The organism is Methylocaldum szegediense (genome assembly GCF_949769195.1).
Lineage (GTDB): Bacteria > Pseudomonadota > Gammaproteobacteria > Methylococcales > Methylococcaceae > Methylocaldum > Methylocaldum szegediense.
In genome coordinates, this window is sequence record NZ_OX458333.1 from 4,319,765 (window position 1) to 4,375,995 (window position 56,231).

Sequence of the window (56,231 nt, forward strand, 5' to 3'; positions counted from 1 at the left end):
CGTCGGTGTAATTCTCGGCATTGACGCTGCGGAGGAAGGCCGCGTTGCCGATCAATTCGCGGATGTCCTTGCCGGTATCTCTGATGATACGTTCCACCACCGGATAGGCTTCCGGATGAACGGCTGAGGCGTCGAGCGGGTTGGTTCCGTTCATGATGCGGAGAAATCCGGCTGCTTGTTCGAAAGTTTTTTCGCCGAGGCGCGGTACTTTCTTGAGTTCTTCGCGGCTATTAAACGCCCCGTTCCGGTTTCGGTACTCGACGATGTTCTGGCTGATGGTCTGGGACAGTCCGGAGACATAACGGAGCAGAGAAACAGAAGCCGTGTTCACATCGACGCCAACTGCGTTCACGCAGTCCTCGACCACCGCATCGAGGCTTTTGGCGAGCTGCGACTGGTTCACGTCGTGCTGATACTGGCCGACGCCGATGGCCTTGGGTTCGATTTTCACCAGTTCGGCCAAAGGATCCTGCAGGCGGCGGGCGATCGAGACGGCGCCGCGCAACGAGACGTCGAGATCCGGGAATTCCTTGGCGGCCAGCTCGGATGCGGAATAAACCGACGCTCCTGCTTCCGACACCATGACTTTGGTGATATGCAGCTCGGGGTGGCGTTTGATGAGATCGCCGACCAATTGGTCGGTCTCGCGGGAGGCGGTACCGTTGCCTATCGCGACCAGTTCCACTTCGTATTGGGCGATCATCCGGGCCAGGGTCGCGATCGATTGATCCCACTGATTTTGCGGCTGGTGGGGATAAATCGTTGCCGTTTCCAGCAGCTTGCCGGTCTGGTCCACCACTGCGACTTTAACGCCGGTACGCAATCCCGGGTCAAGGCCCATGGTGGTACGGGGACCGGCCGGGGCCGCGAGCAGCAAATCCTTGAGGTTCTTGGCGAAAACTTGGATTGCCTCGGCTTCGGCCGCTTCGCGTAAGCGTTGCTTGAGGTCGAGGTCGATGCGGGTCAGGATTTTGACTTTCCAGGCGTAATGCACCGTGTCGGCTAGCCAGCGGTCCGCAGGCCGTCCTTTGCCGGCGATGCCGAAGGTCCGCGCGATCAGGCTTTCTGCGGCTTTATGAGCGGCATCTTCATCCTTGCCGACTTTCAAGACCAGGTCCAGCACGTCCTCGTTACGTCCCCGGAACAAGGCCAAGGCGCGGTGGGAAGGAATTTTCGCGATGGGCTCGGCGAAGTCGAAATAATCCCGAAACTTCGCGCCGGCCTGTTCCTTCCCCTCGACAACCGTCGAGGCGAGTATGCCTTCGTTCCAAATCCTCTCGCGCAGATCGGCCAAAAGCCCGGCATGTTCGGCGAAGCGTTCCATGAGGATTTGCCGTGCTCCTTCAAGAGCCGCTGCCGCGTCGGGAACACCTTTATCGGCATCGACGTATTTCTCGGCTTCGCTCTCGGGCACCAGGGACGGATCGCCGAGCAGGGCATCGGCTAGCGGTTCGAGCCCCGCTTCGCGTGCGATCTGGGCCTTGGTACGCCGTTTGGGTTTGTACGGAAGGTAAAGGTCTTCCAGCAGGGTCTTGGTATCGGCGGCGAGAATGGCTTGTTCCAGTTCAGGCGTCAGCTTGCCCTGTTCGCGGATGCTGTCCAGAATGGTCTGCCGGCGGTCCTCGAGTTCGCGGAGATAAGCCAGCCGAACTTCCAGAGTTCTGAGCTGGGTGTCGTCCAATCCGCCCGTCGCTTCTTTGCGGTAGCGCGCGATAAACGGTACCGTGGCTCCTTCGTCCAGCAGGTCCACTGCGGCTTGGACCTGTCTTTCTCTGACGCCGAGTTCTTCAGCGATACGGGCGATGATGTTCATCGACAAACCTCAAAAACAAAAAAGGAACTTTAGTATTCGCAAATATTTCCAAAACCCCGCCGACAGAATTACAGCGGCTTTTCGGCGATGACGATCGTGGGGTCGTCGGTCTTGGTATGGCAGGTGAAGTTCAGCCTTCGCATGAGGCCGAGCATCTTGACGTTGTCCGCCAGAATCTCGCCGCGGAAAGATTTGAGCCCCTTCTCGCGAGCGGCGTCGAACAGGCAGGACATCAGCCGCGTACCGAGTCCGCGGCGCTGCCATTCATCAGCAACCACCACGGCAAACTCAGCGGTTTCGCCGTCTGGATTGGTGAAATAACGCGCCACACCGAGCTCAATTTCCTCGACGCCGGAATCAATAACGGCGACAAGCGCCAACTCGCGGTCATAATCCAGTTGAGTCAGCCGGATCAACATGTCCTGACTCAGCTCCTGCAGGGCATTCATGAAGCGGAAGAACCTGGCCTCGGGGGAAAGTTGTTTTACGAATCGCTGTTCAAGTGCCGCGTCTTCGGGACGGATTGGTCGGATCGTGATATTGGTGCCGTCGGCAAGCTGATACTGTCTGACCAGATGGCTAGGGTAGGGGTGAACCGCCATGTGTCCGTAACGACGGAGCCCCGGCTGCGGCTCATGAACTATGATCCGGGCATCCAGGGCGAGTACCCCCTGATCATCGGCGACTAGCGGGTTGATGTCCAATTCCTTGATTTCGGGGAGCTCGCAAACCATTTCCGAAAGCCGCAACAGCACGTGCACGATCGCGTCCCGATTGACCGGCGGAAGATTGCGGAACGGTCCGAGCAGCCGAGCGACCCGGGTCTCGTTTATTCTCGTCTGGGCAATGTGTTCGTTGAGCGGGGGCAGGGCGACCGTTCGATCCCGGAGAATTTCCGCCGCCGTACCGCCGGCGCCGAAACTCACGACAGGGCCGAAAATCGGGTCGTCGACTACTCCCACGAGCAATTCGCGGCCATTGCGGTTACGGTACATTTTTTCGACGGTAACACCCTCAATCCGGGCATCCGGTCTCCGAGCATGTACTGCCGCTACCAGATCGTTATAGGCGTTCCGCACGGTCTGGGCATTGTTGATGTTGAGCCGGACGCCATCGACATCGGACTTGTGGGTGATGTCCGGCGACAGGATTTTCAGCGCGACCGGAAACCCTAGGTATTCGGCCGCCGAAAGGGCCTCGTTGGGCGAATGGGCGTTTAAAGCCGGTGGTACCGGGATGTCGAAGGCACGCAGAACGGCTCGGGTCTCGAGCGAGGACAAGAGCGTCCGCCGTTCGGCCAAAGCGCCTTCGATGATGAGTCGGGCGCCGGTCAGATCGGGCGGCCGGTGCGAGCTCAAGGGTCCCGGCACCTGCATCAGTATTTGCTGATTTCGGTGATACTCTGTCAGATAACCGAATGCTTCTATGGCGCTCTCGGGATTCGAGAAAGTCGGAATTTGATGTCTTGCAAATAGATCGCGTCCCTCCTGTACCTGGGTTTTGCCCAGCCAGCAGGCGAGGACCGGCTTATCGGAAGGCTCGGCGGCGCGAATGACAGCTTCGGCCGCTTTCGTGGGATCGGTCATGGCCTGAGGCGTAAGCAGTACCAGAGCGCCATCTACATTCTCGTCGCCAAGACAGATTTCGACGGCCGCCCCATACCGTTCCGGGGTGGCGTCGCCAAGGATATCGACGGGATTATTGTGCGACCATTGTTTGGGGAGAATCGCGTTCAGCTTGTCGAAGGTCGCTGCTCCAAGTTCGGCGAGCTGTATGCCTTGTTCGACGGCCCGGTCGGTTGCCATCACCCCGGGGCCTCCGGCGTTGGTGATGATCGCCAGGCGGTTGCCTCGAACGCGGTGCTGGGTTGCGAGGAGCTGGGCGGCGGCGAATAGCTGTTCGATGGTGGTGGCCCGGACCACGCCGGCCCTTTGCAGCGCGGCATCGAACACGTCGTCCGAACCGACCAGCGCGCCGGTATGCGACATGGCCGCACGGGAGCCTTCTGCATGGCGGCCAGCCTTGATCACGATCACTGGCTTCATGCGAGCCGCGGCCCTCAATCCGCTCATGAAGCGCCGCGCATCTCGCACGCCTTCCACGTACATCAGGATGCTGCGCGTCTCGGGATCGAGGGCGAGGTAATCAAGGATGTCCCCGAAGGTAACATCGGCGCCAGCGCCCAAGGACACCATGGTCGAAAAACCGATACGGTGGGCGCTCGCCCAATCCAGGATCGCCGTGCAAAGGGCGCCCGACTGGGAGACCAGGGCAAGCGAACCCGGCTCCGCGACATTATTGCTGAAGGTGGCGTTGAGGCCGACCGAAGGGCGCATCAGTCCCAGGCAGTTGGGGCCGAGTATCCGGAGCCCATAGCGCCTGCCTTCTTCCAGCAAGGCTCGCTCCAGCATCCGGCCGTCGCCTTCCTGTTCTCCGAATCCCGCCGAAATCACGATGGCGGCTTTGACCCCTTCCTGGCCGCAAGCGCGGATGATAGAAGGCACGGTGGCGGCCGGCGTTGCGATAACCGCGAGATCTACGTGTTCCTTGACTTCTCCGATGGAGGCGAAACATACCTGATCCCGGATCCGTTGATACTTGGGATTGATCGGGTAGATGGGGCCTTGGAAGCCGCCGTCCAAGAGATTTTGGTAGATCCGCGCGCCGACCGAATCGGGCAGTTCGCTAGCCCCGAACACAGCAATGGACTTCGGGCTGAACAAATGTTCGAGGTAATGGCGCGCCATATCGGCCTCAGATTCGGTTGAGGAGGATTTCTCCGATTTCGCCGTCGGTAAGCGTGACCGGATTGGTCTGCATGCTGGTGCCGCGGGCATTGGCGACGATCTTAGGAACATGCGCAGGTTCCACACCGAAATGACCGAGGCGCTTCAGCGCCAGCCGTTCGGTCCAGTTATGCAAGTGTGCGACTAGAGCGTTGCAAGCTTCCATCTGGGTTTTGAAGCTATGGCCCGTCAGGAGTTCGGCGACGCCGGCGTATTTCTTCAAAGCGGGATGTTCCGGAGCTCTCTCCTGCAGCGCGTGGACATTGACAGCCGTGGCTTCGGCCAGCAACGTGCCGCAAGCGAGGCCATGCGGGATCGGATAAAAGGCGCCTAGTGGCGCGGCGAGCCCGTGCACGGAGCCCAAGCCCGCCTGAGCCAGGGTGATGCCGGACATGAGCGACGCGTACGCAATGGCGCTGCGCCCGGCTCGGGCTTCCTCGTTGTCGCCTCCTTGGAGGGCCGCGAAGAAGCCGTCGCGAAAGGCTTCCATTCCGCTTTTCGCAAGGGCGTCGGTCATCGGATTGGCGCGAGCGGAAACGTACGATTCTAATAACTGCGTGAACGCGTCCATGCCGTCGGCGGCGATGAGATCGGGTGGGCAGGTCGCCAGCAGATCGGGGTCGACGATCGCGTATTCGGGAACCAGACACTCGTGCCGGAACGACTTCTTGAAGCCCTGTTCGCCGCGCACGCTCAAGACCGCATTTTTGGTCGCTTCGCTGCCGGTGCCGGCGGTTGTCGGTACGGCGATGAAAGGCGTGGCCGGCCCTGTGTACGGAATGTTGCGGCCGACGCCTTCGAGATGATCCATGACCGAATTGCCGTGGGGCAGGAGTCCGGCAATAGCCTTGGCAGCGTCCAGAACGCTGCCGCCGCCGATCGCGACGACCAGGTCGATGTGCTGGCCGCGAAAGGCGGCGACGGCACCGTCCACGAGCTGCGGTGTCGGCTCGTCGCTGACGGTCATGTGTTCGAAGCTCATGCCCAGTTCGGCCAAGCTCGCTGTTAGCCGGGTCCAGCGCGGCGATGCCCGGAAGGAGCGTACTCCAGTGACGAGCAGCGCTTTTTCACCGTAAGAGCGAGCAAGTTTAGGCAGTTCCGCCAACTGGCCGGAACCGAAAAGAATGCGGGGCAGGCGGGAAATCGAGAATGCAGGAATAGTCATGACGGTATCCGGCTGCGCGCCTTGCGGCGCTGAATCACGATATAGATTCCAACCAGGACTATGCTGAATAGGATCACGTCGATAACCGCATGTTCCGAATAGCGTGCGACCAGTTCCTGGTTTTCGCCGATGAAATAGCCGATCCAGCTGAGTACTGACACCCAGATCCCCGCACCGAGCAACGTGTACACGGTGAACTTGACATGATTCATGCCTGCGAGGCCGGCCGGCAATGAGATCAGATGTCGCGCTACGGGCAGAAGACGCCCGATGAAGGTGGAGATTTCGCCGTGCGTCAGGAAAAATTTCTCCACGCGCTGGAAGTGCTCCTCGGTAATCCAGACATATTTGCCGTATTTGATCAGGAGCGGTCTCCCCAGCCAGCGTGCGACGAAATAGTTGGCGTAAGCCCCGACCAGACTTCCCAGCGTTCCGCTGAGGATCACTAGGGTCAAGTCCATCTTACCTTGTTGAGCCAGGTAGCCCGCGGGAGGCATGACGATTTCGCTGGGGATAGGGATAACCGAGCTTTCCATGGCCATGAGCAGAAAAATTCCCGTGTAGCCCATGGCGCCGATGGTCGAAACCAGCCAGTCGATCAGTTCATGCATGGGAGTTCCTTAAGAGAAGGAGGAAAAGCGCTGTTTATCAAATCAATCCGGCTTGCAGTGGCACGAAGCTGACCGGTTCGATGATTTCCGCCTCGAACCCGACTTCCGTGCGTGTGATCCGCTGCAGAAATTGTTCGCGTCCGTCGCCGATGGGTATCACCATGACTCCGCCCCGTGCCATCTGATCCAGCAGCGGCTGAGGCAATTCCGGCGGTGCGGCGGTGACGATGATGCCGTCATAGGGCGCGTAATCCTCCCAGCCCCAACCGCCGTCACTATGTTTCATGCGCACGTTGCGCAAATGAAGATCCTGAATGCAGCGACGGGCGCGTTGCTGAAGCGGGTAAATGCGTTCCACCGAATGAACCCGTCTGACGAGTTGCGCCAATACGGCGGTCTGATAGCCCGAGCCGGTGCCGACTTCCAGCACCTTGTCCAACGGGCCTTTTTCCAGCAGCAACTCCGTCATGCGAGCCACGATATAAGGTTGGGAGATGGTCTGGCCGAATCCGATCGGCAGGGCCGTGTCCTCGTAGGCGCGACTGGCGAAAGCCTCTTCGACGAAAATATGCCGCGGCGTTTCCAGCATGACCGAGAGCACGGACGGATTGCTGATGCCTTGTTCCTTCAAACGGCTGACCATGCGTTCCCGCGTTCTGCGGGAAGTCATGCCGATACCCTGAAGACGACGGTTCATGTAATAACCTCGCGCGGAAGCCAATCGGCCAAACGCTGAAGACTTTCGTAACGGGTTAAATCGATCTGCAAAGGCGTGACGGAGACGTAGTTGTGACGTACGGCGTAGAAGTCGGTGCCCGGTCCGGCATCTTGTTCCGGACCGGCGGATCCGATCCAGTAGATTTCGCGTCCCCGCGGGTCGGTCGTTCGGATCACCGGCTCCGCCTTGTGCCGCTGACCCAGGCGGGTGGATTGGAAACCGCGGATCTCCCGCAGTGGAACATCGGGGACGTTGACGTTCAATATCGTATCGGCCGGCAAAGGGTGTTCCTGGATTTGTTTGAGCAAGGTGAGGGCGACCTGGCCAGCAGTTTCGAAATGCTGCGGTGTGCTCGACGCCAACGAGATCGCGACCGCCGGAAGCCCTAAAAAACGCCCTTCGGTGGCGGCCGCCACGGTACCGGAGTAGATCACATCATCCCCCAGGTTGGAGCCGTGATTGATGCCGGCGAACACCATGTCCGGTTCCTCGTGCAACAGTCCGGTAATAGCCAAATGCACGCAATCGGTGGGCGTGCCGTCGATTTTGATGAAGCCGCTTTCGGTTTGGCTGACGCGCAAAGGTCTGTCCAAGGTTAGCGAATTGCTCGCTCCGCTGCGGTTTCGTTCGGGGGCAACAACTGTCAGTCGCGCCCGTTGCCCCAGCGCATTTGCCAAGGCGATCAGTCCTTGGGCGGAATAACCGTCGTCGTTACTCAACAATATATGCATCAGGCATGCTCCCCCTTTCATTGACCATTTTACACAAGAATCGGGCCAGTCGGCGCATCGGCTGCGACGGACGTTGGCTGACGATTGGCGGGTACATCGGCTCCAAATGCCGATGAGTCATTAGGAATGCAGGAGGCGTGGCATCGTTGACTCTGCCTTGACGCTGGTTGAGGAATCCTCGACGATTGCAAGATTGTCATGGAAGTCGTCACCCCGGCAGGGATTGCCGGGGTCCAGAGGCCATGGATGGCAGAGGCGGATCACATCCCTGTGCCCTGGATTCCGGCAATCCCTGCCGGAATGACGGCAAGAAAAATGTATAGATATGGTCCATTCGAACTTACCTCACCAAGGATTTCATCCGATGAACTCGCAAGGTCTGAACATGCTGTGCGAGAAGTTTCGCGCCAGCGTCCTCTATCAAAAATACGTTCGCCTGCCGCCGTTGGCTCAAAAATTGAGTCTGGTCAGCTCGATCACGTTTCTAACGACCTTATTTCTGGTCGCAATTTATTTCTTTGTCGACCCGATCATCGCCATGGGGGCCTTCGCCAGCATTCTGGCTGGATTGGCCACGGGATTCGGTGCCTTGCCCGCTCTACTGTTCAAGGATGTTTCGAGCAGGACCCTTTATCTGATGCTGGGCGGAGCCGCCGGCGTGATGCTGGCAGCCACGGCGTTCTCGCTTATCGTTCCGGGCATCCAGGCCGGCAATCAGCTGTGGCCGGGTCTCGGCGTGTACGTGGTTGCGGCCGGGGTCTTGATCGGTGCGATTTTTCTGGTGTTGGCGGACAGTTGGCTGCCGTATGAGCGGTTTCTGGGCGAGAGCGGAGAAACCTTCGACTCGTTGCGAAAGATTTGGCTCTTCATCGCCGCGATCGTCATGCACAACCTTCCGGAGGGCATGGCGGTCGGCGTCAGTTTCGGTTCCGGCGACTGGCACAACGGCGCAGCCTTGGCGATCGCCATCGGTTTGCAGAATATCCCGGAAGGCCTGGCGGTGGCGATGCCGCTGGTGGCTTTGGGCTATCGACGACAGCAGGCGGTGCTGATTGCCACGTTGACGGGTTTGATCGAGCCGGTCGGCGGCTTTTTCGGCGTTGCCGCGGTGACGATGTTTCTGCCGTTGTTGCCGATTGGTATGGCCTTCGCCGCGGGAGCCATGCTGTTCGTCATCAGCGACGACATCATTCCCGAAACCCAATCCCGGGGCAAAGCCCGTTATGCGACCTTCGCGCTGATGTTCGGCTTTATCGTCATGATGATTTTGGACAATCTGATCACGACCTGAGTATCCGAACCTGTGGCTTGCAATCTGATTTATGAAGCGGGGGTGTGGCTTGGTCGAAGCCTGCCGGCGATCGACTGGGCAAAGGTGTGGACATCGTCCGGCACCGCGTTTGTCCTGGTCGCGGCGGCCGAGTTCGGCGACAAAAGCCAACTGGTATGCATGACCCTGGCGGCCCGCCATCGGCACTGGCCCATTCTGTTGGGTGCGGTGCTAGCGTTCGCGGTCTTGAACCTGATCGCCGTGTCGTTCGGGGCGGCGGCCGCCCGCTGGTTGCCCGAATCCTTGGTGTCCCTGATCGTAACCGTCTTGTTTGCGGCGTTCGGCCTGAAAGCCTTGCTTTTTAAGGAAGAAGAAGGCGAGGTGGTCGAGGCGAAAAGCGGCCACGGAATCTTTTTGACGACCTTCCTGATGATTTTCTTCGCCGAGTTCGGCGATAAAACCCAGCTTGCGGTCGCGGGTTTAGGTGCGGCGGCTCCGCCCGTGCCGATCTGGCTCGGCGCGACCTTGGCTTTAGGCATGACGTCCGCCTTGGGCATTTGGGCGGGAGCCACATGGCTGCGAAAAATTCCTCAACGAGCTCTGCATATCGCCAGCGGTTTGTTGTTTCTGGGATTTGCGGTTTTTGCCGCACTCAGAATCGTGCCAGAGGAATTGTGGGGCTGGCTACAAAGCAGCTTCGATCAGTTCGTCTCCACAATTCGAGAACTGTCTTCGTAACGGCGGCAGCCGGCGTCTTTTCGGCCGGGACTGCCGGTTAAGCCAAGCTGTTTTATGCGACGAGTACAGTGAACCACATCGTCTGCAATCTGGTCAGGCCAGATTCAAATCCTTTACCACATCTGCCACATCTGCGATTTGCTCAAAATCCCTATCGTTGTGCAAAAGAATCAGGTCATGTTCGATAGCTATCCGAGCGATTAGACAATCGGCAGTCGAGCGGATCGTAATGCCCTCTCGCCGGCATCGAAAATAAATGCGAGCGGCTTCGGCATAAGTTGATAGAGTGTCTTTGGGATGATAGAAGCGCTGACTGCTCAAGTACTCCTGCAAACGCTCGAAATCTTCGTCTCTGCGCGCCGCCCGTAATACTTCCTGGTAGATCAGGCTACACAGCCCGTACGGTACGCCACCGTCCAGTATTCGGCGGAACTGTTCCGTTGCGCGATTTTCGCTTTGCCGTAGAAGATCGATCCATACCGAAGTATCCACCAAATACATGCTTAGTTCTGCTCGGTGCGCAGTTTCTTGTAATCGTAGTTCGGGTCAATTTCCACCGTACCGATCAAGTCCCGAACGTCCTTCCGTTTTCGATTGGCCACGAACTTTTGGAGTGCCCGCTCGACCAGTTCGCGCTTGGTCTTGCCATTGGAATACTTGAAAGCCTCTTTGACCAATTCGTCGTTAAGGAAGCTCTGATTAAGTCCTTCGACAGGCCTGTCCTGAGCCCTTCGACAAGCTCAGGACAGGCTTGTCGAAGGGCTCAGGACGAACGGTAACCTATTGATTCCGTTCGCGGTGAGCTTGTCGAACGCTCTTCTGAGATTCTATGGTTCATGTCAAGCTGCCGATTGCGAGCCGTGAAGGATCGAAGCTGGTGTTGTGGCGATACAGAGAAAACGCAATGCGCGCGATCTTGCGGGCGATCACGACCAGTGCAGCGGTGCTCGAAAGCCCTTTACCTCGGTAGTACTCATACCACGGTTTCCAGAGTTTGGATTTGCTGGCGGATGAAGCGGCGTTGTAGAGCAATCGTCGCAACTCGCTCGGTCCGCGCTTGGACAAACGCCGACGCCCCACCCGCCGGCCCGAGTCCTTAGGGCGTGGGTCGAGACCGAGGAAGGCGATGAAGGCATCACCGTGAGTAAACGGTACCCGCTCGAGGAGACTGAGCAAGCCTGCAGCGACCAAAGGGCCGACGCCGACGATGGTTTGCAAGCGCCGGTAAGCAGCTTGACGCTCGGGCTGCAGCGTCATCAAGCGTTTGAGTTCCGCATCGATGCGGGCGATCAACTGATCCAGGTGCTGCAGGAGAGCGTTCAGGTCCGCCTGAAAATCAGCCACCCCCTGCAGGGTCTGTCGGAGTGTTCCCTGAACGGTGACCAGCTTGGCGCGCCGTTGGATGAGCCGCGTCAGGCGGCGCTGCTCGGCGGTGGGGGGCGTATAGGGGATCAAGTGCGGGTGTTCATGCGCGACCAAACGGGCGATCAAACGGGCATCCACCCGATCGGTCTTGCCCCGTTGTCCCATCGCTTTCGCGTAATAGCGGGTATCCTTGGGATTCAACAGCAACACGGTGAAGCCGTGGGCATGGGCCAGATCGGCGAGCCTTTCGTGATAGCTGCCCGTGGCTTCGAGGCCGAGGCGGCTGCCCGGAGGCAAGGTGTTGAGCCAAGCGAGGAGTGCGTTCTTCTCGTTGGGGAGGGACTTCACCGGCCAGGTGCCTTCAGCACAGGCGACAACGATCTCAGTTTTGGCGACATCGACACCGATGTTCAAAACGGTTGACAGGACAGGTCTCCGATCCGGTACCGTGATAGTGCTGGGTGGACGCGCACGGTCGTCAGCTTGCGTCCAAATCGGCGGTCGTCTCAGGAGCTTGGGGCGCCGCTGGATTCCTCATCGACGATCAATGCGCGGGTGGGAGAAAACTCAGTGAAGTCTGTCCACTCAAGATGGCAGATGCAAGCCGAGGTCTCTCCACCCCAGCTCTTCCCAGTATGCAGGAAAAGCCGTTAAAACCATACAAGCCTGTCGAAGGGCGTGAACGGAATCAACTTGTTCAGAGTTTCCTTAAGGAACCGGCACGGAGGAGAAAAGGACAGTGTTCCCTTTCTTAATCAAAACACCAAAGCCTGACCCGCTTACTCTGTTCGTAACGAAAGTAAAGCCATATCGTCACCCCGGCACGGAATGCCGGGGCCCAGGTTACAGGGATGTAGACGCCTCGCCATCCTTGGCCTCTGGATTCCGGCAATCCCTGCCGGAATGACGGGTGACACTGGCATTTCTTTCTTGACGCACTGTATATCAAACTCAAACGAAAACAACCGTATCGCTATAGCGTGTCACAGTCCGATCATGCGTCACCAGCCGCATGGGTTCAGTGAGTGCCTGGGCGATAAGAATGCGGTCGAAGGGATCGTTGTGAATAGCGGGCAGGGATTCCACCGCAGTTGCGTGGATGCCCAGAATGGGCAATTGCAGGTAACCCGCGCATTCGAAAAGCTCCGCGGCACGGGCGCCCGATACGGGCATGTCGCCGCGTCCGAGTTGATGTTTGATGGCGATCTCCCAGAGCGAAGCCACGCTGACATGTATTTCACAGTTTGGATCCAAAATCAGGCGGCGTGCTTTTTCGGTCAGGCGGGGATCGTCCGTCAATGCCCACAAGGCTACCTGGGTGTCAAGCAAGAGGCGCATCGTCGGATGTCTCGCCGTTGAACCACCGAGCGATCTCTTGATTGCTTTGATCGATGTCCTCGGGGATGGTGAATTCGCCTTTGGCAATTCCAATACGGCGCGAAGTTTCCGCCTTGGCGATAGGAACGACGCGGGCGACCGGTTTGCCATTGCGGGAGATCACAAACTCGTTTTCCTTGCCGGAAGCAATCTGGTCGATCAGCTTGGAGAAATGGGTTTTCGCTTCGAAGAGATTAATGGTTTGCATAGTCGAACCTTCAAAAAACAGACCAACCTAGTTTAGTCTCTTTTGGCATGAGTTGATAGGGTGTCTTTGGATGACAGAAGTGGTGACTGCTCAACTAGTCCCGCAGACGCTCGAAATCTTCGTCTCTTCGCGCCTTCTGTGATACTTCCTGGTAGATCAGGCTTACACAGTCCGTAGGGCACACTATTTTCCAGTATTCGAAGACAGATACGGACTGCGTGCTTTTTATGTAAGGAAGCTGCACGGAGGAGAAAAGGAGTGCGTTCCTTTTCGTAATCAAAATACCAAAGCCTGACCCAGTTTTCACCAAAGCCTGACCCAGTTTCAGTTTTAGACCCAGTTTTTTCATTCGGTCGGCTTGCTCCGGCCCATTTCCTTATTCCGCGGTGTTATCCCCGTAACCGCAATTCGGGCAGCATGGTCCATCGTGCCGATGACGATAGTCGTGCGCCTTCAAACACCTCGTAAAGCGTCTCGTTGCGCCGTGCGTAGGCGGCGATGGGGCGAGGCGGCCTATTTGGGGTACGGCGATATCCAAGGCCGACGGCAATATCCTGAGAGTTCATCTTCTCGAGAAACCTCGAGAAATCGAAGGCTTGCGAGCAACAATGCAATTTTTTTGGCTGCTCGCTAAATTTTGTCCAACGGATGCCGATTACTAAGTCAGACGGATTAATCAGTCTGCTTGACGATCGTAAAAACCTGAAAAGAGGAGCGACGAACATGACCAGCGTAATCAACACCAACATGGCATCCATCAATGCTCAGCGCAGCCTGAGCAAAACCACGTATGCAATGCAAACCGCCATGGAGCGTTTGTCTTCCGGACTGCGTGTGAACAGCGCAAAGGACGATGCGGCGGGGCTCGCCATTGCCGATGGCATGACCTCTCAAATCCGTGGCATGACCGTGGCGATGCGCAATGCCAATGACGGTATTTCCATGGCGCAAACGGCGGAAGGGGCGATGGGCAACATCACCGATCTGCTGCAGCGGATGCGCGATCTGGCTGTTCAGGCAAGGAACTTCGGTGCCGTATCATCCGGTGATAGGCAAAAGCTGCAAACGGAATTCAAGCAACTCGGTGATGAAATTAAACGCATCATCGACAATACCGAATTTAATGGTAAAAAAATATTGGCTGGGAGCTTATCGAAAACGAACTTTCAGGTTGGTGCAAATACAGACCCCACAAACCAGATTTCAATAACGGTAAGTAACCTCAATACGGTGTCCGGCTTATCGGCTGTTATTGCGGGCAGTGTCTTAATCAGTGCATCTACGTCGGCGGTTGTTGGTTCTGCCATCGATATACTTGATAAAGCCATCAAGTCCATTGACGACGGTCGATCCAAGTTGGGCGCCGCTCAAAACCGCTTCATGGCGACTATCTCTTACCTGCAATTAGCGATCGAAAACCAGCAGGCCGCCCGTTCGCGCATCATGGATGCCGATTTTGCCACGGAAACTTCAAACCTGGCTCGTGCACAGATTCTCCAGCAGGCGGGCACGGCTATGCTGGCCCAGGCTAACCAGGCGCCGCAGGCCGTACTCGGATTACTGAGGTAATCTGGCTGATTGGACGTAGGCAGATAGTCATCTGCCTGCGTCCGTTGCAGATGAGGAGACCGCAATGATTAACGGCGTAACATCTTCTATAAAACCGCAGGCACCGCCTGCTTTTGCCAATGAGTCGGCGAAGCCGGTACCGGCGAATGAAAGTGCGGTCGTCCAGAATGTCGCCCGCACGGTTACTTCGGGCGCGCAGACCTCATCCTTGGAGCGCGATGCAGCGGATCAGAATGTTTCGCCGGAGGAACTCAAGCGTGTGGTTGTCCACGCCAATGCCTTCATTCAGTTGGTTCAGCGGAACCTGGAGTTTTCAGTCGATCAAGACACCCAGACGATGGTAATGAAGGTGGTGGACAGGGATAGCGGCGAGGTGGTGCGGCAAATTCCGCCCGAGGAAGTATTGTCCATGCTCAAGCAGTTAAACGAAGTGGGCAGCAAGATCGGCTTTCTTTTCAAAAATTCCGCTTGATTCTAAAAGGTGGTGTTATGGCTATCACATCTTCCGGGATAGGCAGCGGGTTGGACATCAATAGCTTGGTAAAGCAACTGGTGGCTGCCGAAGGGAAGGCTGCAAAGGACTTGCTGGACAGACGTGAATCCGTGGCCAAAGATCGTTTATCCGCCTTGGGTAGCCTCAAAGGCGCGCTTTCCAGCTTCAAGAGCGTAGTGAACAAGTTGAAAAACAGCGACTTGTTCAAGACGCATGCGGCTACTTCCTCAAATGAATCGATCTTGTCGGTAAGCGCGGCCGCTTCGGCGGCGGTCGGTACTTATTCGATATCGGTAGAGCGCTTGGCGCAAGCACACCAATTGGTTTCGGGCGGGAGCGGCTTCGCCAACTCCAGCGCGGTCGTGGGGACTGGTACGTTGACCATTCAGCTGGGCGCTGACTCGAGCAATGCGTTTTCGGTCGCGATAGGCCCCGAAAAAAATTCGTTGGCGGGTATCCGGGACGCCATCAATGCGGCGCCTGATAATAAAGGTGTAACCGCATCGATTATCAATGTGGACGATGGAGTCGGCGGAACGGTTTCGCGTCTCGTATTGACCTCGAATAACACGGGAACCACGAACGAGCTGACGGTCACGGCCTCCGACGACGATGGGAATAATACGGACGCCACGGGGCTCTCCCAGTTGATCTCGAGCAATATGCTCGAAACGTCCGTGGCTCAGGACGCGCTGGTCAAGATAAATGGCTTCGATGTCACCCGACCGAGCAATACCATCACCGATGCCGTTGACGGGTTGACGCTGAATTTGAAGGCGGCTTCTCCGGGAACGCCCGTCAGTGTGGGGGTGAGTCTCGATAAGAGCGCGATTTCGAAAACTGTCGGCGAGTTCGTGGATGCCTACAACAAGCTTGGCTCGGTGATCAGGAGCCTCGGAAGCTACGATGCCCAATCCAAAGAGGCGGGATCGTTGCTCGGCGACTCCATGTTGCGGAATCTTCAGAGCCAACTGCGCAGCGACATGGGCAATCCGGTGACCACCGCGACGGGGGAATACAATACCCTGCAGATGATAGGGGTGGAAATCGACGCCTCGGGGGTTATGTCGCTCAAGCAAGACAAGTTAGAGGCTGCGTTGGCCGTCAATGTAAGTACGGTCGCCAGTGTTTTTGCCTCCAGCGACGGCGTTGCGATGCGATTGGACAGCCGGATAACGTCTTACGTGCAGTCGGGGGGATCTCTGGACAGCCGTACTCAAAGCTTAAACGGAACACTTCGCGAGATCAGCAATGCCAGGGAAGCGCAGCAGTTGCGATTGGACAAGCTGGAGGCGAGTCTACTCAAACAATTCAATGCAATGGATGCGATGGTGGCGCAGTTTAACGCAACCGGTGCGTTTCTGGCCCAACGGTTCAAATAACCGAGATGCTCGTACCAATCTCACAGCGTGGTTGAATAGACATTAGATAGAGAATCGTCATGAATGCGTACGCGCGAAGACAATTTGTAAACGAATACGCCAATGTGAATGCGCAAGCCGGCATCAACGATGCCTCTCCGCATCGCCTGATTCAAATGCTGATGGAAGGTTTTCTAGCGCGCGTCAATACGGCCAAGGGAGCGATGAAATATGGGAATGTTACGGTGAAAGGAGAGAATATTTCCAAGGCTATCGCCATCGTAGGCGGACTGGAGGAAGGGCTGGACATGGAGAAAGGAGGAGAGTTGGCGCAGAATCTTCGCAATATGTATCACTATATTCGGAGCCGCTTATTGGTGGCCAATAAAGAAAACCAGCCCCAGATATTGGATGAAGTTGCCGGACTCATGCGGGAAATCAAGAGTGCGTGGGATGCCATTCCAAACGAACTGCACCATATGCGCCACGGCTGACTATGGACGTGTTGTGCAAAATTCAATCGCTGCTGGCGCAAACCCTGGAACTTCGCAAACTTGTCGAAGCGGACGGCGACGAATCACTGGCACGCCTAGAGGCGTTGCTTAGGAGTCGCCAAATTTCGCTCGAAAGTTTTTTTTCGAAACCAGCCGCCAAGGAATCAGAAGCAGCGGTTAGGGAGATGATCGAAACTATCCTGACGGTCGACGCTGAGTCTACCCGCCTGCTTGAAATGAAGAAACGCGCAATCGGCGAACAACTCGGCCGTATGCATCAAGGCAAGCAGGCTGTGCTCATGTACGACGAAAATGACCGGCTATAAATCATCGGGATTTTCGCAGTCTGCTCAATTTTTTCGGCTTGCGGCGGTGCACTTAAGGAATCTCTGAATAGGCCCTCTCCGCTGGGAGAGGGTTGGGTGAGGGCCTTTTAGATCAATCAGTTGCACAGATCGCTTTTCCCATTGGAGACTTAATCAGAGCTTCCTTAAGAAAGCTCTGATTAAGTCCTTCGACAGGCTCCTGCCTGCAGCAGCAATCGTGAATACACAATACCCACGGCCCGGCCTCGGCCGCCACCGCCTCGTGCGCTGCCGCAAGCAACGGTTGCGACAACGCCTTCGGGCTCACCCGCTCGTTGGCCAGAAAACGCCACAGGGCTTGCGTGTGCGAAAAGGCTTGCCTGCCGAAGGCCTTGGCCTTTGCGCCAGCGGCAAGCTCGCTGGTGCTGTTCAGATGGGATTTCACCAGAATCTCGTAGCAGCGGTTGAGCCGCTTGTCAGGAAAATCAGCCGCATACTGCCTAAATCTAACCTAATTTAGAGATGTGTAGATACCTATGCTGCAGCAGGCAGGATGAACAGTAACCTATTGATTCCGTTCGCTGTGCCTGCCCGCGCGGCCTGCCTGCTACAGGCAGGCGGCAGGCGGGGCCGTGTCGAACGCTCTCCTGAGCCCGTCGAAGGGCGTGAACGGAATCAACTTGTTCAGAGTTTCCTTAAAATGTGAAATGCACCGGTTCGCCTGCTCTTTCCCCTTCAACGTTGACGCCGTCGATCATGGCCGCCAAGGCTAACGCCGATTCATTTTCGGGCATACGTTCCAATATGTAGTTCAGCATCATCCGAGCGGCCTCGGGAGTGCCGATGTCGAAGTAGAGCCGGGCAAGCTTGAGTTGGATATAGATTTGGTCTGGAAATGCAGCCAGATAATCGTTGTAGACATCCACCGCATCGATCGGACGACCGAGCAGTTTGAGCATCTCGGCATATTGCGGCTTGTAAACCGGTGAAATCAGCGACAAACATTCGAGCGCTGAACACGCGTTTTCAGCCTGATGGGTTTCGAGGCTAATCGAGAGCACCCGCAATAAGGCATCTTCCAAAAGCGGCGATTCCCTGTTCTGAACGATAGGGTACAGCAAGCCCATAGCCGCCTCATGATCGCCGTTGAGTTCGGCGAGGTATGCCGAAATAAGCTGGCAATACTCCAGTGCTGCCTGCTTGTCCGGATGGTGCTCGAGGCTATTGAGGAGGTCGCTCAATTCGTTGGTTTTCCGGTTCTTCAGCAAGATTCGTCCGCGTTTTTGAGCCGCGGACAGGCTGGAATGGTGCTTCGCGCGCTTCAGATGGGCACTGTCGGGGGCGGTAAGAGTTTCCCTGTAAAGTTGCTCCAGATTTTCGAGCTCTTTGTGGTGCGTCGGGGACAGTGGAACGGAACCATGTCGGGCACGCCAAATCCTGGCACGGCCATATTGTTTATCCTCGCGCCATTGCTGGGAGATCCGGTCAAAATCGGGTTCCGCTTTTTCTTCTTCCAGGCGACTATTGAGACGCCGTTCTGCCTTGCGAAGCATTTGCAGAAGGCGCTGTGCGCCGTCACGATAGGCTTCGTAATAAACGGCTCCCAGTTTTTTGGCGCTTTCGGCGTCCAGTTCCGCATCCTCGAACGGACGAGTGATTTTGAGAAAATCGCGGATGCCCAGCCGCTTGGTCAACTGGCTGAACTGTCGGTATCGGGTCCTCAGCGTTCTTTCGGTCCGGTCCAGAAGGATTTTATTTTTAACCGCACGACGGGGATCAGCTTCTCCATAGATACCGAGGTTGTATTCTAGACCCTTTACGGCCAAATCTCGGATGGCTTTGATCTGGTGAATGGCCTTGGCGAGTTCTGTTAAAACCTTTTGATAATGCCGCTGGCGGATCTCCGGGGTAGGGGGCTCGACACGCTGTCGAACGATATCCCAGACGCTGAAAGCGGCGGAATGGACTTGAATTTCCGTCAATGGCCGGTAGGCGATGCCTTCCATCCTTGCCGAGGCGGCGGACGGATTGACGATTTCGCAACCTGACCTGGAGATCTGGACCGCTTGCATTGCCAAGCTTATGGCGGCCTCGGCGAAGTCGGCGGTCGTATTGGCTTGCCAGCCGCCGTTGGTTTCGACTTTAATCGGGCTGAGATCGAACCTTGGCCCCACTGCATGTTCATTACTGCCTTTGGCGTGCGTATATCCGTCTCGACTGAAACAGAGATCGACACCGCCCAGGATGATTCGGGAAAAGCCGAGGGCCTGAGCTACCGATAGGGCAGTGTTGGTTACCGTCGGGCCTGGATGAGGCAAGGATGGCGGATTCAAAGGGGATTTCCAGGGCAGTAAATCGCCCAGGTAAAAACTCATGCCGCGCCACTGGCCAATCAGCAGGGGACTTGCATGATACGCATGAATCAGAATGACGTGTTCGTCGAATTCCAGCATCTCCTTGCTGACATCGAAGCTCATTTCCGTAGGGTCTACGGTGAATACAATGTCCGGCGTGACTCCGGCTTCCTGAAGGCGCCGGGCAATCCGGGATACGGCCAATACGGCCACGCGATTGCGGTGCTCTTCCAACCAGGGCAAGCACGCATCGAGGGAAGGACCGCCAGCGAGCAATACGGCCGTTTTTCCCCGAAAAGCGTCTTTCAGCACCGATGCCGGCACGAGATTTTCCGCCAAATTGTCCATCTGGCAGGCCGTAAAGCCTTCGCTACCAAGTGCGGCGGAAACAGCCCAGCGGAGCTTAATGAGGCCGGCTTCCACCGACCAGACGATCTCAGCATAATCCGGAATTCTGGCTTCGCGCGCGGCGATGGACTGCCAGAATTCCACGCCGCCGATGTAAAAATATTCCTCGATCTTGAATTCATGGGCCTTGCTTAACCATTCACCCACGGTCACACAGACACCCCGTTCGCCGAGCATGCCAAGTACACCCTCGGATTCCAGCGCCGCAAGAATGTGCGGAAGCTCGATGAATAAGTAACGGGAGCCCGTAGGGACGCCTTTTTGCGCAATATGGCGCAAAAGCAGGCCCGAGTCCGTGCCAACCACGACATGGAGGGTGTTTTGGTGGAAAAGACTTTCACCGAAAAAGGCGGCGAATACGGCCGAAGCGCCGACCTTGTTGAAGGCTTCACGATTGACTTGGTAAAGATAGCGATCGCCGAAGGCGTTCTGTGTAAAGCTATCGAAAGGAAGCTGAGGGGATGGGAACAAACCGTCGGAGGACATTAGCGAGCCGCCCGTAGAAGGTGACTCGAAAATTATAGTCAACATAGGGCACCTCGAAAAACACCTGCCTGATCCCGTTGAGGTAAGATTCCTGCCATTTGATTCGTATCTTTGACCCGACCGCGATGAACAGGACGAAGCGCGGGGCCGTCAAGACCGACCTGTTTGCCGACCAGCCTCACAAACAGACTCTCGACAAGCTGGGCGGTCCGCTCTGGCCGAAGACGTCGACCGCATCGCCCCGCGCCCGGTCAGCCCCCAAGGCGGCCGGCCGCCGTTGCCCACCGAAACCATGGTGCGCATCCTGGCGTTGAAGCGCTTGTACGACCTCCCCGATTCGATGGCGTTGGCGCGCAACTGCTGAAGAAGGGCTTCATTGCCCGCGGCGGCCAGATCATCAACGCCACGCTGGTACCCGGGACGACAAGGAACAGCTCAAAGAGGGTGCCATGCCCGCCGACCGCAAGTCGGCCAAGCGCCGCCAGAAAGACCTGGATGCCAGCTGGACCGAGAAGCATGGCCAGAGCCGCTTTGGCTACAAGCTCTCGGTGAGCGTCTACAAGCGGCATAAGGTCATCCGCAAGATCGTTACGGATACCGCCGGCACGCACTACAGCCGGCACTTCGAGGCGGTCATGGGCCCGGCCGACACGAGCCGGGATGTGTCCGCCGACCGGAGCTATCCGTCCGAGAAGCGGGCGGCCTGGCTGAAAGCAAAGGGCTACCGCGACCGGATACAACGCAAAGGGTATTGGAACAAGCGCTTGTCCGAAACCCAGCAGGGACGCAACCGTCACATTGTCAAGACTCGCGCGCGGGTCGAACACGTGTTTGCGGCGATTGCGCAGATGGGCGGCAAGCGGATTCGCACCCTTGGCCAGACGCGCGCCTACTTTGCCATGACGACTATGGCCGCGTGCTACAGCCTGAAGCGGCTGGCGTACTGCTTGAGGGCGGCATCATCGTGCCCGCATAGGGGCCGAAATGGGCCGAATGGCCGCTGCCCACGGCGATTCGGGGTGAAAAACGGGCGAGGCTGCTGAAAAATGCAGCAATTTGTTGTGGAATTTGGGACGGTTTCGGTCAAGAGCGTTGCTCTGTGGCTAGGTTCATTGAAAATCACGGGTTTTTCGAGGTGCCCCATTGTCAACAGGTGGGTCCTGAACTAGACTAAATCCAGCTTGTGTCGGGCCGCATGTGAGGAATATGACCGAACAGACAGTGCTTGTGACTGGGGGCGATGGGTTTATCGGCTCTCACTTGGTGGAGCAACTGGTATCGAGAGGGTACAGGGTCAGAGCCTTGGCTCAGTACAATTCGTTCAACAGCTGGGGGTGGTTGGAAGACATATCCTGTTTGTCAGCCGTCGATGTCGTTACCGGAGACATACGTGATCCCCATTTCTGCCGGCAATTGCTTCGAGGGGTGGATAGCGTATTCCATTTGGCGGCGCTTATCGCCATACCTTACTCCTACCGTGCTCCGGACAGCTACATCGATACCAATGTCAAGGGAACGCTGAATATTTGTCAGGCTGCGCTGGAAGCCGGCGTCAAACGGGTGATTCATACATCCACGAGTGAAGTTTATGGCACGGCTCAGTATGTTCCCATCGACGAAAAGCATCCGTTGCAGCCGCAGTCCCCTTATAGCGCTTCGAAAATTGCCGCCGACCAAATTGCCTTGAGTTTCTACCATGCCTTCGGCCTTCCGGTGACCGTTGCGAGGCCTTTCAATACCTATGGTCCACGCCAATCAGCGCGGGCGGTGATCCCCACTATCATCAGCCAAATCGCTCACGGATACCGGCGGATCAAGCTGGGCGATGTGACGCCTACACGGGATTTCAACTATGTGGATGACACCTGCCGCGGTTTTTTGGCGATCGCTGATGCCGAGGATGTGAATGGCGAAACGATCAATATCGGCTCGAACACGGAAATTTCTATCAGCGAGACTTTCGCTTTGATCAACGAGCTTATGGGAGGGGGTGCCGAACTGGTCCACGATGAGCAGCGGGAGCGCCCATCGCGATCCGAGGTGTTTCGGTTGCGTTGCGATAACCGCAAACTGCACGCCTTGACGGGTTTCAAACCTCAAGTGGATCTTCGCGAGGGCTTGCGCCGCACCATTGCCTGGTTCACCGATCCGTCTCATCTCAAGGCTTACAAGCCTGACATCTACAACATTTAACGGTGATTCATGCCGTCGATCGCCGAACAGATCGTTCAATGCCTGCACGATGCTCTTGGGGATGTCAAAAAGCCTGTGGCCCTGCACGAGCCGTGTTTCTCCGGAAGGGAATGGGGCTATGTGAAGGAATGCCTGGATACCGGTTGGGTTTCGTCTGTGGGCAGCTTCGTGGACCGTTTCGAGTCGGAACTCGCCGCGTATACCGGTGTAAGGCACGCTATTGCCACAGTCAACGGTACCGCCGCCTTGCACGTGTGCCTGTTGCTCGCGGGTATCGAGGCGGGCGATGAGGTGTTAGTGCCTACCTTGACCTTCGTCGCCACCGCCAATGCCATCAGCTATTTAGGAGCGATTCCCCACTTTGTGGACAGCGACGAACAGAGTCTGGGGGTGGACGTCAGGAAACTCCGGACGTATTTGCAAGACGTGGCAGAGATGGACCCGAGCGGTTGCCGCAATCGGTTTTCCGGTCGGCCCATCAAAGCCGTGATCCCTATGCATGCATTCGGTCATCCAGTGGACTTGGATTCTTTGGCGACCTTGTGCCGTGATTACGGCCTGATCTTGATCGAAGATGCGGCCGAGTCGCTGGGTTCCCACTACCGGGGGCGACATGTCGGCAACTGGGGGTCGCTGAGCGCTGTGAGCTTCAACGGCAATAAGATCGTCACGACCGGCGGGGGCGGCGCGATCCTCACCAACGATCCGGAACTGGCGAGAAAGGCCAAGCACATTACGACCACGGCCAAACTGCCGCACCGCTGGGCATTCGTTCACGACCAAATTGCTTACAACTACCGGATGCCCAACCTGAACGCGGCGTTGGGCTGCGCTCAGCTGGAGCGGATGGACAGCTTTGTCGCCGCTAAACGGCATCTGGCCGAGCGTTACCGGGCGGCATTTCTTGGCTGTGACGGCGTCAAAGTGTTCCATGAACCGGTCTATGCCCGCAGCAATTATTGGTTGAATGTATTGCTGTTGGACGTCGATCAGGCTGATCGCCGCGATGAAGTTTTGGAGACTCTTTATTCGCTAGGCTTTCTGTGTCGCCCCGTTTGGGCGCCCATGCACAAGCTGCCCATGTACGCGCATTGTCCGCGCATGAACCTTGGTTGTGCCGAGAGCTTGGAGCGACGCATCATCTGTGTGCCCAGCAGCGCCGGTTTGGGGGGTGCATGAGCAACCTTCGTGTGTGTGTAATAACCGGCTCCCGCGCCGATTATGGCCTCTTGCTCCCGGTGATGCAGGCGTTGCGAGACGATCCCGCGCTCCAATTGCAGGTGCTGGTCACCGGAATGCACCTGGCACCGCAGTTCGGCCTGACTTGGCGTGCGATCGAAGCGGACGGCTTCGCCATCGATGCGCGCGTCGACATACTGGTATCAAGCGACAGTGCGGTAGGCAATGCTAAGTCGGTCGGGCTTGGGGTCATCGGTTTTGCCGACGCTTTCGAGCGTTTGAAGCCCGAGTTGGTACTGGTATTGGGCGATCGTTTCGAGATCTTTGCCGCGGCTCAGGCTGCATTGTTTGGTCGCTATCCCATCGCCCACATCGCCGGCGGAGATGTTACCGAAGGGGCTTTCGACGAGGCTTTGCGTCACGGCATCAGTAAGATGGCGCATCTGCATTTCGTCACCAATTCAGACGCGGGGCGACGGCTGCGCCAGTTGGGAGAAGATCCTGCGCATATCCACGTGGTGGGTAGTCCGGCGCTGGATTTGCTGCGCCAAATGGACTTGGTCGATCGCAGTGACCTGGAGACCGTGTTGAACTTCCGTTTTCGGGAGAAAAACCTGCTGGTGACCTTCCATCCGGCGACACTGGAGTGCGATTCGGCGGCATCGCAAGCCGAGGAACTTTTGGCGGCTTTGGACAGCCTGGGCGAAAACTTCGGCCTGATTTTCACTCAGTCGAACGCCGATACAGGCGGTCTTGCGATTGGCTCCCTCATTGACCGTTTCGTCGCCGAACACGTCAATGCAAGGGTTTATACCTCTCTGGGCCAATTGCACTATTACAGCCTGATGGCCCAAGTCGACGCGGTCGTGGGCAATTCGTCCAGCGGCTTGTACGAGGCGCCCAGTCTGAAAGTGCCTACCGTGAACGTGGGGGACAGGCAGAAAGGCCGGCTGAAGGCCACTTCCGTCATCGATTGCCCGACGCAACGGGAGGCGATTACTGGAGCGATACATGCGGCGCTGAGTTTGGATTGCCGCGATGCGGTGAATCCTTACGGCGACGGCCACGCCACCGAGCGGATCATGGCCGTGTTGCGCGGATTGCGCGAACCGCAGCGGCTCTTGAAAAAGCATTTTCACGATTGGGGGTGCTGATGAGCTTGCACGCCAAGCAAAGGGTTTATGTCATTGCCGAAGTCGGCGTTAATCACAATGGCTCTATGGATTTGGCGCGACAACTTGTCACAGCGGCAAAGGAATCGGGTGCCGATGCCGTCAAATTCCAGTCGTTTCATCCCGAAGCTCTGGTGAGCCGCTTCGCGGACAAGGCGGATTATCAAAAGGCCACCACGGGGGCGGCGGAATCACAGATCGACATGCTCCGGAAACTTGCGCTGAGTCATGCTCAGCAGCAGGCTTTATACGATTTTTGCCGCGAGCAGAACATCGCTTTCCTGTCCTCGCCGTTCGATGCGGACAGTGCGCGCTTCCTGATCGAGCGGTTGCGTTTGCCGCGTCTCAAGCTGGGCTCCGGCGAAATCACCAACGCGCCGCTCTTGTTGCAGATCGCACGCACCGGCTCGGAACTGATTCTGTCCACCGGCATGAGCACCCTGGCTGATGTCGAGGACGCATTGGCGGTTTTGGCTTACGGTTATAGCGTGAGCGATCAGCCACCGGGTCGCAATGCCTTCGCTGCCGCTTTCCGCGATCCTGTCCGGCGCGGCGTCTTGCTCGAGAAGGTTTGCTTGTTGCACTGTGTCACGGAATATCCTTGTCCCTATGAGGACGTGAATCTTCGTGCTATGGACACCCTGGCCGCAGCCTTCGGTCTACCGGTCGGCTATTCCGACCATACTCCGGGGATTGCCGTGCCTATCGCGGCAGCGGCGCGCGGAGCGCAGATCATCGAAAAGCATTTAACGCTGGATCGTAACCTGCCGGGCCCAGATCATAGCGCATCCCTGGAGCCGGCCGAATTCGCGGCCATGGTGACTGGCATACGGATCGTGGAACAAGCTCTGGGAGACGGCGTCAAAATTCCGGCACGATGCGAAGTGGGCAACGCGCTGGTAGCGCGCAAAAGTCTGGTCGCCGCGCGCGCCGTGACTCGGGGCGAGCTCTTCGGCTTAGATAATCTCGTCACAAAAAGGCCTGGAACGGGACGGTCGCCTATGGATTACTGGGATTGGCTGGGACGTATCGCTGATCGCGACTACGGCGAGGACGAAGTGTTGGAATAATGACGGACAAGTCCTTGATCCTGCTCGGGGGGGGCGGCCATGCCACGGTGTTGTGGGAAGTCTTGTCCCTCACGGAGTGTGACGTTCTTGGGTTTGTTGATCCGAGACCGCGCGAAGACTCGGTTCTGGCGCTTCACGCGCGATACTTGGGGGATGATGGGACCGTGCTGCTCCACGACCCTCAACGGGTCGCCTTGATCAACGGCATCGGCTCTACAGCCAGCACACAAGCGCGCCGGGCGATTTACCAGCGTTTTACCGCGCAAGGCTATGAGTTTGCGGAACTCGTTCATCCCGGCGCGCTAGTCAGTCGCTTGGACACCCTGTTCGGAATGGGGGTCCAAGTGTTGGCCGGGGCCGTGATCGGGCCGGCGGTAAGATTCGGCGATAACGTTCTGATTAACAGCCGCGCGCTTGTGGAGCATGACTGTGAGGTCGGCGCTCATTGTCATGTGGCCAGCGGCGCCGTGCTATGCGGTGGAGTACGGCTGGGGCAGGGAGTACATGTCGGGGCTGGGGCGACTATCATCCAGGGCGTTACCGTGGGCGATGGCGCAATTATTGCTGCGGGATCTGCGGTAATCAAGGACGTGCCGGCCACCACTTTGGTGGCGGGTGTCCCGGCTCGTATTAAACGGACTCTCGACCGATGATGAAAAATTGGAAAGTTGTGGCGGTGTCTCCGGATGCCTCCATGAAAGAAACTCTGGCCGCTATTGACAAGGGCGCCATGCAAATCGCTCTGGTGGTGGACGGCGACGATCATCTGCTTGGCACTGTCACCGACGGCGATATTCGTCGAGCGCTGCTGCGCGGCGAAACGATGGAGACGCCGACGCAAAAATTCATGAACACCAATCCCTATACCGGATTGGTGGATGAGGACAAGGAAATCTGGCAGCGCACGATGCAAAGGCATAGCCTCAGGCACCTGCCTTTGCTGGATTCCACTGGCCGCATTTGCGGTTTGGTCAGTTATGTGCCGCCGGCGGAGCCCCTGCGTGAGAATCCGGTGGTGCTTATGGCAGGCGGTTTGGGTACGCGCTTGCGACCGCTCACGGATGCCCAGCCCAAACCCTTGCTCAAAATCGGCGAAAAACCGATTCTGGAAACCATCATTGAAAACTTCGTCACACAGGGGTTCTATCGCTTTTATATCTGCCTCAATTACAAAGGCGACATGATTCGCGGGCATTTCGGTGATGGCCGTCGTTGGGGCGCGCAGATTACCTACATAGAGGAGCGCCAGCGCATGGGTACCGCAGGTGCCTTGAGTTTGTTGCCCGAGCCGCCCGATCGGCCGTTTTTCGTGATGAACGGGGATTTGCTGACCAAAGTGGATTTCGTCCGCCTGTTGCAATTTCATCAACGCAACCATGCCGCCGCTACCTTATGCGTGCGGGAGCACACCGATACCGTTCCCTACGGTGTGGTGCAGTTGGACGGTTACGAGGTGAAAAGCTTGATCGAGAAGCCGACGCAGCGCTATTACGTGAATGCCGGAATCTACGTGCTCGATCCGGAAGTGGTGAGGCGGATTCCGGATGGTGGTTACTATGATATGCCCATCCTAATCAACGACTTGCTGAGGGATGAGCGGCCGATTTACAGTTTCCCCTTGAGAGAGTATTGGATCGATATTGGCCGTATGGGGGATTTCGAGCAGGCGCAGACCGATTACTGCGCCGTGTGGGAGACGCCGTGAAATTTTTGGTTACCCGAGCTAACGCATGTTGGGCGATAAGCGCTATCTCGCCGTAATACCGGCTCGGGCAGGCAGTAAAGGGCTGCCGGGCAAGAATCTCCTGCCGTTGGGGGGCAAACCCCTGATCGCATGGAGCATCGAGGCGGCTTTGGCTTCATGCTATCTGGATCAAGTAATCGTTTCCTCGGAGGATGCCGAGATCTTGACGACCGCGAGGGAGTGGGGGGCTGCAACGCCTTTCGTGCGTCCAGCGGAACTGGCGGAAGATGATACGCCGGGTATCGATGTCGTGTTGCATGCTTGTCAAGTTCTAACCGGTTACGATTATGTCGTACTGTTGCAGCCGACCTCTCCTCTGCGCACCGCGGGCGACATCGATCAAGCCATCGAACGAAACGAGGAATGCGGGGCACCCGCTTGCGTGAGTGTTACCAAGGCCGACAAGTCGCCCTATTGGATGTATTACCTGAATGATGCTGGCCACATGACGCCGGTGATGGATGTTGGCCAGAGACCGAGCTTGCGACAAGCTTTGCCCGATGCCTACGCTCTTAACGGCGCGGTATACGTGGCGCGCATCGATTGGTTGCAGCACACGCGCTCGTTTCTGACGCCGGAAACAGCGGCCTATGTAATGCCGCGCGAACGTTCCGTAGACATCGATACAGCCTTGGATTTCAAGATGGCCGAGACGTTGATGGCCGATGGATATGTGGGGTCACACTTGGTATCGCCCTAGTAGCGGCCGAAAAGAGTCGGATTTACCGAGGAACAGGCCGAAGCGGTGGCCGAGATAGCATTGTCTCGACATAGCGCCCTCACGCCTGATTATCAAGCTGGGCGGAATGATGGTTGTCGCGGTGGGCATCGTGGCGACTTTGGACAAGATTTTGTAAATCCAGGCTGGGACCAGCGCCGGCAACATCAAGCCCGGTTCAATATCCATTCCAGTACCATCTTGCTGCCGAAATAGGCCAGCATCAGCGATAAAAAACCACCAAGCGTCCAGCGGATGGCAATGGTTCCTCGCCAGCCGTAGCGAACCCGTCCGATCAACAATACGGCAAACAAAATCCAGGCCAGTATCGACAGCACCGTCTTGTGCGCGAGATGCTGGGCGAACATGTCTTCCAGAAAGATGAAGCCGGTGACCAGCGATACGCTGAGAAGCACGAATCCCGCTGCAATCAGCTGAAACAACAGGGTTTCCATGGTTTGTAGAGGGGGAAGCGAGCTCACCAGGAGATCGGTATGGTGGCTACGCAGCCGCCAATCCTGAAAAGCCAGCAGTGCAGCCTGAAAGGCGGCGATATTGAGAAAACTGTAAGCGAGCATGGAGACCACGATGTGGATGGTCAACGGCCAGGAGAGGTCTTTTATGGTGTGAGCGGTTTCCGGGACACTGATTTTCAACAGAAGGACCAGCGCAGCCATCGGAAAAACCACCATCCCGAGTTTATCTACCGGCTTCGCGAGAGACGCCAGAAGCAAGATGGCGACCATCACCCAGGTCACCAACGACATTGCGCTCAGAAAGCTGAGATTGAGTCCTTCTTGAGTCTCAATGCCGGTCGCGAGTGCAAACGCATGCAAAACGGCAGCGAACCATCCGAGTGTCAAGGGTTTCAAGCGCCGAAGCGTGAATGTTTCAGCGGCCGTAAACTCGTTCTCGCGCAGCGAACGAACCAGGGCGAGAGCGGCGGCCACATATGTGGCCGTCGCCGTCGCGCCAAACAGCGTAGAATTCATCTAAGTCATGTCCTCCTAAACGCTTTAGTCTGGCATAATGGCCGATCAAGATGAAGTAATTAGGGTATCCCCATAGCCCGCAGGATTTAGAGCCATGTTTGACAACCTTACCGAACGCTTAACCCAATCGCTCAAAAAGATTCGCGGTCAGGGCCGATTGACCGAAAGCAATATCCAGGACACCTTGCGAGAGGTGCGCATGGCTCTCTTGGAAGCCGATGTTGCTTTACCGGTCGTTAAGGATTTCATCGAGCATGTCAAGACGCGGGCCTTGGGGCAGGAGGTTCAGTCCAGCCTCACGCCCGGACAGGCGCTGATCAAGATCGTCAATGAAGAATTGATTGCCATAATGGGCAGCGCCTATGAGCGGCTCAACCTGGCGACGCAGCCTCCGGCGGTAATTCTGATGGCGGGGCTGCAGGGTGCCGGTAAAACCACCACTGTTGCCAAGCTGGCTCGCTGGCTTAAGGAGAACGAGCGGAAGTCGGTCGTGGTCGCTAGCGCCGACGTCTATCGTCCCGCCGCCATCGACCAGTTGCAAACCCTGGCGGCCGAGGTGGGCGCCGATTTCTTCCCGAGCGATCCCACGCAAAATCCGGTAGATATTGCCCGCAATGCCGTCGAACACGCCCGGAAAAAGTACAAGGACGTGGTGATCATCGATACGGCCGGCCGTCTTCATATCGATGACGAGATGATGGAGGAAATTAGACAGATTCACGCCGCCATCAAGCCGATCGAAACGCTGTTCGTGGTCGATGCCATGACCGGCCAGGATGCCGCCAATACCGCGAAAGCATTCGGCGACGCGCTTACGCTAACCGGGGTCATTCTGACCAAGACCGATGGCGATGCCCGAGGCGGCGCCGCGTTGTCGGTTCGCCACATCACAGGCAAACCGATCAAGTTCTTGGGTGTGGGCGAAAAAACCGCGGCTTTGGAACGCTTCCATCCGGATCGGATCGCATCCCGAATCTTAGGGATGGGCGATGTGCTGAGCCTGATCGAGGAAGCCGAACGCAAGATCGATAAGACAAAAGCCGAAAAGCTGGTCAAGAAGATTCAGAAGGGCAAATCGTTCGACTTGAATGATTATCGCGATCAGTTGCTGCAGTTGAAGAATCTGGGAGGCGTCGCCGCGATGCTCGACAAGCTTCCGGGTATGGCGAATTTGCCGCAGCACGTCAAGGAAAAAGTGAACGACAAGGAGATGATTCAGCAGATCGCCATCATCGACTCGATGACCAAACAAGAGCGAGCTTTTCCGGACGTGATCAACAATTCACGGAAACAGCGCATTGCGCGAGGTTCCGGCACGAATATGCAGGACATCAACCGCTTGCTTAAGCAGTACGATCAGATGCAGAAAATGATGAAGAAATTCAAGAAGGGCAATCTGATGAACATGCTGCGCGGCATGAAAGGCAACCTGGGACGGAGAATGCCGTTTTAGGGAAATGCCGATAGAGAGGCGATCCCGGCAGGCCCGTCGAAAGGCTCAGGCCGAACAGCCTATTGGGATCGCTATCACAGCTTCTTCGGCAAGCCCAGGATAAACGGAATCCAATCGTTTAGAGCTTTCCTGAAACACCTTGCCGCCGTTTACTTTGTGCGGACCGCCCCGGTGCACCCGCACCCCCTTCGGACCTAGGCTGGTGAGGCGCTTAAAAAACTGAGCCGTATCGGTCCCGAAAGTTTCGAACAATGCCCTTCGTTTTGTATCGCTGTGTCCAGCGCTGCTGAACGACGAAGGGCATATCGGTAGCACGATTTATTCTGCTCGGCGTCTCAGTTCTCTGAGCTTCATCAAAGCATAAACCGATTCAAGGTGGGGAATCGGAACGCCGGCTTTCCGTCCGACCCTCACAGCATTGCCTAGGATAGCTTCCGTCTCCATCGGCCGGCCCGCCTCGAAATCCACCAGCATACTCGTCTTGTAAGGCGGCATCTTATACGTGCTCTCTATGTTCTTGTCGACAGTATCGGGAGGCAATGGATGCCCGGTAGCTTCGGCGATCCGGCAAACCTCCTCCATGATGGCTCTTACGAAAGGCTCTTGAGTCGAGAGTATGTCGTTCGTGCTGAGACCGCCGGAGAGGACCGACAAGGGGTTGAAGGGAGCATTCCAAACGCATTTCTGCCAGCGAGCCGCGACGATATCTTCGGATGCGACGCAAGTAATGCCTGAGCGTTCGAACATGCTGCACAATGCTCGAGCTTTCTCACTGACCCCTTGTGGATAATTGCCCAAAGCCAGTCTTCCGTAGGCTTGATGCCAGATCTTGCCGGGCGCGGTGCGAGTGACGCAGATAAAGGCCAAGCCGCTGATCAGTTCGTTGTTCGGGAACGCCTTTGCGATTTCGTCCTCGATGTCGATGCCATTTGAAATGAGTACGATGGATGTTTCCGGTCCCACCGCATCTTTCAGGAGTCCTACCCGATCGGCGTGCTCGACCACTTTGATGCACAGGAGAACGTAATCGGGCTTTTCGGTCAGCTCCGAGGCATTGCGCACGACGGTACGGGGCCGGAAGTGATAGTGGCCCAGCTTGGTGTCGCTCGCAATGTCTATGCCGTGGAGTTTGACGTGTTCGTAATCGGAACGGGCCATCATCGAGACGTCCGCTCCTTGCCTTGCGAGGAGAGAGCCGTAAAAGCTGCCGACAGCCCCTGAGCCTATGACCAGTACGTTCATGTCGATTCCTCCAAAAGCGTTTTTCTATTCGCTGGCAATAACGGTGTGTAGCCCGGATTTTAGGTCGAGCGGCGTTCCGCTTCCCCCGGTAGATGCTGGTTTGCCGCGTTCTGCAGGCAACTCCTCAAAAAAGGAATGGTGAGCTTGCGCTTTGCGGCAAGGGTTGCGTGGTCGAGTTCGTCCAGCAATCGTTTCAAAGAGGACAGATCGCGACGGTGATGGGAAAGTAGAAAACGCCCCACCTGAGGTGGCAGATCCAAGCCGAGCGAGCGGGCGTAGGCACCGAGAACCAGCAGTTTTTCGTCATCGTTCAAAGGTTGAACGCGCAAGGTTAATCCCCAGCCCAATCGCGTTTTCAGGTCTGGAAGACGTATTGGAAGCTCGGCTGGCGGTACATTAGCAGTAGCGATGAGGCGGTTGCCGTGTTCTCGCAAGCGATTGAACAGATTGAATAAAGCCCGTTCCCAAGCATCATCTCCGGCGATGGCCGCGACGTCGTCCAGGCAAACCAGATCTTGATGGTCCAGGCCATCGACCGCACCGGGACCGTATTCGCGCAGGCTGGACAGCGGCAAATAGGAGACTGATAAACCGCTCTGATAAGCTTCTCGACAGCACGCGTTGAGCAAGTGGCTTTTGCCGGTGCCTGGTTCGCCCCACAGAAAAACCAGCGTCTCGCCGCTACCGCCGGCAGCCCGTTTCAGATGCGCAACGATTTCGAGGTTGCCGCCCGAGTGGTATTGCTGAAAGCCCAACTCGGGATTAAAGGCGAAGCGCAGAGGAAGTTGCTCCGCCATAGGTTCAATAAGGTGTGGCCGTCGCGGCGTTTTTGGGGTTGACGGGAAGCAAGCCGCCGAACGTATCCGTCATGAGTACAAAGGAGCTATTTCACTTGCGCGTTCTTTAGCGCCGTCGCGATGCGAGCCAAGCGCGCGCCAAACGCACGGCACAATCGCCGCTCTTCGTCGCTGATGCCATTGTCGCTTCCGGTATGCCGACTGGGTCCGTAGGGTGTCCCTCCGCTGGTGGTTTCGAGAAGAGCGCTTTCGCTGCTGGGAATTCCGACTAGAACCATGCCATGGTGCAGCAAAGGCAGGAGCATGGTGATCAGGGTCGCTTCCTGTCCTGCGTGCATGGAAGACGTGGCCGTGAACACGCCGGCTGGTTTTCCCGATAAAGCGCCGGAAAACCACAGAGAACTGGTGCTGTCGATGAAATATTTGAGCGGCGCCGCCATATTGCCGAAGTGAGTGGGACTCCCCAAGGCCAGCGCATCGCAATTCTTGAGATCGTCGAGTGTCGCGTAAGGCGCGCCGGATTCGGGAATGGTGTCCCCGGTGGCCTCGCAGACCGGCGACACTTCAGGAACGGTACGGATCTTGGCGACGGCGCCGGGAACTTCCTCCACACCTCTGGCGATCAGATTGGCCATTTCGGCGGTGGCACCCCAACGGCTGTAGTAGACGATTAGAACTTCAACCATGGAAAGGACGAAACGTTTGAATAGGTCAATGCATGCCGGCGTGGCCGGAAGAGGTCGCTTGAGACCCAGGGGCGTTAAATAATGTTCAATACGTTTTCCGGCGGGCGCCCGATAGCGGCTTTTCCGTTTGCCAGCACGATGGGACGCTCGATGAGAATCGGGTTTTCCACCATCGCGGCGATCAACGCTTTTCGATCCAATGCTGGATTATCCAGGCCCGCTTCCTTATAAACCGCTTCGCCTTTGCGCATCAGGTCGCGCGGTTCCATTTTCAGCTTGGTCAGAATGTCTTCCAGTTCGGATGCGCTGGGTGGCGTTTTCAAATATTCGATTACGGTGGGTTCTATGCCTTTACTCTTGAGCAGCTCGAGAGTCGCGCGTGATTTGCTGCAGCGGGGATTGTGGTAAATCGTAACGTTCATGGGTGTCGTAACCTCGAAATCGATCGTGACAAATCGGAATTCGCTTACTCAAGCGGGGCGAACCGCGCAATTGCTCAACTCGATCACACCTGACAATCTGGCCAGTCCGGCCATCTAGGTGAGACTGCCGCGCGTTTTTCGTTCCCGTTCCTGTTCTTTGCCGATGACTTTGACTAGTTCGGTAAGCTCGCTGGCGAGTATTTCCAGGAGATCGTCGCTCGTCAAAATTCCGGCCAACAATCCTTGTTGGTCGACCACCGGGATTCGGCGCACGCCCTTGATGCGCATTCGCTGCAAGGTTTCCCATAGCCCGTCCTCTTCGTGGGCGGTAATGAGATCATAACTCATGATATCGCCAATGGTGACGGCGCTCGGGTCCAATTCTGCGGCGAGGATTTCAACGACCAAATCCCGGTCAGTCACGATGCCGACCGGCTTGACGCCTCCAGTCGAATCCTCGACTACGATGGCGCTGCCCACGTGGAACTCGCGCATCACTTTAGCCGCATCGATAATCGAGTCTTCTTTTCGCAGGATAACCGTATCGCGGTTACAAAATTGTCCAACAGACATGATGATCCTTTTAGGCCGTTGATGGAAAGAATCCTTGTATTCTACCGGGTTGCGCCCCCCGCTGCAGGAAAAACGGCACGGAGCTAACCGGGCAGAAAAAGATAAAGGAGCACGCCTCCCAGAATCAGCCTATAGATCACGAAAGGCAGCATACCGATGCGGTCGAGAAGGCGCAGAAACCAGTCGATGGTGACGTAAGCGACGACGCCCGAGAGTAGTGCGCCGAGGAACATGTTCCACCAAGATACCGCGTGGTCGGACACCGCGAGTTCGTAGGTCTTGAGTAAACCAGCCAATGCGGTTACCGGTATAGATAGTAAGAACGAAAAGCGGGCGGCGGCTTTCCGGTTGAGTCCGAGGAACAAACCACCAGTGATTGTGATACCGGATCGGGATGTGCCGGGAACCAATGCGATCGCCTGAAAAAGGCCGACGATCACCGCGTCCTTCCAGTTCATGTCGGCATCGGTGCGTCGCTCGGCGCTTACTTTTTGTGCTAGCCAGAGAATCAGGGCGAATACGATCGTGCTGGCGGCGATGACCAGCGGGTTGCGCAACTGGGTCTCGACGTAGTGGTTGGCTGCCAATCCGGCGAGGCCGGCGGGGATTGTTCCCAAAATCACATACCAGGCCAGTTTGGCGTCGGTATTCATGCCTTTTCCGGAGATCGAGCGCCACCAGGCTCCGGCCATATCCCGCAGGGCGCCCGCATAATAGACCACGACCGCGGTAAGCGTCCCGATATGTACAGCTACGTCGAAGGCCAAGCCTTGGTCGTGCCAGCCGAAAAGCGTCGGTGCCAGGATAAGGTGAGCGGCGCTGGAGATCGGCAGAAACTCCGTCAGCCCTTGCAGTAAGGCCAAATAATAGACTTGATGGCAGTCCATGAGGCTCCTTTAGTCGTCTGAATGGTCGATATCGATCAGTTCCCGCAGAACTGCGGTCGCGTAAGCCCCGGAGGGGAGCGTGAAACACAAACGCAAGCGGCTTCGGTCGCAAAGTTCCCAATTAAAGCCTTCCGGGCAAAGCCGCAGCGGCCGGCGGGCCATTTCGAGTCCGAACGCTTCGAGTCCGCGGCAGAGTTCGGACTCTTCTTCGACGATAGCCGCTTCTATCGCTAACGCTTGGTCGCTGACGGCGGGCGTGCCTTTGCCCCAGAGAACGCCGCTTGGATGAATCTCCCTGGCCTCGATCCGTTGGGTAATTTCCGGGGTAATCGTTTCGGGTTTGAAAAAGCTGCGCGAGTCTGAAAACATGAAGACATCGCCGCTGATGGCCTGGTCCCAGTTGTTTTGCGCGACCCGGCTGGCAAGGATTCGGTTGAACAGATAGGAACGTGCCGCTGATAGATAAATTCCGCGTCGATGCGGGTCCGCGCGCCCTAACGTTCCCGCGAAAAGAGCTGACGCTTTGGCGACATTGTGTCCTTCGCGGCCAAAACGTTGCGTACCGAAATAATTGGGAACGCCTCGGGCGGCGACTTGCTTCAGGCGTTGCTCCAGCACTGCGGGATCGTGTTTCAACTCGCGAACGGTGATCTTGAAGCGGTTGGCGACCGCGGCGCCTTTTCTAAGCTTGCGGCCATTGCGGCGGACTTGGAGTATGCGGAGAGACGGCGACTCGAGTTGGCGCCAATCCGGTTCGGGTTTGCCCGGCAGCCACACACTGAACCATTGAATGGTTTTGCCGTGGCGGTCTTTGAGACCGGCGTAACCGATGTCCCGCGCCGAGACGCCCGCAAAACGAGCCAACTGGCGTGCGACATAATCCGTGTTTTCGCCGCGCTTTTCGATGCGTAGAAAAACATGCTCGCCTTGGTCCGAGGGTTCGAAACCCAGCACTTCCTCGACGATGAAATCTTCCGGCGAGGTCTTGATCGCGCCAGTCCCGGCGGGGCCGCCGAAAGCGTAGGGCAGGGCGGCGTTCGAATCGCCCATGGCTTTAGGTTTTGCGGAGAAGCGCTACCGCATAGGCAGAGATGCCTTCGCCCCGGCCTTCGAAGCCCATGCCTTCGGTTGTGGTGGCTTTGACGTTGACCGCATCGTACGCAATCGCGAGGTCATCCGCGATGGTTGTGCGCATTTTTTCGATGTAGGGTGCCAGCCGGGGTTGTTGTGCGACGATGGTCAAATCGACGTTGCAGACGGAATAACCGTTCTCGACGATTTTGGCGTGAACGTCGCGGAGCAGAACACGACTGTCTATGCCTTTGAACTTCGGGTCGGAATCCGGGAAATGACGACCGATGTCGCCCAGCGCCGCCGCACCAAGTAAGGCATCGCACAAGGCGTGCAAGGCAACATCTCCATCCGAGTGAGCCGCCAGGCTTTTTTCGTAGTCTATGGCCACGCCCCCAAGAACCAGTTGGCCACCCTCTTTGAACCGATGCGCATCATAACCTTGGCCTATTCGTAGCATTGTCGCTCCAGGTAAAAAGCAGCCAGGGACAAGTCCTCCGGCCGGGTGATCTTGATGTTGTCCGGGCGTCCTTCTACGAACTTGGGACGCCATCCTTGAAGTTCGAGAGCGCTGGCTTCGTCGGTCACCACGAGTTTCCGCTCGGCCGCATCGATCAGCGCGTGCTTGAGCATACCAAAGCGAAACATCTGGGGCGTCAGCGCGCGCCAGATCCGGCTTCGGTCGATGGTTTCGATGATTTCCCCCGTTTCAACGCCCTTCAAGGTGTCCGTGACCGGCAGCGCCAATATCCCGCCCACCGGATCGTTCCCAAGCGTCCTGATCAGTTTTTGGATGTCGCCGCTTGTGATGCAGAGGCGAGCGGCATCGTGTACCAATACCCAGTCGTCCGGTGCGGCGGTGCCTTCGAGGCTCATCAAAGCGGAAAGCACGGAGTCGGCGCGTTCCTTGCCGCCTGGCGCTGTGCGTATCTTGGGATGGGTGGCGCATGCCAGTTCTGGCCAATAAGCGTCCTCGCTGCCGAGAGCAACGACAATACCTGAGAAGGCGTCGATCTGCAGCAATCGTTCCAGAGTATGTTGCAGTACCGGCTTGCCCAGAACTTCGAGGTATTGTTTGGGTACCTCGGCCCCCATGCGCTTGCCCACGCCGGCTGCCGGGACGACAGCCCAGAATCGTTGGTTTAGGTCGATGTCGGTCATGGGACGTGGCTAACGGGGCCTTTCGGTTACCGGCGGCGAGTTCCGCTCGGTAGGCTTTGATCGTGGTGCCTGTTCGTGCGTCTTGTTCTTCGGCATTTCGATCACTTGGATGAAAATTTCACCTTGCTTGATCATGCCGAGCTCTTGACGAGCCCGCTCTTCGATCGCATCCGTACCTTCCTTCAAATCCCTGACGTCGGCCTCCAGCGCGGCATTGCGTTCGCGCCGTTTTTCGCCCTCTTCAGTAAGCTTGTCAATACGATCCTGTAACTCCTGCAACTCCGCAATTCCGCCGTCGCCCAGCCACAGCCGATACTGCAGCAAGGCTATCAATACCAGCAGAAAGATGATCAGCTTTCTCACACGGCTGTCGGACGGCGTCCAGTCTCTCAGAGCGTCTGACGGAAGGCTCTACGTCCGGCGTATCGGGCTTTGGCCCCCAGTTGCTCTTCAATCTTGAGTAGCCGGTTGTACTTGGCGATTCTGTCGGACCGGCTGAGAGAACCGGTTTTGATTTGCCCTACGCAAGTGGCCACCGCGAGATCCGCGATCGTGGTGTCCTCGGTTTCGCCGGAGCGGTGCGAGACAACGGCCGCGTACCCGGCCTGCTGAGCTATGGCGATGGCTTCCAGGGTTTCGGTCAAGGTACCGATTTGGTTGACCTTGATCAGGATGGCGTTGGCGATTCGGGCCTCGATGCCTTGCTTTAGGATGGAAGGGTTCGTGACGAAAAGATCGTCGCCTACCAACTGGATGTTATTGCCCAGGCGATCGGTCAAGCGTTTCCAACCATCCCAGTCGTTTTCGGCCATACCGTCTTCGATGGTGATGATTGGATACTTGTCGACCCAGGCGGCGAGATAGTCCGTGAATTCAGCCGAGTTGAAGCGCTTGTTCTCGGATTCCAGCGTATAGATGCCATCTCGGTAGAACTCCGAACTAGCAACGTCAAGACCGAGATAGATGTCTTCTCCCGCTTTGTATCCGGCTCGCTCAATCGCTTCCAAAATGACAGTGATCGCGGATTCGTTGGACGGTAGATTAGGGGCGAAGCCACCCTCATCGCCTACGCCGGTTCCGAGACCCCGCTCGGCCAAGATTTTTTTCAGCGCATGAAAGACTTCCGCTCCATAGCGGAGCGCTTCCCGGAAACTGGGTGCACCGACGGGAAGAATCATGAACTCTTGCATGTCGATGCTGTTATCGGCATGTGCGCCGCCGTTGATGATGTTCATCATCGGCACGGGGAGCAGGAACTCGCCGTTCCGGTTGAGATAGGCGTAGAGCGGTTTTCCTGCGTCGTTCGCCGCGGCGTGGGCGGCCGCCAAGGAAACGCCGAGAATGGCATTCGCTCCTAGACGACCTTTATTTTCGGTGCCGTCCAGTTCGATCATCTTTTGGTCAATAGCCGTCTGATCTTCGGCGTCCATACCTAGAATAGCGGACCGGATCGTCGTTTTGACATTCTCGACGGCTCTCAGAACACCTTTCCCCAAATAGCGCGCTTTGTCGCCGTCCCTGAGTTCGATGGCTTCGCGCGTACCGGTGGAAGCGCCGGAAGGGACCATGGCGCAGCCGGTTGCTCCGGATTCGAGCGTAATCTCTACGGCGACGGTGGGATTGCCTCGGGAGTCGAGCACTTCGTGTGCCCATACTTCGGTGATTTTGCTCATGGGTTCCGTTCCTCTGGTGTTGGGATTTCGTTATGAAATCAATTCCGTTTAGATCATTCCGTGTTGTTTAACAATGCGGTCAATTTCGACAAGCACCTCCAAGAGCTCCTTTATGCGAGTCAAAGGCCAAGAATTGGGTCCGTCGCTTTTTGCTTTGTCCGGTTCGGGGTGGGTCTCCATGAACAGGCCAGAGATGCCCACCGCCACAGCGGCCTTGGCCAAGATCGGGATGAATTCACGCTGTCCTCCGGAAGCCGTGCCCTGGCCACCGGGCAATTGCACCGAGTGGGTGGCGTCGAACACGACGGGACAACCGGTCTCGCGCATGACGGCGAGCGAGCGCATGTCGGAAACCAGATTGTTGTAACCGAACGAGACACCGCGCTCGCAGACGAGGATTTGTTCGTTGCCGACGGCTCTCGCCTTGTCGACTACGTTCTTCATATCCCAAGGGGCCATGAATTGGCCCTTCTTGATATTGACCGGTTTTCCTTGCCTGCAGACGTTCTGAATAAAGTTGGTCTGACGGCAGAGAAACGCGGGCGTCTGCAGCACATCGACTATGGCGGCGACTTCGCGCAATGGCGTATCCTCGTGGACGTCGGTCAGCACCGGTACCCCGACATCTCTCCTAACCTTTTCGAGAACGCGCAGACCCTCTTCAAGACCTGGGCCACGGAAGCTTTCGTGCGACGAGCGGTTCGCCTTGTCGAAGGAGGATTTATAGACAAATGGAATGCCGAGCTTGGATGTGATCTCCTTTAGCGTTCCCGCGGTTTCTATGGCGAGTTGTTCACTTTCGATCACGCAGGTGCCGGCGATCAGAAAAAACGGCCGGTCCAAGCCGACTTCGAATCCGCACAGTTGCATCAGTTCACCTTCTTGATTTCACGGTATTCTGTCGCGGCACGCACAAAGCCGGTGAAGAGCGGGTGGCCAGTACGCGGGGTGGAGGTGAACTCGGGATGGAACTGGCAGGCGAGGAACCAAGGATGATCGGGAATTTCGATCATTTCCACCAGGCGGCCGTCGAGCGACTTACCGCACACCTTAAGTCCCGCGGCTTCGAGGGGCTCGAGATAGCGATTGTTGAACTCGTAGCGATGGCGGTGGCGCTCGTTGATGACGTCCTTGCCGTAGACTCGATGGCCCAAGCTGCCGCCGACCAGTCGGCATTGTTGGCCCCCGAGGCGCATCGTGCCGCCGAGATCAGAGGTTTCGTCCCGATGCTCGATTGTGCCGGAGTTGTCTTGCCACTCCGTAATCAGAGCGATGACCGGATGTGGTGTCTTCGGCAAGAACTCCGTGCTATGGGCGCCTTCCAGTCCCGCCACGTTGCGGGCGAACTCGATGACCGCCACCTGCATGCCTAGGCAAATGCCTAGATAAGGAATTTTTTCCTCGCGGGCGTATTTGACTGTGGCGATCTTGCCTTCGACGCCCCGTTCGCCGAAGCCTCCGGGCACCAGAATGGCGTCCACGCCTTCCAGCGAGCCGGTGCCTTTGTCCTCGATTTCCTCGGATTCGATGAAGCGGATATTGACCCGGGTTTTGGTCTGAATTCCGGCATGGACGAGTGCTTCGGTCAGGGATTTGTAAGCATCGGAATGATTGACGTACTTGCCCACCATGGCGATGGTTACCTCACGCTCAGGGTGCTCCAAGGCGTCGATAACCCTTTGCCATTCGCTGAGATTGGCCGTACCCGCGTCGAGCTTGAGTTTTTTTACCACGATGTCGTCCAACCCCTGCTCGTGCAGAAGCAGCGGAATCCGATAGATCGTGTCGGCGTCCACGGCGGAGATGACGGCATCTTCCTCGACATTGGTGAAGAGAGCGATCTTCGTGCGCTGCGATTTGGGAATGATCCGGTCCGAGCGGCAGATTAAAATGTCCGGCTGTATGCCGATGGCTCTGAGCTCCTTTACCGAGTGTTGGGTCGGTTTAGTCTTGAGTTCTCCGGCGCTAGCTATATACGGGACCAGGGTGAGGTGAATGAACAGGCACTTGTGGTCGCCCAGTTCGACGCTCATCTGGCGCGTGGCCTCGAGGAAGGGCAGGGATTCGATGTCGCCGACTGTTCCCCCGATTTCAATCAAGGCTACATCGTATCCTTCCGCGCTGAGCCGGATAGCTCGCTTGATCTCGTCCGTGATATGAGGGATGACTTGCACGGTCGCTCCGAGATATTCCCCCCGCCGTTCCTTGCGAATGACATTTTCGTAGATCTGTCCGGTCGTCCAACTGTTGACCTTGCCCATAGTGGTGCTAACGAACCGCTCGTAATGACCGAGATCGAGGTCGGTTTCGGCGCCATCTTCGGTAACGAAAACTTCGCCATGTTGAAACGGGCTCATGGTGCCCGGATCGACATTGATATACGGGTCGAGTTTGGTCAGTGTGACTTTAAGCCCACGGGCTTCCAGTATTGCGCCGAGCGACGACGCGGCAATGCCTTTGCCCAGGGATGAAACAACTCCGCCGGTAATGAAAATGTATTTGGTCATTCAACGATGGGTATGAAAGGACTGCGTGACGATCGTGGAGACCGGGCTCGTCACGTCGGACGTCAAAGGATTTGTGCTGTTATTTTACTTGACCTTCGGACTCGAGTCACCGTCCCCTTTTTTTACCATCGAATGCCGAATCGCGCTAACATGAGGAAAATACGAAATAATTTTTGAGGAGATTTCATTAGATGACTTGGGCGAGACTATCCACGCTTGTCTTCGGGGTGGCGGTGATGTTCATAGTGTCGGGATGTACCTGGGTGGAACTTACTCCGGGGGGCGAAAAGGTACGCGAACTCACGCCCCCCGAGGTCGGGCGTTGTAAGCATTTGGGGCGTGTTACATCGAATACGGCGGCGACCGTCGGTATCTTCGCCCGCAGCAAGGAGACGGTGCAAAAGGAAGTCAATCGTCTTGCCCGCAATAACGCGGCGGATATGGGTGGAGATACTATCGTGCCTGCCGGTCCTTTGATCGACGGTGAGCAAACCTTTAACGTCTATCGTTGCATCAATCCTTGATGGATAGCCAAGCGCCGGCAAAACCGTCCGGCGCGTGCCACCGGATCACGATATTGCAGTCGTTCGGTTCGCCTGCGAAACCGGCAGACACCCACCATCCCGCCACGGCCGCGAGCTCGTCGCCGATATAGATCAATGGCGTTCGCTCTCGGATCCAGGGCGGAATTCCGGCTTCCTGAAACAGTTTTTTGAGGTCGTGAGAGCCTTTGCGGCCAGGCAGGCGGAGCGATTCGCCACCTTGTCGGTAGCGAACGGTGATCGTCCCGCTTCGCCACGCGGCGAGCGAGATTCCCGCTCGTTTTTCCAAGCTCGCGCTTAGAGCGCCGTTCTGGTCCGGGAGATGGAGCGTCGCGACGCCATCCCATGGGATGATCTTGTCGGGGTGAAACGGTGGGATGATCGGCATCAGATAGAGCTCTTCCCGATATCGCCGTATCTCTCCTTCGTTCCACCGGATCGCTGGATTTCGGTCCGGTTTGGCGTCCAGCGCTTCGTTCAAGACACGATCGATCACACGCGTAGACGGCCTACGGAAGCCACGGCTCCGGAGCCACTCGCGCAGAATCAGGCGGCGGTCCGGTACCGAGCAGGCCCGCAGCGGATTCAGAAGAAGAGTGCCGCGTTTCGGTTGGATCACGGTCTTTAGTAGGTCCGCCGCCAGCGCGTTCAGCTGCGTTTGCGCTTCGGCGCAATGCTTGGCCGTTCGGGCCAGGGTGTCCTTCACCGCCGGCCATCGCTTTTCGAGTAAAGGAAGAACTTCGTGACGAATGAAATTTCGGTCATAACTCAGGTCGCGGTTGCTAGGATCTTCGATCCAGGCCAACCCGTGCTCTTCAGCATATTCCCGCAGTTGAGTGCGGGAGAAGGACAACAGGGGCCGCAGCAGAAATCCAGGTCCGAAGGCGGTGTACTCCGGCATGGCGGCAAGGCCGTCGATGCCGGCCCCGCGAAACAGCTGGAGCAGTAGCGTCTCCGCCTGATCGTCCCGATGCTGCGCAGTCAACAATGCTTCGCTTTCGGAAAGGAGTGCGCGCAAAGCCTCGTAACGGGCGTTCCGGGCAGCCTCTTCGGGGCTTTCGCCTGGCTTCGGCATCGCCTTGACCCGAAGCAGTTGGAACGGGATTCCGAGCAGTCGGCTCGTCGCTTCGCACGTTTCGGCCCACTCGTCTGCGGCGGCTTGCAGGCCATGGTGGATATGTACGGCGGCAAACTGGAGGTCGGGATGGCTGTCTTTCAGTTTCGCGCAGAGGTGGAGCAGGACCTGAGAGTCGAGTCCGCCGCTGTATGCAATCCAATAGCGGGTTGCCGGCGGATGGCGGGATAGATTTTGCTGCAGTGCTTCGACGAAAAGGCTCATGCCAGCCGTACAAGTACGGGGCCGATCAGAGACCCGTCCGGAGGCGGAAAGCAGCCGTCGGTGACCACTCCGTGAAAATGAACGATAGCTACGCGACCGCCTCTTCGAAAATACCGTAGCTCATCAACCGCTCGTAACGCCGTTGCAATAAGGTCTCGATGGGTGTACGGCGTAGTTCTTCGAGATGCCGTTTCAGCGCTGCTTTCAGATTGTCGCTGACTTGCTTACGATCACGATGAGCACCGCCCAACGGTTCGGGGACAATTTCGTCGATCAATTCTAGTTCCCGCAGCCGGTCCGACGTGATGCCCATGGCCTCGGCCGCGAGTTCGGCCTTGTCCGCGCTTTTCCAGAGGATGGATGCGCAGCCTTCCGGCGAAATGACCGAATACGTACTGTATTGGAGCATCAAAAGGCGGTCGCCCACGCCTATGGCCAGCGCGCCTCCGGAACCGCCTTCGCCGATCACGGTGCAAATAATCGGGGTGCGCAATTTCGACATTTCGAACAGGTTTCGGGCGATGGCTTCGCTCTGCCCCCGTTCCTCCGCGCCGATACCGGGATAGGCGCCAGGCGTGTCGATAAAGCAGAAGATGGGCAAGCGGAATCTTTCGGCGAGGTGCATCAGCCGTAATGCCTTGCGGTAGCCCTCTGGCCTCGGCATGCCGAAGTTGCGGTAAATCTTTTCCTTGGTGTCCCGGCCTTTCTGATGACCGATGACCAGGACCGGTTGTCCGTCCAGTTTGGCGAGTCCGCCCACGATCGCCGGATCGTCTGCGAAGCCTCGGTCCCCGTGAAGCTCGTGGAACTCGGAGAACATCAGATCGATGTAATCTAGCGTATACGGACGTTGCGGATGCCGGGAAAGCTGCGATATCTGCCACGCGGTCAGCGATGAGAAGACCGATTCGGTCAGCTTGCGGCTCTTTTCCTCAAGCCTTGCGATCTCCTCGCTGATGTTGATTTCGTTGTCGAATCCGACCCGCTTCAGTTCTTCAATCTTGGCTTCGAGTTCGGCGATGGGTTGTTCGAAATCTAGGAATTTCAGGTCCATTTGTCGATTTTTTGGAATGCATGGGGGCGCCTAGTTTAACACCTCGGCCAAGAAATTCCGCAGACTCTCCCAGGAGCGGCGATCCGCGGTTTCATCGTAAACCGTCCCGAACGATCGGTCGTTTGCCATGGGATTGGTGAAGGCGTGCAAGGTATTTCCATAGATATGGATTTGCCAGTCGGCTTCGGCTTCGGTGAGCTCTTTGGCCAGACTCAATATCTGATCCGGCGGTGCCATGGGATCGTCATGGCCGTGCAGGACGAGAACCTTAGCTTTGATCTTCGTGCCTTGCGTATTGCCCGGCGGTATGAGTAAGCCATGGAAGCTGACGACGCCGCGGAGATCGGCGCCGGTCCGCGCGAGATCCAGCACGCACAAGCCGCCGAAGCAAAAACCCATCGCCGCGATCCGCCTGGGGTCGACCTGAGGAAGTTTGCGGACGGTTTCCAGCGCGGCGGTAATCCGGTCTTGCAGCAATCGGCGGTCGTCCATGAAAGGTTTCATCAATTTTGCGTTTTCCTCGGGGCCGGTTCCCAATTTACCCTTACCGTACATATCGAGCGCAAAGGCCGCGTAACCCAGTTCAGCTAGCCTGCGCGCCTTGTTGCACACGAATTCGTCACGGCCAACCCAGGCGTGGGAAATCAACACGGCTGGCAGAGGTTGGGGGCGCTTGTCGTCATACGCGAAGAAGCCTTCAAGTTGAACGTCGTTATGGGTGTAATCGATCGTCTGGGTTATGACAGCCATTACTATCTCCAAAAGTACCGAAGGAACGAGATGAATAGCTTAACGGATCGTCGGCTTCAGCGAGGAGCGTCCGAGGCCGAGAACGAATGCCGCCATTGCTGATCCTCCCGCTCGAAGATGCGATCAGCTTCCTCGGGGCCCCAGGAACCGGCGGGATAGGTGTGAATGAATTCCCGCTCTACCGACCACGTTCTGATAATTGGGTCGACGACTCGCCAGGCCCACTCGACCTCGTCTGAACGCAGGAACTGAGCATGATCGCCAGCGATGACATCCAGTAGGAGCGACTCGTAGGCGTCGAGTTGGTAACCGGCCTGATAGCAGGTGCTGGCGTCGAGTTGAGTTGTTCGAGCGCGCATGCCGATGCCGGGTTCCCGTACCTGAACTTCGATGCGGATGCACTGTTCAGGTTGTATGCCCATCAACAGCCAATTTGGGGGCACCGCCGCGATTTGAGTTTCTCGAAACAATTGCTGCGGCGGGTGTTTGAAGCGTATGGCGATCAGCGAGCTGTTTTTCGCCAAGCGTTTGCCGGTCCGCAAATAAAACGGCACATTGCGCCAGCGCCAATTGTCGATGTACAGCTTTAGCGCGGCATAGGTCTCAGTCGTACTTTGCTTGTCGACCTGCTCTTCGTCCAGATATCCGGGCACATCCTGGCCCTCGACGCGTCCACGGGTGTATTGGGCGCGGAACGCATGGGCATGGACCGCGGCCTTGGGGATGGGCCGAATGGACTTGAGCACCTTGACCTTTTCGTCCCGAATCGATTCTGCATCCATGGTTGCCGGGGGTTCCATGGCGACTAAGGCTAGCATCTGCATCAAGTGGCTCTGGATCATGTCGCGCAGTGCGCCGGCAGTTTCGTAATAGTCCGCCCGGTCTTCGATTCCTGCCATTTCGCTATGCGTGATCTGCACATGATCGATGAGGTTGCGGTTCCACAACGGTTCCCACATGAGATTTGCGAAGCGAAATACGAAGATGTTTTGCACCGTTTCCTTGCCGAGATAATGATCGATTCGGAAGATCTGCTGCTCGGTAAAGTTGCGGTGTAGGTGGCGATCGAGGATTTGCGCATCCTCCAGGTGGTAGCCGAACGGTTTTTCGACCACGAGACGGCGCCAGCCCCCTTGTTCCTGATTGAGTCCGCTCAGCGCTAAAAAGTCCGCCGCCGCTTTATATTCTGAAGGCGGAAGCGAAAGGTAATACACGTGATTAGGTGGAAACTCGGGCCCGCTGTCCAACAGCTGTCTGAGGCGCATCGACGAGTCGGGATCACCGATGTTCGCCGAGAAGAAATGGAGTCGCTGATTGAAGTGGTCGAGTGCCTCTTGGTCGAGTGAGCCGCCCAGGCGCTCTTCCAGCCATTTGGACACCTCGGCCCGCCATTGAGAATTATCCCAATCCCGTCGGCCTAAACCTAGTATGACCGTCGCCTCGGGCAGTCGGCCGGCTTTGTCCAATCGATACAGAGCGGGTAACAGCTTGGTGCGGGAAAGGTGACCGGTAGCTCCAAAAATCGTGAACACGCATGCATCAAGCATCATTCCCTCCCGGCGAATTGGCCATGCTTTGGATAATACTGTTTCGTCCCGTTTCCGCCAATGCATGGACCGGTCGAAGCGGGCTCGTTGCCAATGAAATCGGGATTTGATAAGAACGCTCTGAGTACTTCAACGCGGATTGATACCTCGATGAGCGATGATCGGCTGGCTCGGGTGCTCGTTCTGATCGACGAGGCCAACGCGCAGGACCCCAATAGCGAAGTTTGGCAAGGCAAATCCTACCCCAAGGAATTGCTTTACGGGATGCGCATGACAGAGTGGCTCCACCGCCTCTACCCCGAGGCGACGGACTTGCTGCAGATTGCCGCACGCGGGCAGCATATCCGGCGTTGGGAAGTGCCGCGGCAGACTTACCCGGACACGCGCGAGGGATATCTCCAATGGCGGAGCTATTTGTATGGCTTTCATGCCGATTGTGTTGCGAAGCTCATGGCGCAAGTAGGATATGACTCGGTAGACATCGAGCGTGTGAGAAAGATTCTTCAGAAACGTGGTTTGAAAACCGATTCCGATGTCCAAGCGATCGAGGACGTCGCTTGTCTCGTGTTTCTCGATCATTACTTCGCCGCCTTCGCCGCGGAGATTCACGACCAGGAAAAGCTGATCGGAATCGTCCGCAAGACCTGGAAGAAGATGTCCGAGCACGCACGCGCGCGTGCGTTGAAGCTAGAATTCCCGGTGCCGATCCGCGCTTTGCTCGCGGCAGCTTTAAGGGCGGCATAGAGTTGAGCGCCGAGTAGATCGTCGATGGGTAAGGCGAGATTAGCCGAAAGCGTCGGCGGCAATGGCTTTTTGCCAGCTTCGAGCGTGCTCTGCCTCTTTCCGGCGGTCCCCATCCATCGGCGTTTCGCCCGTCGACACGGCTTCGAGCTGTTTTTCGGCTTGTAAATACCTGTAAACGCCGGTTATTGAGATTGCATAATCCGGCTGTAAGAAACTGTAGCAGTGATTGATCAAGGCCGGAGGGCCGGGTTCTCGATCTTGCAGGAGGTCGATCACGGCTGCGGCGCAGACCTTCGCGTGGGAGTTGGCGGCAAATGCCGATTTGGGCATCGGCGTCGCGATACAGGCATCCCCGATGACATGTATATACGGTACCTGTGTCGATGTGAAGGTCAAAGGATCGACGGGGCACCAGCCCGATTCATCCGTTAGCCGCGCCTGATGGGCAAGTCTGCCGGCCTTTTGCGGTGGAATCACATTCAAAACGTCCGCATGATGCTCGTCGAACTCGGTATAGACGGTGCGAGACGCGGCATCTACCCGCTCGATCTTCCCTTCCTTTTCCGCCGAAATCCATTCCACCATGCCCGGATAAAGCTCTTTCCAGCCGTGTAGGAACAGCGCTTGTTTGGAGAATTTGGTTTTCGCATCCAGCACAAGCACCTTGGAACGTGGTTTGTGACGTCTTAGAAAATGAGCGATGAGGGAGGCGCGCTCGTAGGGCCCCGGCGGGCAGCGATACGGGTTGGGCGGCGCGGTGATGAGCACCACGCCGCCATCGGGCATGGCCTGCAGTTGGCGGCGCAATAGGGTGGTTTGTGGTCCGGCCTTCCACGCATGCGGGGCGAGATGGCTGGCCGCCTCGTCGTATCCGTCGATAGCCTCCCAGCGGAAGTCGATGCCGGGCGCCATGATTAACCGATCGTACCGCACCGACGATCCGTCCGCTAAGAACACCACGCGCTTATCGGCATCGACCGACCGAGCTTCGGCCGTTATAACGTGTATGCCGCGATCGGCACTGAGCGCGCCGTATCCCCGCCTAAGCTCGTCAAGCGGGCGTAAGTCTGCGATCACTTCGTTTGACCCGGGGCAGGATAAATAAGCTGCGTGTTGCTCGACCAGAATAACTTCTAATTCAGGTGCGAGTAGCTTGAGGTACTTTGCTGCCGACGCGCCCGCGAATCCACCGCCAACCACGGCTACTCGGGCTTGATTTAGCCGAGGCCGGGTTGCGCGATGACCGGCCGAACAACCGAATAGCCCCAGTGCTCCGATCGTCGAGGCCCATTTGAGGAAGCTTCGCCGGGAAATCTTTGTCATGAATCCTCTCTATCGACGATCCCTGAAAAACCGGGCCAATTCGAGGAAATCACGATCGTTATACCCTTGCGCGATACGGTCCATCACCGTTGCTGCGCGCTGCCCCGACTTGAACTCCTGCATAGTGCGGATGAATGTGGATTCGGGGATGTTATTGATTGCCGGAATGGACCCCACGCCCTGGCCCGATGTGCCGTGACAGCCGGTGCAAGCGAGGGCGATTTGGGCAAAGGCCGAACTCGCGCGATCGTCGGCGGACACCCCTTGCGGAACCGGCGTTGTAAGCGCAGTTACGTATGCGGATACCACAATAACTCGAATCGGTCGCATACCTGAGACATTTCACCGGGAGAATATCCGCTTAGCGTACATCGCCGGCGCGGATTTGAAAATTGTGGCCGTCATGAGAATCGGAATCCCTCGTGCACCGCTGACAAAGAAAGCTTTGGTAAGAGCCGAACGGTCATTGTCCCGATGCTACAAACGGGCCGGGCCAAGGATGTTGGTGTCATCACCAGAGACGATATGAGAGGTTGATTTTTCATACCGTATCAAAAACAGCGATTTACGGTTTTTCTTGTTGGCCGAGGAGAGCTGTATAGGTATTTATTCATAGATAGACTGTTCCTTGACAAGGTATGAATGAGTGATAGACTGCAACGCACCCCGGGAGTGGGGCAAATTGTCGCAGGGGGTAATAAGACTCGCGGCGAGGATAAAGAAGACAAGCAGGGAAGCGAGTTGAGGTGGCGATGCGGAGACGCATCGCGAGTATGACTTAAATTGGAGGTAAACCTATGGCTGCAACAACTGTTGGTGGAGTAGAGGCGCAAGACAAGCCTCTGTTGGATGTGAAGTGGCTGACCTTTGCGTTTCTGCTGTACACGGTCTTTTATCTGTGGGTTCGGTGGTATGAAGGGGTCTATGGCTGGTCGGCTGGTCTGGACTCGTTTGCACCGGAATTCGAGACGTACTGGATGAACTTCCTGTACACGGAGATCGTGTTGGAAGTGGTGACGGCCTCGATTCTGTGGGGCTATCTGTGGAAGACGCGTGACCGCAACATGGCGGCACTGGCTCCGCGGGAAGAACTGCGCCGGAACATGACGCACCTGATTTGGCTGTTTGCGTATGCATGGGCCATTTACTGGGGTGCGAGCTACTTCACCGAGCAGGATGGCACCTGGCACCAGACGATTGTTCGCGATACGGACTTCACGCCGTCGCACATTATTGAGTTCTACTTGAGCTACCCGATCTACATCATCACGGGTGGTGGTGCGTTCTTGTATGCGCACACCCGCCTGCCGTACTTCCAGACGACGACCAAAGGTTTGTCGCTGGCGTACCTGATTTTGTGGACGGGTCCGTTCATGATTCTGCCGAACGTCGGTCTGAACGAGTGGGGTCACACCTTCTGGTTTATGGAAGAGCTGTTCGTAGCGCCCTTGCACTACGGCTTCGTGATCTTCGGCTGGCTGGCATTGGCGATCATGGGCGTGCTGTTGCAGATCTTTGCTAGCGTCTCGAACCTGATGGGCAAAGAGATCTGCGAAGCGGTGGATCAAGGCCTGATCGCGAAATAAGTTTGGGAAGGGTTGCGGCGGCCGGCGTTGAGAGAGATCTTGGCGCGGGTCGCTGCGGCCGGCAGAGGACGTGGCGATGGTTGTCCGAGATCGGGCGGTCATCGAGAACGACAATAAATGAACTTTTGGAGGTAACTCATGAGCGCACTTCAATCTGCGGTTCGGTCTCATGCCGAAGCAGTGCAAGTCTCCAGGACGATTGACTACCTGGGGCTTTTCATTTTCTTCTTTGTGGTGTGTGGTTCGTATCACATCCACGCGATGTTGACGATGGGTGACTGGGACTTCTGGGCGGACTGGAAGGACCGTCGTCTGTGGGTGACGGTGACGCCGATTGTGTTGATCACGTTCCCGGCGGCGATTCAGGCGTGGGCCTGGGAGAAGTTCCGGAATCCGTGGGGCGCGACGATTGCGGTATTGGCGCTGCTGTTTGGTGAATGGGTCAACCGTTACTTCAACTTCTGGGGTTGGACCTACTTCCCGATCAACTTTGTTTTCCCGGCGCTGTTGGTTCCGGGTGCGATTTTGCTGGACACCTTCCTGATGCTGTCGGGCAGCTATCTGTTCACGGCGATTGTGGGCGGTTTGGCTTGGGGTTTGATTTTCTACCCGAGTAACTGGCCGATGATTGCCCCGCTGCACGTGCCGGTGGAATACAACGGGATGCTGATGTCGATTGCCGACATTCAGGGTTACCACTATGTCCGTACGGGTACCCCCGAGTACATCCGTATGGTTGAAAAAGGTACCCTGAGAACCTTCGGTAAAGACGTAGCGCCGGTGTCGGCGTTCTTCTCGGCCTTCATGTCCATTCTGATTTACTTCATGTGGCACTTTGTGGGCCGTTGGTTCTCGACCGTTCGGTTCTTGAAGCAGACCTAATTGGGCCGAAACGGAACGTACAAGCGAAAAGCACCGTTCTCGGGAGCGCGCGTAAGGGTGGGCTCTGGAGGACGGGGATAACAGAACAGACTCGAGAGAGGAAGAAGCCTATGAAACTAATCAAAGACAGGATCGCCAAGTGGTCCATGGTCGGTTTGCTGGCGACGTTTGCGGCGACCAGCTTTTATGCGCCGAGTGCATCGGCCCACGGTGAGAAATCGCAGGCGGCGTTCATGCGCATGCGGACGATCCACTGGTATGACCTGAACTGGTCGAAAGAGAAGGTGAAGGTCAATGAAGAGGTGGAGATCACGGGTAAATTCCACGTGTTTGAAGGCTGGCCGGAGACGGTAGCGGAGCCGGATACGGCATTCTTGAACGTGGGTATTCCGGGTCCGGTATTTATCCGTAAGGCGTCGTACATTGGCGGTCAGTTGGTGCCGCGTTCGGTGCGTTTGGAGATCGGCAAGACGTACGACTTCAAGGTGGTGTTGAAGGCGCGTCGTCCGGGTGACTGGCACGTGCACACCATGATGAACGTTGAAGGTGGTGGTCCGATCATTGGTCCGGGTAAATGGATCACGATTGAAGGGTCGATGAGCGAATTCAAGAACCCGGTGACCACGCTGACGGGTCAGACGGTGGACCTGGAGACTTACAACGAAGGCAACACCTACTTCTGGCATGTCTTCTGGTATGCGATTGGTATTGCCTGGGTGGTGTACTGGGTACGTCGTCCGGCGTTCCTGCCGCGTTACCTGATGGTCGAAGCGGGTCGTGCGAACGAGCTGATTTCGGCGGGTGACAAGAAGGTCGCGATGGGCTTTGCGGCGGCGACGATTTTGATCGTCATCTTCGCGATGTCGAGCGCGAACAGCAAGTACCCGATTACGATTCCGTTGCAGGCAGGTACGTTGAGAGGCATTCAGCCGATTGAGGAGCCGAAGGCGACGGTTGCGGTGAAGGTAAACGATGCGAGCTATCGGGTACCTGGCCGTGCGATGCGGATGAAGCTCACGATCACCAACAATGGCGACAAGCCGGTGCGGTTGGGTGAATTCTACACGGCGTCGGTGCGGTTCCTGGATGCGGACGTGTACAAAGACACGACGGGTTATCCGGAAGACCTGCTGGCCGATGACGGTTTGGAAGTGAGCGACAACAGCCCGATCCAGCCGGGTGAGACGCGGACGGTTGAAGTGACCGCGAGCGACGCGGCGTGGGAAGTGTACCGTCTGTCGGACATTATCTATGACCCGGACAGCCGTTTTGCTGGTCTGTTGTTCTTCTTCGACGATCAGGGTGGTCGTCAGATCGTCCAGATCGACGCTCCGTTGATCCCGTCCTTCATGTAATCTCAAGGGGCGCCGTCGAGGTGCCCCTGGTTACACGACCGACGGTCGACACACTAAAGCCCTCCTTCCTCAAGAAGGGGGCTTTTTTAATTGAAGTGGATCGAGATTGAGTATGTGCTGTCTAGAGAGTGGATATAGTCAGTCCGATTAATATCTCGCCCGTTTCCTGGAGAGGACCTAAAGTTCAGCTTATGTTCATAGATTCTCACTGTCATCTTGATCGGCTTGATCTCGCGCCTTTCAACGCCGAATTCGCCTTATTCATGAGAGAGGCGGAAAAACAGGAGGTTCGGCATCTGCTATGCGTAGGCATCGATCTCGAGAGCTACGCCGGAATGCGACGTTTGGTAGACGGATACGATAACGTTTCGGTATCGGTCGGTGTCCATCCGAACGAGCATGTTCCAGAAGAACCCACTGTGGAAAAACTGGTTTCTCTGGCAAGAGACAGCAAGGTGGTCGCCGTCGGTGAGACTGGGTTGGATTACTACCGAAGTTCGGGCAGCCTAGACTGGCAGAGGGAGCGGTTTCGGCAACATATCCGAGCTGCGAGGTTGGTCGGCAAGCCTTTGATTATTCATTCGCGAGAAGCCAGGAATGACACGATTGAATTGCTGATAGAGGAGCGTGCTGACGAGGTGGGCGGCGTATTCCACTGCTTTACTGAAGATTGGGAAACGGCGCGCCGCGTCTTGGACTTGGGATTTTACATCTCATTCTCGGGGATCGTGACTTTCCGGAGCGCTCAATCGATACAGGAGGTCGCCAAGAAAATTCCAGAAGATCGATTCCTGATCGAAACCGATTCACCTTACCTGGCCCCGGTGCCGTTTCGAGGAAAGCCCAATTATCCATATCTCGTCAGATATGTGGCCCAGTGTATTGCGGGGTTGAGAGGAGTATCTCTCGAGCGTGTGGCGGAGCTCAGCTCGGACAATTTCTACCGGTTGTTCGCGGGCGCTCGAGCTTAGGCGCCCAGGGCGATGTCGATCGCTCGTTCGAGCGAAGACAACGGCGTGTAGAAATGAGGGGAAAAGCGAATGCCGCCGCCACGCAGAGCGCAAATCACGCCGTTCTGTTTGAGATGCTGAAAGAGTCGTTGATTTTCCTTGGAACGATGGCGAAACGTGATGATGCCGGAACGACGCTCGGGATCGCCAGGCGACAGAAGCTGGAGTAACGGTTGATTCATGATCGCCTCGGCCAGATAAGTGGTGCGTTCCAACAGCGAAGTTTCTATGGTTTCCATGCCGGTCTCCAAGATTAACGAGAGGCTGGCTGACAACGCGTGTATTCCCAGCATGTTGGGGCTGCCGCACTCAAAGCGCCGAGCATTCCTTGCCGGAATCCAGGATCGAGTGTCGTAATCGCCGGCGTTTTCGACCATATGCCAGCCGTACTGCATAAGCTTCAGTGCGTTTCTAGCGCGCGGTGAGGTGTAAAACACGGCAAGCCCTTCCGGGCCGAGCATCCACTTATGGCCATCCGCCATGACGAAGTCAGCATGATATCGCTGCACGTCAAATCGAAGCGCGCCGAGGCTCTGGATGGCATCGATGCAAAACAAAATTCCTTGGTCGCGGCAGAACCGACCGATTTTTTCCAGATCGAGTCGTAAGCCCGATGCGTATTGAACGGAGCTGATCGTGATCAGCCTTGTACGCGCGTCGACCAATTCAAACAAGGCGTCCTCAGGCGTAGACCCCGCGGCAAGGTTCGCTTCCCTGAACGCCACGCCCCGGCTGCTCAGCGCTTGCCAGGGAATTCGATTTGACGGGAACTCCTCGCTGCTGGAAACGATATTGTCGCCTTCCCGCCATTCCAGACCGAAAGCCACGAGTGAAATAGCCTCGGAGGTGTTCTTGACCAAAGCGATATCGTCCGAGGACGGTGCATTGAGTAGGTCGCGTAGTTGTTCCCGTAAAATGCTTTCCCGTCTTACCCAATCCGGATAACGAGCGGCGCCGTATCGGACGTTTTCCTCAGCAAACCGGGTGACCGCCTGGGCGGTGCGCAGCGGCCACGGCGCCACGGCCGCATGGTTCAAATAGATGAGGTCCGAGGATAACGGGAATTCGGGATGCACGTGTGGGTACCGACGGGAAGAAAGCGTATATTAGAGCGAAACGGTGAGTCCGCTCGTCGATAGGAAATAGATCAGCGCCAAGGAGCCGAATAGTATTCGATACCAAGCAAATGCCTTGAAACTATGCCGCGAGACAAATGCAAGCAAGGCGCGAACGACCAGCCAGGCGCTAAAAAAAGCGGCGATGAAGCCGATTGCCAGTATTTGGATGTCCTCGGGCCTCATGATATTCAGATTCTTGTACAAATCGTAGCTCGTGGCGGCGAACATTGTCGGAATAGCAAGGAAGAACGAAAACTCGGTCGCAGCGGACCGGGACATCCCGCTCAATAAGCCGCCCATGATGGTTGCACCAGCCCGTGATACGCCGGGAAACAGCGCGAGACTCTGAGCGAAGCCGACCTTGAGTGCCACATGCCACGTCAGATCATCGATGTCTTCGACGCGGTGAGCCCGGCGCCGACTTTCTATCGCCAGTATCGCAAGGCCGCCTACGATCAGCGCCCCTGCAACGGTAATCGGATTGAAAAGCTGTGCTTTGATGGTCTTATGAAGAAGAAGGCCGAGCACAGCGGCCGGAAGGAAACCGATCAGGACATTGATTGTAAACCGCAAGGCAGCCGGATCGGAGAACAGAGACCCTATTACGCGGTAGATACGCTTTCGATAATGCCAAACGATCGCGCAAATCGCGCCGAGCTGAATAAATATGTCAAACGTTTTCGCGCGTTCGCCGGTGAAAGACAATAGATCGTTGGCGATGATCAAATGGCCGGTACTGGAGATGGGAAGAAATTCGGTTGCTCCCTCCAGAATGCCGAGTACGATTGCTTTCAAATATAGGGGAAGGTCCATATATTTCCTTGGTTGATGCCGATTTAAAGATTACAGCATGCGTTGTACGCCCAGTTCAACGACGCGATCCGGTGGAATTCGAAAGAAACCGATAGTACTGCGGGTATTGCGGAACATGCCGATGAACAGCCTCAATTGCCAAAGAGGCATTTTCGGGGTTGGACCCGGGATAATGGTTTCGCGGCTGAGGAAAAAGGTCGTATCGGAGATGTCGATGTCAAACTCTCGGCTGGCGGATTTCAGGGCTCGCGGGATATTCGGCGCCTCCATAAAACCATAGTGGAGATTGATTCTAAAAAAGCCCGCACCGAGTCGACGGATTTCACGACGTTTCTCGGGGGCGACTCGGGGAGTATTTTCCGTGGTGACGGTCATG

Annotated in this window: 57 protein-coding genes and 1 pseudogene (2 of these 58 running past the window's edge); 22 read left to right on the forward strand and 36 right to left on the reverse strand. The window is 56.8% G+C overall.

Annotated features, from left to right (window positions below):
* From QEN43_RS18860 to surE, 6 genes are all read right to left on the reverse strand, one after another.
* On the reverse strand, positions 1-1,813 hold the 5' portion of the coding sequence (locus QEN43_RS18860; protein ID WP_026609816.1) for a Tex family protein. 497 nt of this gene lie to the left of the window's left edge; 1,813 of the gene's 2,310 nt are visible here — the first part of the coding sequence; the start codon lies at positions 1,811-1,813; its stop codon lies off the left edge, out of view.
* A 68-nt stretch (positions 1,814-1,881) separates the two neighbouring features.
* Entirely contained in the window at positions 1,882-4,560 is a 2,679-nt protein-coding gene (locus QEN43_RS18865; RefSeq protein ID WP_317963488.1) for a bifunctional acetate--CoA ligase family protein/GNAT family N-acetyltransferase, read from the reverse strand.
* A gap of 7 nt (positions 4,561-4,567) precedes the next feature.
* Positions 4,568-5,764 carry an iron-containing alcohol dehydrogenase gene (locus QEN43_RS18870; protein WP_317963489.1) on the reverse strand — a complete coding sequence of 399 codons (1,197 nt, stop codon included), beginning with the start codon at positions 5,762-5,764 and terminating at the stop codon, positions 4,568-4,570.
* Positions 5,761-6,375, reverse strand: a complete 615-nt coding sequence (locus QEN43_RS18875) for a DedA family protein (protein ID WP_026609819.1) — start codon at positions 6,373-6,375, stop codon at positions 5,761-5,763. The genes QEN43_RS18870 and QEN43_RS18875 overlap by 4 nt, the downstream gene beginning before the upstream one ends.
* 37 nt (positions 6,376-6,412) lie before the next feature.
* Positions 6,413-7,072, reverse strand: a complete 660-nt coding sequence (locus tag QEN43_RS18880; RefSeq protein ID WP_026609820.1) for a protein-L-isoaspartate(D-aspartate) O-methyltransferase — start codon at positions 7,070-7,072, stop codon at positions 6,413-6,415.
* Positions 7,069-7,824 (reverse strand): 5'/3'-nucleotidase SurE, encoded by a 756-nt coding sequence (surE, locus tag QEN43_RS18885; RefSeq protein WP_317963490.1) that lies wholly within the window; start codon positions 7,822-7,824, stop codon positions 7,069-7,071. The genes QEN43_RS18880 and surE overlap by 4 nt, the downstream gene beginning before the upstream one ends.
* Before the next feature lie 364 nt (positions 7,825-8,188).
* On the opposite strand from surE, the gene QEN43_RS18890 reads away from it, so the two are divergent.
* Both QEN43_RS18890 and QEN43_RS18895 read left to right on the forward strand, forming a co-directional pair.
* A complete protein-coding gene (locus tag QEN43_RS18890) occupies positions 8,189-9,115 on the forward strand; it encodes a ZIP family metal transporter (RefSeq protein WP_317963491.1) in 927 nt (308 codons plus the stop codon).
* Between the two features lie 12 nt (positions 9,116-9,127).
* A complete protein-coding gene (locus QEN43_RS18895; protein ID WP_317963492.1) occupies positions 9,128-9,832 on the forward strand; it encodes a TMEM165/GDT1 family protein in 705 nt (234 codons plus the stop codon).
* 93 nt (positions 9,833-9,925) lie between these two features.
* On the opposite strand, the gene vapC is transcribed toward QEN43_RS18895, so the two are convergent.
* The 5 genes from vapC to QEN43_RS18920 form a co-directional block, all read right to left on the reverse strand.
* Positions 9,926-10,333 carry a type II toxin-antitoxin system VapC family toxin gene (vapC, locus tag QEN43_RS18900; protein WP_317963493.1) on the reverse strand — a complete coding sequence of 136 codons (408 nt, stop codon included), beginning with the start codon at positions 10,331-10,333 and terminating at the stop codon, positions 9,926-9,928.
* A gap of 2 nt (positions 10,334-10,335) precedes the next feature.
* Positions 10,336-10,509, reverse strand: coding sequence for a type II toxin-antitoxin system VapB family antitoxin (locus QEN43_RS18905; RefSeq protein ID WP_317963494.1), 174 nt, complete (start codon positions 10,507-10,509; stop codon positions 10,336-10,338).
* Between the two features lie 157 nt (positions 10,510-10,666).
* On the reverse strand, positions 10,667-11,611 hold the full coding sequence (locus QEN43_RS18910) for a transposase (protein ID WP_317963495.1): 945 nt from the start codon (positions 11,609-11,611) through the stop codon (positions 10,667-10,669).
* Positions 11,612-12,148: 537 nt separating this feature from the next.
* Complete coding sequence (locus QEN43_RS18915; RefSeq protein WP_317963496.1) at positions 12,149-12,535, reverse strand: type II toxin-antitoxin system VapC family toxin; 387 nt, start codon at positions 12,533-12,535, stop codon at positions 12,149-12,151.
* Entirely contained in the window at positions 12,519-12,782 is a 264-nt protein-coding gene (locus tag QEN43_RS18920) for a type II toxin-antitoxin system Phd/YefM family antitoxin (protein ID WP_317963497.1), read from the reverse strand. Before QEN43_RS18920 ends, QEN43_RS18915 begins: the two co-directional genes overlap by 17 nt.
* Before the next feature lie 723 nt (positions 12,783-13,505).
* Between QEN43_RS18920 and QEN43_RS18925 the strand changes: the two genes are divergently transcribed.
* From QEN43_RS18925 to fliT, 5 genes are all read left to right on the forward strand, one after another.
* Complete coding sequence (locus tag QEN43_RS18925) at positions 13,506-14,351, forward strand: flagellin N-terminal helical domain-containing protein (protein WP_317963498.1); 846 nt, start codon at positions 13,506-13,508, stop codon at positions 14,349-14,351.
* Between the two features lie 64 nt (positions 14,352-14,415).
* A complete protein-coding gene (locus QEN43_RS18930) occupies positions 14,416-14,823 on the forward strand; it encodes a flagellar protein FlaG (RefSeq protein ID WP_317963499.1) in 408 nt (135 codons plus the stop codon).
* A 17-nt stretch (positions 14,824-14,840) separates the two neighbouring features.
* Positions 14,841-16,226, forward strand: a complete 1,386-nt coding sequence (gene fliD, locus QEN43_RS18935) for a flagellar filament capping protein FliD (protein WP_317963500.1) — start codon at positions 14,841-14,843, stop codon at positions 16,224-16,226.
* Between the two features lie 59 nt (positions 16,227-16,285).
* Entirely contained in the window at positions 16,286-16,699 is a 414-nt protein-coding gene (gene fliS / locus QEN43_RS18940) for a flagellar export chaperone FliS (protein ID WP_317963501.1), read from the forward strand.
* A gap of 8 nt (positions 16,700-16,707) precedes the next feature.
* Positions 16,708-17,025: a flagellar protein FliT gene (gene fliT, locus QEN43_RS18945; RefSeq protein ID WP_317963502.1), complete on the forward strand. Its 318-nt coding sequence runs from the start codon at positions 16,708-16,710 to the stop codon at positions 17,023-17,025.
* Positions 17,026-17,137: 112 nt separating this feature from the next.
* On the opposite strand, the gene QEN43_RS18950 is transcribed toward fliT, so the two are convergent.
* Complete coding sequence (locus QEN43_RS18950) at positions 17,138-17,449, reverse strand: hypothetical protein (protein WP_317963503.1); 312 nt, start codon at positions 17,447-17,449, stop codon at positions 17,138-17,140.
* 250 nt (positions 17,450-17,699) lie between these two features.
* Positions 17,700-20,297, reverse strand: a complete 2,598-nt coding sequence (locus QEN43_RS18955; RefSeq protein ID WP_317963504.1) for a 6-hydroxymethylpterin diphosphokinase MptE-like protein — start codon at positions 20,295-20,297, stop codon at positions 17,700-17,702.
* An 80-nt stretch (positions 20,298-20,377) separates the two neighbouring features.
* On the opposite strand from QEN43_RS18955, the pseudogene QEN43_RS18960 reads away from it, so the two are divergent.
* The 8 genes and pseudogenes from QEN43_RS18960 (at position 20,378) to QEN43_RS18995 (ending at position 28,310) form a co-directional block, all read left to right on the forward strand.
* Positions 20,378-21,295 (forward strand): annotated as a pseudogene (locus tag QEN43_RS18960) (transposase).
* A gap of 163 nt (positions 21,296-21,458) precedes the next feature.
* Positions 21,459-22,445 carry an NAD-dependent 4,6-dehydratase LegB gene (locus QEN43_RS18965; protein ID WP_317963505.1) on the forward strand — a complete coding sequence of 329 codons (987 nt, stop codon included), beginning with the start codon at positions 21,459-21,461 and terminating at the stop codon, positions 22,443-22,445.
* Between the two features lie 9 nt (positions 22,446-22,454).
* Positions 22,455-23,624 (forward strand): LegC family aminotransferase, encoded by a 1,170-nt coding sequence (locus QEN43_RS18970; RefSeq protein ID WP_317963506.1) that lies wholly within the window; start codon positions 22,455-22,457, stop codon positions 23,622-23,624.
* On the forward strand, positions 23,621-24,778 hold the full coding sequence (gene neuC / locus QEN43_RS18975; protein ID WP_317963507.1) for a UDP-N-acetylglucosamine 2-epimerase: 1,158 nt from the start codon (positions 23,621-23,623) through the stop codon (positions 24,776-24,778). The genes QEN43_RS18970 and neuC overlap by 4 nt, the downstream gene beginning before the upstream one ends.
* Positions 24,778-25,866 (forward strand): N-acetylneuraminate synthase, encoded by a 1,089-nt coding sequence (gene neuB / locus QEN43_RS18980; protein ID WP_317963508.1) that lies wholly within the window; start codon positions 24,778-24,780, stop codon positions 25,864-25,866. Before neuC ends, neuB begins: the two co-directional genes overlap by 1 nt.
* The gene (locus QEN43_RS18985) at positions 25,866-26,519 is read left to right on the forward strand and encodes an acetyltransferase (RefSeq protein WP_317963509.1); all 654 of its coding nucleotides are present in this window, start codon (positions 25,866-25,868) and stop codon (positions 26,517-26,519) included. Before neuB ends, QEN43_RS18985 begins: the two co-directional genes overlap by 1 nt.
* Positions 26,519-27,571, forward strand: coding sequence for a nucleotidyltransferase family protein (locus QEN43_RS18990; RefSeq protein ID WP_317964085.1), 1,053 nt, complete (start codon positions 26,519-26,521; stop codon positions 27,569-27,571). Before QEN43_RS18985 ends, QEN43_RS18990 begins: the two co-directional genes overlap by 1 nt.
* A gap of 25 nt (positions 27,572-27,596) precedes the next feature.
* The gene (locus QEN43_RS18995) at positions 27,597-28,310 is read left to right on the forward strand and encodes an acylneuraminate cytidylyltransferase family protein (protein ID WP_317963510.1); all 714 of its coding nucleotides are present in this window, start codon (positions 27,597-27,599) and stop codon (positions 28,308-28,310) included.
* Between the two features lie 185 nt (positions 28,311-28,495).
* Here the strand turns inward: QEN43_RS18995 and QEN43_RS19000 are convergent, their stop codons facing one another.
* Positions 28,496-29,320 carry a cytochrome C assembly family protein gene (locus QEN43_RS19000; protein ID WP_317963511.1) on the reverse strand — a complete coding sequence of 275 codons (825 nt, stop codon included), beginning with the start codon at positions 29,318-29,320 and terminating at the stop codon, positions 28,496-28,498.
* A gap of 94 nt (positions 29,321-29,414) precedes the next feature.
* Here QEN43_RS19000 and ffh point away from each other — a divergent pair, with 94 nt between their 5' ends.
* Positions 29,415-30,773 (forward strand): signal recognition particle protein, encoded by a 1,359-nt coding sequence (ffh, locus tag QEN43_RS19005; protein WP_317963512.1) that lies wholly within the window; start codon positions 29,415-29,417, stop codon positions 30,771-30,773.
* Positions 30,774-31,091: 318 nt separating this feature from the next.
* Here ffh and QEN43_RS19010 read toward each other — a convergent pair whose 3' ends face one another.
* The 13 genes from QEN43_RS19010 to QEN43_RS19070 all read right to left on the reverse strand — a co-directional run bounded on the left by QEN43_RS19010 (position 31,092) and on the right by QEN43_RS19070 (position 41,792).
* Positions 31,092-32,015, reverse strand: coding sequence for a ketopantoate reductase family protein (locus tag QEN43_RS19010; protein WP_026609832.1), 924 nt, complete (start codon positions 32,013-32,015; stop codon positions 31,092-31,094).
* 59 nt (positions 32,016-32,074) lie between these two features.
* On the reverse strand, positions 32,075-32,812 hold the full coding sequence (hda, locus tag QEN43_RS19015; RefSeq protein WP_051331542.1) for a DnaA regulatory inactivator Hda: 738 nt from the start codon (positions 32,810-32,812) through the stop codon (positions 32,075-32,077).
* 86 nt (positions 32,813-32,898) lie between these two features.
* Positions 32,899-33,498, reverse strand: a complete 600-nt coding sequence (wrbA, locus tag QEN43_RS19020; RefSeq protein ID WP_317963513.1) for an NAD(P)H:quinone oxidoreductase — start codon at positions 33,496-33,498, stop codon at positions 32,899-32,901.
* A gap of 74 nt (positions 33,499-33,572) precedes the next feature.
* Complete coding sequence (gene arsC / locus QEN43_RS19025; protein WP_026609834.1) at positions 33,573-33,920, reverse strand: arsenate reductase (glutaredoxin); 348 nt, start codon at positions 33,918-33,920, stop codon at positions 33,573-33,575.
* A gap of 114 nt (positions 33,921-34,034) precedes the next feature.
* A complete protein-coding gene (locus QEN43_RS19030) occupies positions 34,035-34,493 on the reverse strand; it encodes a CBS domain-containing protein (protein WP_317963514.1) in 459 nt (152 codons plus the stop codon).
* A gap of 83 nt (positions 34,494-34,576) precedes the next feature.
* Positions 34,577-35,380, reverse strand: a complete 804-nt coding sequence (locus tag QEN43_RS19035; protein WP_026609836.1) for an undecaprenyl-diphosphate phosphatase — start codon at positions 35,378-35,380, stop codon at positions 34,577-34,579.
* 9 nt (positions 35,381-35,389) lie between these two features.
* Positions 35,390-36,430, reverse strand: a complete 1,041-nt coding sequence (gene truD / locus QEN43_RS19040; protein ID WP_026609837.1) for a tRNA pseudouridine(13) synthase TruD — start codon at positions 36,428-36,430, stop codon at positions 35,390-35,392.
* A 4-nt stretch (positions 36,431-36,434) separates the two neighbouring features.
* On the reverse strand, positions 36,435-36,911 hold the full coding sequence (gene ispF / locus QEN43_RS19045) for a 2-C-methyl-D-erythritol 2,4-cyclodiphosphate synthase (protein WP_026609838.1): 477 nt from the start codon (positions 36,909-36,911) through the stop codon (positions 36,435-36,437).
* Positions 36,899-37,612 (reverse strand): 2-C-methyl-D-erythritol 4-phosphate cytidylyltransferase, encoded by a 714-nt coding sequence (gene ispD, locus QEN43_RS19050; RefSeq protein WP_317963515.1) that lies wholly within the window; start codon positions 37,610-37,612, stop codon positions 36,899-36,901. Before ispD ends, ispF begins: the two co-directional genes overlap by 13 nt.
* Before the next feature lie 9 nt (positions 37,613-37,621).
* Complete coding sequence (gene ftsB / locus QEN43_RS19055; RefSeq protein ID WP_026609840.1) at positions 37,622-37,975, reverse strand: cell division protein FtsB; 354 nt, start codon at positions 37,973-37,975, stop codon at positions 37,622-37,624.
* Between the two features lie 26 nt (positions 37,976-38,001).
* The gene (gene eno, locus QEN43_RS19060; RefSeq protein WP_317963516.1) at positions 38,002-39,285 is read right to left on the reverse strand and encodes a phosphopyruvate hydratase; all 1,284 of its coding nucleotides are present in this window, start codon (positions 39,283-39,285) and stop codon (positions 38,002-38,004) included.
* 48 nt (positions 39,286-39,333) lie between these two features.
* The gene (gene kdsA, locus QEN43_RS19065; protein WP_317963517.1) at positions 39,334-40,155 is read right to left on the reverse strand and encodes a 3-deoxy-8-phosphooctulonate synthase; all 822 of its coding nucleotides are present in this window, start codon (positions 40,153-40,155) and stop codon (positions 39,334-39,336) included.
* Entirely contained in the window at positions 40,155-41,792 is a 1,638-nt protein-coding gene (locus QEN43_RS19070) for a CTP synthase (RefSeq protein ID WP_317963518.1), read from the reverse strand. Before QEN43_RS19070 ends, kdsA begins: the two co-directional genes overlap by 1 nt.
* Positions 41,793-41,983: 191 nt before the next feature.
* On the opposite strand from QEN43_RS19070, the gene QEN43_RS19075 reads away from it, so the two are divergent.
* Positions 41,984-42,316 (forward strand): DUF4156 domain-containing protein, encoded by a 333-nt coding sequence (locus QEN43_RS19075; protein WP_026609844.1) that lies wholly within the window; start codon positions 41,984-41,986, stop codon positions 42,314-42,316.
* Here QEN43_RS19075 and tilS read toward each other — a convergent pair.
* The 4 genes from tilS to zwf all read right to left on the reverse strand — a co-directional run bounded on the left by tilS (position 42,306) and on the right by zwf (position 47,027).
* A complete protein-coding gene (gene tilS, locus QEN43_RS19080) occupies positions 42,306-43,673 on the reverse strand; it encodes a tRNA lysidine(34) synthetase TilS (RefSeq protein ID WP_051331543.1) in 1,368 nt (455 codons plus the stop codon). The two genes, QEN43_RS19075 and tilS, sit on opposite strands and share 11 nt — an antisense overlap.
* Before the next feature lie 88 nt (positions 43,674-43,761).
* Positions 43,762-44,727, reverse strand: coding sequence for an acetyl-CoA carboxylase carboxyl transferase subunit alpha (accA, locus tag QEN43_RS19085; RefSeq protein ID WP_026609845.1), 966 nt, complete (start codon positions 44,725-44,727; stop codon positions 43,762-43,764).
* 30 nt (positions 44,728-44,757) lie between these two features.
* Positions 44,758-45,477 carry a dienelactone hydrolase family protein gene (locus QEN43_RS19090; RefSeq protein WP_026609846.1) on the reverse strand — a complete coding sequence of 240 codons (720 nt, stop codon included), beginning with the start codon at positions 45,475-45,477 and terminating at the stop codon, positions 44,758-44,760.
* A gap of 56 nt (positions 45,478-45,533) precedes the next feature.
* The gene (zwf, locus tag QEN43_RS19095) at positions 45,534-47,027 is read right to left on the reverse strand and encodes a glucose-6-phosphate dehydrogenase (RefSeq protein WP_202901093.1); all 1,494 of its coding nucleotides are present in this window, start codon (positions 47,025-47,027) and stop codon (positions 45,534-45,536) included.
* A gap of 147 nt (positions 47,028-47,174) precedes the next feature.
* Here zwf and QEN43_RS19100 point away from each other — a divergent pair, with 147 nt between their 5' ends.
* The gene (locus tag QEN43_RS19100; RefSeq protein ID WP_026609848.1) at positions 47,175-47,768 is read left to right on the forward strand and encodes a DUF4202 domain-containing protein; all 594 of its coding nucleotides are present in this window, start codon (positions 47,175-47,177) and stop codon (positions 47,766-47,768) included.
* Between the two features lie 39 nt (positions 47,769-47,807).
* Here the strand turns inward: QEN43_RS19100 and QEN43_RS19105 are convergent, their stop codons facing one another.
* Positions 47,808-49,091, reverse strand: coding sequence for an NAD(P)/FAD-dependent oxidoreductase (locus QEN43_RS19105; RefSeq protein ID WP_026609849.1), 1,284 nt, complete (start codon positions 49,089-49,091; stop codon positions 47,808-47,810).
* Positions 49,092-49,100: 9 nt separating this feature from the next.
* On the reverse strand, positions 49,101-49,400 hold the full coding sequence (locus QEN43_RS19110; protein ID WP_156912686.1) for a c-type cytochrome: 300 nt from the start codon (positions 49,398-49,400) through the stop codon (positions 49,101-49,103).
* Positions 49,401-49,888: 488 nt separating this feature from the next.
* Between QEN43_RS19110 and amoC the strand changes: the two genes are divergently transcribed.
* From amoC to QEN43_RS19130, 4 genes are all read left to right on the forward strand, one after another.
* Positions 49,889-50,677, forward strand: a complete 789-nt coding sequence (gene amoC, locus QEN43_RS19115; protein WP_026609850.1) for a bacterial ammonia monooxygenase, subunit AmoC — start codon at positions 49,889-49,891, stop codon at positions 50,675-50,677.
* Between the two features lie 138 nt (positions 50,678-50,815).
* Positions 50,816-51,559, forward strand: a complete 744-nt coding sequence (amoA, locus tag QEN43_RS19120; protein WP_026609851.1) for a bacterial ammonia monooxygenase, subunit AmoA — start codon at positions 50,816-50,818, stop codon at positions 51,557-51,559.
* Between the two features lie 110 nt (positions 51,560-51,669).
* Entirely contained in the window at positions 51,670-52,914 is a 1,245-nt protein-coding gene (amoB, locus tag QEN43_RS19125; RefSeq protein ID WP_026609852.1) for a bacterial ammonia monooxygenase, subunit AmoB, read from the forward strand.
* A gap of 191 nt (positions 52,915-53,105) precedes the next feature.
* A complete protein-coding gene (locus QEN43_RS19130) occupies positions 53,106-53,885 on the forward strand; it encodes a TatD family hydrolase (protein ID WP_026609853.1) in 780 nt (259 codons plus the stop codon).
* Here the strand turns inward: QEN43_RS19130 and QEN43_RS19135 are convergent.
* The 3 genes in view from QEN43_RS19135 to QEN43_RS19145 are tightly spaced (at most 30 nt apart) and all read right to left on the reverse strand, a layout consistent with a single transcriptional unit that may run on beyond the window.
* On the reverse strand, positions 53,882-55,000 hold the full coding sequence (locus QEN43_RS19135; protein ID WP_026609854.1) for an aminotransferase class V-fold PLP-dependent enzyme: 1,119 nt from the start codon (positions 54,998-55,000) through the stop codon (positions 53,882-53,884). The two genes, QEN43_RS19130 and QEN43_RS19135, sit on opposite strands and share 4 nt — an antisense overlap.
* A 30-nt stretch (positions 55,001-55,030) precedes the next feature.
* Positions 55,031-55,855 carry an undecaprenyl-diphosphate phosphatase gene (locus tag QEN43_RS19140; protein ID WP_026609855.1) on the reverse strand — a complete coding sequence of 275 codons (825 nt, stop codon included), beginning with the start codon at positions 55,853-55,855 and terminating at the stop codon, positions 55,031-55,033.
* Positions 55,856-55,885: 30 nt separating this feature from the next.
* A protein-coding gene (locus QEN43_RS19145; RefSeq protein ID WP_026609856.1) for a potassium transporter Kup crosses the window boundary here: on the reverse strand, positions 55,886-56,231 show its 3' portion. It continues 1,541 nt past the right edge of the window; only the last 346 of its 1,887 coding nucleotides appear in the window; its start codon lies off the right edge, out of view; its stop codon occupies positions 55,886-55,888.

What these genes read in the sequence shown, in the direction of transcription:
- QEN43_RS18865 (WP_317963488.1), bottom strand. Translation starts at nt 4,560, where the DNA reads ATGGCGCGCCATTACCTCGAACATTTGTTCAGCCCGAAGTCCATTGCT.
- QEN43_RS18870 (WP_317963489.1), bottom strand. Translation starts at nt 5,764, where the DNA reads ATGACTATTCCTGCATTCTCGATTTCCCGCCTGCCCCGCATTCTTTTC.
- QEN43_RS18875 (WP_026609819.1), bottom strand. Translation starts at nt 6,375, where the DNA reads ATGCATGAACTGATCGACTGGCTGGTTTCGACCATCGGCGCCATGGGC.
- QEN43_RS18880 (WP_026609820.1), bottom strand. Translation starts at nt 7,072, where the DNA reads ATGAACCGTCGTCTTCAGGGTATCGGCATGACTTCCCGCAGAACGCGG.
- surE (WP_317963490.1), bottom strand. Translation starts at nt 7,824, where the DNA reads ATGCATATATTGTTGAGTAACGACGACGGTTATTCCGCCCAAGGACTG.
- QEN43_RS18890 (WP_317963491.1), top strand. Translation starts at nt 8,189, where the DNA reads ATGAACTCGCAAGGTCTGAACATGCTGTGCGAGAAGTTTCGCGCCAGC.
- vapC (WP_317963493.1), bottom strand. Translation starts at nt 10,333, where the DNA reads ATGTATTTGGTGGATACTTCGGTATGGATCGATCTTCTACGGCAAAGC.
- QEN43_RS18915 (WP_317963496.1), bottom strand. Translation starts at nt 12,535, where the DNA reads ATGCGCCTCTTGCTTGACACCCAGGTAGCCTTGTGGGCATTGACGGAC.
- QEN43_RS18920 (WP_317963497.1), bottom strand. Translation starts at nt 12,782, where the DNA reads ATGCAAACCATTAATCTCTTCGAAGCGAAAACCCATTTCTCCAAGCTG.
- QEN43_RS18925 (WP_317963498.1), top strand. Translation starts at nt 13,506, where the DNA reads ATGACCAGCGTAATCAACACCAACATGGCATCCATCAATGCTCAGCGC.
- QEN43_RS18930 (WP_317963499.1), top strand. Translation starts at nt 14,416, where the DNA reads ATGATTAACGGCGTAACATCTTCTATAAAACCGCAGGCACCGCCTGCT.
- fliD (WP_317963500.1), top strand. Translation starts at nt 14,841, where the DNA reads ATGGCTATCACATCTTCCGGGATAGGCAGCGGGTTGGACATCAATAGC.
- fliS (WP_317963501.1), top strand. Translation starts at nt 16,286, where the DNA reads ATGAATGCGTACGCGCGAAGACAATTTGTAAACGAATACGCCAATGTG.
- QEN43_RS18955 (WP_317963504.1), bottom strand. Translation starts at nt 20,297, where the DNA reads ATGTTGACTATAATTTTCGAGTCACCTTCTACGGGCGGCTCGCTAATG.
- QEN43_RS18965 (WP_317963505.1), top strand. Translation starts at nt 21,459, where the DNA reads ATGACCGAACAGACAGTGCTTGTGACTGGGGGCGATGGGTTTATCGGC.
- QEN43_RS18970 (WP_317963506.1), top strand. Translation starts at nt 22,455, where the DNA reads ATGCCGTCGATCGCCGAACAGATCGTTCAATGCCTGCACGATGCTCTT.
- neuC (WP_317963507.1), top strand. Translation starts at nt 23,621, where the DNA reads ATGAGCAACCTTCGTGTGTGTGTAATAACCGGCTCCCGCGCCGATTAT.
- neuB (WP_317963508.1), top strand. Translation starts at nt 24,778, where the DNA reads ATGAGCTTGCACGCCAAGCAAAGGGTTTATGTCATTGCCGAAGTCGGC.
- QEN43_RS18985 (WP_317963509.1), top strand. Translation starts at nt 25,866, where the DNA reads ATGACGGACAAGTCCTTGATCCTGCTCGGGGGGGGCGGCCATGCCACG.
- QEN43_RS18990 (WP_317964085.1), top strand. Translation starts at nt 26,519, where the DNA reads ATGAAAAATTGGAAAGTTGTGGCGGTGTCTCCGGATGCCTCCATGAAA.
- QEN43_RS18995 (WP_317963510.1), top strand. Translation starts at nt 27,597, where the DNA reads ATGTTGGGCGATAAGCGCTATCTCGCCGTAATACCGGCTCGGGCAGGC.
- QEN43_RS19000 (WP_317963511.1), bottom strand. Translation starts at nt 29,320, where the DNA reads ATGAATTCTACGCTGTTTGGCGCGACGGCGACGGCCACATATGTGGCC.
- ffh (WP_317963512.1), top strand. Translation starts at nt 29,415, where the DNA reads ATGTTTGACAACCTTACCGAACGCTTAACCCAATCGCTCAAAAAGATT.
- QEN43_RS19010 (WP_026609832.1), bottom strand. Translation starts at nt 32,015, where the DNA reads ATGAACGTACTGGTCATAGGCTCAGGGGCTGTCGGCAGCTTTTACGGC.
- hda (WP_051331542.1), bottom strand. Translation starts at nt 32,812, where the DNA reads ATGGCGGAGCAACTTCCTCTGCGCTTCGCCTTTAATCCCGAGTTGGGC.
- wrbA (WP_317963513.1), bottom strand. Translation starts at nt 33,498, where the DNA reads ATGGTTGAAGTTCTAATCGTCTACTACAGCCGTTGGGGTGCCACCGCC.
- arsC (WP_026609834.1), bottom strand. Translation starts at nt 33,920, where the DNA reads ATGAACGTTACGATTTACCACAATCCCCGCTGCAGCAAATCACGCGCG.
- QEN43_RS19030 (WP_317963514.1), bottom strand. Translation starts at nt 34,493, where the DNA reads ATGTCTGTTGGACAATTTTGTAACCGCGATACGGTTATCCTGCGAAAA.
- QEN43_RS19035 (WP_026609836.1), bottom strand. Translation starts at nt 35,380, where the DNA reads ATGGACTGCCATCAAGTCTATTATTTGGCCTTACTGCAAGGGCTGACG.
- truD (WP_026609837.1), bottom strand. Translation starts at nt 36,430, where the DNA reads ATGGGCGATTCGAACGCCGCCCTGCCCTACGCTTTCGGCGGCCCCGCC.
- ispF (WP_026609838.1), bottom strand. Translation starts at nt 36,911, where the DNA reads ATGCTACGAATAGGCCAAGGTTATGATGCGCATCGGTTCAAAGAGGGT.
- ispD (WP_317963515.1), bottom strand. Translation starts at nt 37,612, where the DNA reads ATGACCGACATCGACCTAAACCAACGATTCTGGGCTGTCGTCCCGGCA.
- eno (WP_317963516.1), bottom strand. Translation starts at nt 39,285, where the DNA reads ATGAGCAAAATCACCGAAGTATGGGCACACGAAGTGCTCGACTCCCGA.
- kdsA (WP_317963517.1), bottom strand. Translation starts at nt 40,155, where the DNA reads ATGCAACTGTGCGGATTCGAAGTCGGCTTGGACCGGCCGTTTTTTCTG.
- QEN43_RS19070 (WP_317963518.1), bottom strand. Translation starts at nt 41,792, where the DNA reads ATGACCAAATACATTTTCATTACCGGCGGAGTTGTTTCATCCCTGGGC.
- QEN43_RS19075 (WP_026609844.1), top strand. Translation starts at nt 41,984, where the DNA reads ATGACTTGGGCGAGACTATCCACGCTTGTCTTCGGGGTGGCGGTGATG.
- tilS (WP_051331543.1), bottom strand. Translation starts at nt 43,673, where the DNA reads ATGAGCCTTTTCGTCGAAGCACTGCAGCAAAATCTATCCCGCCATCCG.
- accA (WP_026609845.1), bottom strand. Translation starts at nt 44,727, where the DNA reads ATGGACCTGAAATTCCTAGATTTCGAACAACCCATCGCCGAACTCGAA.
- QEN43_RS19090 (WP_026609846.1), bottom strand. Translation starts at nt 45,477, where the DNA reads ATGGCTGTCATAACCCAGACGATCGATTACACCCATAACGACGTTCAA.
- zwf (WP_202901093.1), bottom strand. Translation starts at nt 47,027, where the DNA reads ATGATGCTTGATGCATGCGTGTTCACGATTTTTGGAGCTACCGGTCAC.
- QEN43_RS19100 (WP_026609848.1), top strand. Translation starts at nt 47,175, where the DNA reads ATGAGCGATGATCGGCTGGCTCGGGTGCTCGTTCTGATCGACGAGGCC.
- QEN43_RS19105 (WP_026609849.1), bottom strand. Translation starts at nt 49,091, where the DNA reads ATGACAAAGATTTCCCGGCGAAGCTTCCTCAAATGGGCCTCGACGATC.
- amoC (WP_026609850.1), top strand. Translation starts at nt 49,889, where the DNA reads ATGGCTGCAACAACTGTTGGTGGAGTAGAGGCGCAAGACAAGCCTCTG.
- amoA (WP_026609851.1), top strand. Translation starts at nt 50,816, where the DNA reads ATGAGCGCACTTCAATCTGCGGTTCGGTCTCATGCCGAAGCAGTGCAA.
- amoB (WP_026609852.1), top strand. Translation starts at nt 51,670, where the DNA reads ATGAAACTAATCAAAGACAGGATCGCCAAGTGGTCCATGGTCGGTTTG.
- QEN43_RS19130 (WP_026609853.1), top strand. Translation starts at nt 53,106, where the DNA reads ATGTTCATAGATTCTCACTGTCATCTTGATCGGCTTGATCTCGCGCCT.
- QEN43_RS19140 (WP_026609855.1), bottom strand. Translation starts at nt 55,855, where the DNA reads ATGGACCTTCCCCTATATTTGAAAGCAATCGTACTCGGCATTCTGGAG.